General features: G+C 47.4%; 51 protein-coding genes (1 of these 51 running past the window's edge). 17 read left to right on the forward strand and 34 right to left on the reverse strand.

Features of this window, described 5'->3' with window-relative positions:
* Window positions 1-173 precede the first annotated feature (173 nt).
* Genes cas7c through KKE17_13895 form a run of 6 tightly spaced genes read right to left on the reverse strand, consistent with a single transcriptional unit; the run spans window position 174 to window position 6,696 of the window.
* Entirely contained in the window at window positions 174-1,034 is an 861-nt protein-coding gene (gene cas7c / locus KKE17_13870) for a type I-C CRISPR-associated protein Cas7/Csd2 (GenBank protein ID MBU1711086.1), read from the reverse strand.
* A 2-nt stretch (window positions 1,035-1,036) separates the two neighbouring features.
* Window positions 1,037-2,782 carry a type I-C CRISPR-associated protein Cas8c/Csd1 gene (gene cas8c / locus KKE17_13875; GenBank protein ID MBU1711087.1) on the reverse strand — a complete coding sequence of 582 codons (1,746 nt, stop codon included), beginning with the start codon at window positions 2,780-2,782 and terminating at the stop codon, window positions 1,037-1,039.
* Complete coding sequence (gene cas5c / locus KKE17_13880) at window positions 2,779-3,441, reverse strand: type I-C CRISPR-associated protein Cas5c (GenBank protein MBU1711088.1); 663 nt, start codon at window positions 3,439-3,441, stop codon at window positions 2,779-2,781. The genes cas8c and cas5c overlap by 4 nt, the downstream gene beginning before the upstream one ends.
* Before the next feature lie 19 nt (window positions 3,442-3,460).
* Window positions 3,461-5,692, reverse strand: a complete 2,232-nt coding sequence (gene cas3 / locus KKE17_13885) for a CRISPR-associated helicase Cas3' (protein MBU1711089.1) — start codon at window positions 5,690-5,692, stop codon at window positions 3,461-3,463.
* A 26-nt stretch (window positions 5,693-5,718) separates the two neighbouring features.
* Entirely contained in the window at window positions 5,719-6,186 is a 468-nt protein-coding gene (locus tag KKE17_13890) for an ORF6N domain-containing protein (protein MBU1711090.1), read from the reverse strand.
* On the reverse strand, window positions 6,187-6,696 hold the full coding sequence (locus KKE17_13895; GenBank protein ID MBU1711091.1) for an ORF6N domain-containing protein: 510 nt from the start codon (window positions 6,694-6,696) through the stop codon (window positions 6,187-6,189).
* Window positions 6,697-7,603: 907 nt separating this feature from the next.
* Here KKE17_13895 and KKE17_13900 point away from each other — a divergent pair.
* Window positions 7,604-9,193: a right-handed parallel beta-helix repeat-containing protein gene (locus KKE17_13900; GenBank protein ID MBU1711092.1), complete on the forward strand. Its 1,590-nt coding sequence runs from the start codon at window positions 7,604-7,606 to the stop codon at window positions 9,191-9,193.
* A 234-nt stretch (window positions 9,194-9,427) separates the two neighbouring features.
* Here the strand turns inward: KKE17_13900 and KKE17_13905 are convergent, their stop codons facing one another.
* The 10 genes from KKE17_13905 to KKE17_13950 form a co-directional block, all read right to left on the reverse strand.
* Window positions 9,428-11,014 carry a hypothetical protein gene (locus KKE17_13905; GenBank protein ID MBU1711093.1) on the reverse strand — a complete coding sequence of 529 codons (1,587 nt, stop codon included), beginning with the start codon at window positions 11,012-11,014 and terminating at the stop codon, window positions 9,428-9,430.
* A 192-nt stretch (window positions 11,015-11,206) separates the two neighbouring features.
* Window positions 11,207-11,821, reverse strand: a complete 615-nt coding sequence (locus tag KKE17_13910) for a flavin reductase family protein (protein MBU1711094.1) — start codon at window positions 11,819-11,821, stop codon at window positions 11,207-11,209.
* A gap of 162 nt (window positions 11,822-11,983) precedes the next feature.
* Window positions 11,984-12,682 carry an RluA family pseudouridine synthase gene (locus KKE17_13915; protein MBU1711095.1) on the reverse strand — a complete coding sequence of 233 codons (699 nt, stop codon included), beginning with the start codon at window positions 12,680-12,682 and terminating at the stop codon, window positions 11,984-11,986.
* 161 nt (window positions 12,683-12,843) lie between these two features.
* On the reverse strand, window positions 12,844-13,416 hold the full coding sequence (locus tag KKE17_13920) for a flavodoxin family protein (GenBank protein ID MBU1711096.1): 573 nt from the start codon (window positions 13,414-13,416) through the stop codon (window positions 12,844-12,846).
* 192 nt (window positions 13,417-13,608) lie between these two features.
* Window positions 13,609-16,086, reverse strand: a complete 2,478-nt coding sequence (locus KKE17_13925; protein MBU1711097.1) for a glycogen/starch/alpha-glucan phosphorylase — start codon at window positions 16,084-16,086, stop codon at window positions 13,609-13,611.
* A gap of 151 nt (window positions 16,087-16,237) precedes the next feature.
* On the reverse strand, window positions 16,238-17,782 hold the full coding sequence (locus KKE17_13930) for an HD domain-containing protein (protein ID MBU1711098.1): 1,545 nt from the start codon (window positions 17,780-17,782) through the stop codon (window positions 16,238-16,240).
* Window positions 17,779-18,729, reverse strand: coding sequence for a GTP cyclohydrolase I FolE2 (locus tag KKE17_13935; GenBank protein MBU1711099.1), 951 nt, complete (start codon window positions 18,727-18,729; stop codon window positions 17,779-17,781). Before KKE17_13935 ends, KKE17_13930 begins: the two co-directional genes overlap by 4 nt.
* Entirely contained in the window at window positions 18,675-19,517 is an 843-nt protein-coding gene (locus tag KKE17_13940; GenBank protein MBU1711100.1) for a glycosyltransferase family 2 protein, read from the reverse strand. The genes KKE17_13935 and KKE17_13940 overlap by 55 nt, the downstream gene beginning before the upstream one ends.
* Before the next feature lie 359 nt (window positions 19,518-19,876).
* The gene (locus KKE17_13945) at window positions 19,877-20,638 is read right to left on the reverse strand and encodes a hypothetical protein (GenBank protein MBU1711101.1); all 762 of its coding nucleotides are present in this window, start codon (window positions 20,636-20,638) and stop codon (window positions 19,877-19,879) included.
* Window positions 20,639-21,280, reverse strand: a complete 642-nt coding sequence (locus tag KKE17_13950; protein MBU1711102.1) for a dihydrofolate reductase family protein — start codon at window positions 21,278-21,280, stop codon at window positions 20,639-20,641.
* Window positions 21,281-21,522: 242 nt separating this feature from the next.
* Here KKE17_13950 and KKE17_13955 point away from each other — a divergent pair, with 242 nt between their 5' ends.
* Together KKE17_13955 and KKE17_13960 are read left to right on the forward strand one after the other, a co-directional pair.
* Window positions 21,523-22,491 (forward strand): hypothetical protein, encoded by a 969-nt coding sequence (locus KKE17_13955; GenBank protein ID MBU1711103.1) that lies wholly within the window; start codon window positions 21,523-21,525, stop codon window positions 22,489-22,491.
* Between the two features lie 303 nt (window positions 22,492-22,794).
* Window positions 22,795-23,211 (forward strand): secondary thiamine-phosphate synthase enzyme YjbQ, encoded by a 417-nt coding sequence (locus tag KKE17_13960; protein MBU1711104.1) that lies wholly within the window; start codon window positions 22,795-22,797, stop codon window positions 23,209-23,211.
* A 75-nt stretch (window positions 23,212-23,286) separates the two neighbouring features.
* On the opposite strand, the gene KKE17_13965 is transcribed toward KKE17_13960, so the two are convergent.
* The 11 genes from KKE17_13965 to KKE17_14015 all read right to left on the reverse strand — a co-directional run bounded on the left by KKE17_13965 (window position 23,287) and on the right by KKE17_14015 (window position 36,008).
* On the reverse strand, window positions 23,287-25,389 hold the full coding sequence (locus tag KKE17_13965; protein MBU1711105.1) for a PAS domain S-box protein: 2,103 nt from the start codon (window positions 25,387-25,389) through the stop codon (window positions 23,287-23,289).
* A gap of 153 nt (window positions 25,390-25,542) precedes the next feature.
* The gene (gene der / locus KKE17_13970) at window positions 25,543-26,892 is read right to left on the reverse strand and encodes a ribosome biogenesis GTPase Der (protein MBU1711106.1); all 1,350 of its coding nucleotides are present in this window, start codon (window positions 26,890-26,892) and stop codon (window positions 25,543-25,545) included.
* 22 nt (window positions 26,893-26,914) lie between these two features.
* Complete coding sequence (locus tag KKE17_13975; GenBank protein ID MBU1711107.1) at window positions 26,915-27,973, reverse strand: phosphotransferase; 1,059 nt, start codon at window positions 27,971-27,973, stop codon at window positions 26,915-26,917.
* 22 nt (window positions 27,974-27,995) lie between these two features.
* Complete coding sequence (locus tag KKE17_13980) at window positions 27,996-28,889, reverse strand: NTP transferase domain-containing protein (GenBank protein MBU1711108.1); 894 nt, start codon at window positions 28,887-28,889, stop codon at window positions 27,996-27,998.
* 446 nt (window positions 28,890-29,335) lie between these two features.
* Complete coding sequence (lpxI, locus tag KKE17_13985; protein MBU1711109.1) at window positions 29,336-30,169, reverse strand: UDP-2,3-diacylglucosamine diphosphatase LpxI; 834 nt, start codon at window positions 30,167-30,169, stop codon at window positions 29,336-29,338.
* Window positions 30,159-30,959: an acyl-ACP--UDP-N-acetylglucosamine O-acyltransferase gene (lpxA, locus tag KKE17_13990; GenBank protein ID MBU1711110.1), complete on the reverse strand. Its 801-nt coding sequence runs from the start codon at window positions 30,957-30,959 to the stop codon at window positions 30,159-30,161. Before lpxA ends, lpxI begins: the two co-directional genes overlap by 11 nt.
* A gap of 89 nt (window positions 30,960-31,048) precedes the next feature.
* A complete protein-coding gene (fabZ, locus tag KKE17_13995) occupies window positions 31,049-31,492 on the reverse strand; it encodes a 3-hydroxyacyl-ACP dehydratase FabZ (GenBank protein MBU1711111.1) in 444 nt (147 codons plus the stop codon).
* A 201-nt stretch (window positions 31,493-31,693) separates the two neighbouring features.
* Complete coding sequence (gene lpxD, locus KKE17_14000; GenBank protein ID MBU1711112.1) at window positions 31,694-32,752, reverse strand: UDP-3-O-(3-hydroxymyristoyl)glucosamine N-acyltransferase; 1,059 nt, start codon at window positions 32,750-32,752, stop codon at window positions 31,694-31,696.
* Between the two features lie 289 nt (window positions 32,753-33,041).
* Window positions 33,042-33,326, reverse strand: coding sequence for an integration host factor subunit alpha (locus tag KKE17_14005; GenBank protein MBU1711113.1), 285 nt, complete (start codon window positions 33,324-33,326; stop codon window positions 33,042-33,044).
* 58 nt (window positions 33,327-33,384) lie between these two features.
* Window positions 33,385-34,677, reverse strand: a complete 1,293-nt coding sequence (eno, locus tag KKE17_14010; protein ID MBU1711114.1) for a phosphopyruvate hydratase — start codon at window positions 34,675-34,677, stop codon at window positions 33,385-33,387.
* 122 nt (window positions 34,678-34,799) lie between these two features.
* On the reverse strand, window positions 34,800-36,008 hold the full coding sequence (locus tag KKE17_14015) for a type II secretion system F family protein (protein MBU1711115.1): 1,209 nt from the start codon (window positions 36,006-36,008) through the stop codon (window positions 34,800-34,802).
* 532 nt (window positions 36,009-36,540) lie between these two features.
* On the opposite strand from KKE17_14015, the gene KKE17_14020 reads away from it, so the two are divergent.
* Complete coding sequence (locus KKE17_14020) at window positions 36,541-36,780, forward strand: PxxKW family cysteine-rich protein (protein MBU1711116.1); 240 nt, start codon at window positions 36,541-36,543, stop codon at window positions 36,778-36,780.
* A gap of 360 nt (window positions 36,781-37,140) precedes the next feature.
* Here KKE17_14020 and KKE17_14025 read toward each other — a convergent pair whose 3' ends face one another.
* Window positions 37,141-37,689, reverse strand: coding sequence for a hypothetical protein (locus tag KKE17_14025; protein MBU1711117.1), 549 nt, complete (start codon window positions 37,687-37,689; stop codon window positions 37,141-37,143).
* A 356-nt stretch (window positions 37,690-38,045) separates the two neighbouring features.
* On the opposite strand from KKE17_14025, the gene KKE17_14030 reads away from it, so the two are divergent.
* Window positions 38,046-38,990, forward strand: a complete 945-nt coding sequence (locus KKE17_14030) for a phage scaffolding protein (protein ID MBU1711118.1) — start codon at window positions 38,046-38,048, stop codon at window positions 38,988-38,990.
* Window positions 38,991-39,091: 101 nt separating this feature from the next.
* Here KKE17_14030 and KKE17_14035 read toward each other — a convergent pair whose 3' ends face one another.
* Together KKE17_14035 and KKE17_14040 are read right to left on the reverse strand one after the other, a co-directional pair.
* Window positions 39,092-39,811, reverse strand: a complete 720-nt coding sequence (locus tag KKE17_14035) for a Bax inhibitor-1/YccA family protein (protein MBU1711119.1) — start codon at window positions 39,809-39,811, stop codon at window positions 39,092-39,094.
* Window positions 39,812-39,939: 128 nt separating this feature from the next.
* On the reverse strand, window positions 39,940-40,710 hold the full coding sequence (locus tag KKE17_14040; GenBank protein MBU1711120.1) for an MBL fold metallo-hydrolase: 771 nt from the start codon (window positions 40,708-40,710) through the stop codon (window positions 39,940-39,942).
* 32 nt (window positions 40,711-40,742) lie between these two features.
* Between KKE17_14040 and trxA the strand changes: the two genes are divergently transcribed.
* The 6 genes from trxA (at window position 40,743) to KKE17_14070 (ending at window position 47,355) form a co-directional block, all read left to right on the forward strand.
* Window positions 40,743-41,180, forward strand: coding sequence for a thioredoxin (gene trxA, locus KKE17_14045; protein MBU1711121.1), 438 nt, complete (start codon window positions 40,743-40,745; stop codon window positions 41,178-41,180).
* A 31-nt stretch (window positions 41,181-41,211) separates the two neighbouring features.
* Window positions 41,212-42,480: a spore maturation protein gene (locus KKE17_14050; protein MBU1711122.1), complete on the forward strand. Its 1,269-nt coding sequence runs from the start codon at window positions 41,212-41,214 to the stop codon at window positions 42,478-42,480.
* A 5-nt stretch (window positions 42,481-42,485) separates the two neighbouring features.
* On the forward strand, window positions 42,486-43,349 hold the full coding sequence (locus KKE17_14055; protein ID MBU1711123.1) for a DMT family transporter: 864 nt from the start codon (window positions 42,486-42,488) through the stop codon (window positions 43,347-43,349).
* Window positions 43,350-43,351: 2 nt separating this feature from the next.
* Window positions 43,352-44,431: an A/G-specific adenine glycosylase gene (mutY, locus tag KKE17_14060; protein MBU1711124.1), complete on the forward strand. Its 1,080-nt coding sequence runs from the start codon at window positions 43,352-43,354 to the stop codon at window positions 44,429-44,431.
* Between the two features lie 268 nt (window positions 44,432-44,699).
* Window positions 44,700-45,236: a hypothetical protein gene (locus KKE17_14065; GenBank protein ID MBU1711125.1), complete on the forward strand. Its 537-nt coding sequence runs from the start codon at window positions 44,700-44,702 to the stop codon at window positions 45,234-45,236.
* 370 nt (window positions 45,237-45,606) lie between these two features.
* Complete coding sequence (locus KKE17_14070) at window positions 45,607-47,355, forward strand: carbon starvation protein A (GenBank protein ID MBU1711126.1); 1,749 nt, start codon at window positions 45,607-45,609, stop codon at window positions 47,353-47,355.
* A 6-nt stretch (window positions 47,356-47,361) separates the two neighbouring features.
* Here the strand turns inward: KKE17_14070 and KKE17_14075 are convergent, their stop codons facing one another.
* Together KKE17_14075 and KKE17_14080 are read right to left on the reverse strand one after the other, a co-directional pair.
* Window positions 47,362-48,717 (reverse strand): sigma-54 dependent transcriptional regulator, encoded by a 1,356-nt coding sequence (locus KKE17_14075; protein MBU1711127.1) that lies wholly within the window; start codon window positions 48,715-48,717, stop codon window positions 47,362-47,364.
* On the reverse strand, window positions 48,714-50,162 hold the full coding sequence (locus KKE17_14080; GenBank protein MBU1711128.1) for a HAMP domain-containing histidine kinase: 1,449 nt from the start codon (window positions 50,160-50,162) through the stop codon (window positions 48,714-48,716). The genes KKE17_14075 and KKE17_14080 overlap by 4 nt, the downstream gene beginning before the upstream one ends.
* 588 nt (window positions 50,163-50,750) lie before the next feature.
* Here KKE17_14080 and KKE17_14085 point away from each other — a divergent pair.
* The 6 genes from KKE17_14085 to KKE17_14110 all read left to right on the forward strand — a co-directional run bounded on the left by KKE17_14085 (window position 50,751) and on the right by KKE17_14110 (window position 56,284).
* On the forward strand, window positions 50,751-50,930 hold the full coding sequence (locus KKE17_14085) for a hypothetical protein (GenBank protein MBU1711129.1): 180 nt from the start codon (window positions 50,751-50,753) through the stop codon (window positions 50,928-50,930).
* 30 nt (window positions 50,931-50,960) lie between these two features.
* The gene (locus KKE17_14090; GenBank protein ID MBU1711130.1) at window positions 50,961-51,464 is read left to right on the forward strand and encodes a hypothetical protein; all 504 of its coding nucleotides are present in this window, start codon (window positions 50,961-50,963) and stop codon (window positions 51,462-51,464) included.
* A gap of 136 nt (window positions 51,465-51,600) precedes the next feature.
* Complete coding sequence (locus KKE17_14095) at window positions 51,601-52,242, forward strand: hypothetical protein (GenBank protein ID MBU1711131.1); 642 nt, start codon at window positions 51,601-51,603, stop codon at window positions 52,240-52,242.
* Window positions 52,243-52,526: 284 nt separating this feature from the next.
* On the forward strand, window positions 52,527-54,329 hold the full coding sequence (locus tag KKE17_14100; protein MBU1711132.1) for an SLC13 family permease: 1,803 nt from the start codon (window positions 52,527-52,529) through the stop codon (window positions 54,327-54,329).
* 31 nt (window positions 54,330-54,360) lie between these two features.
* The gene (nhaD, locus tag KKE17_14105) at window positions 54,361-55,797 is read left to right on the forward strand and encodes a sodium:proton antiporter NhaD (GenBank protein MBU1711133.1); all 1,437 of its coding nucleotides are present in this window, start codon (window positions 54,361-54,363) and stop codon (window positions 55,795-55,797) included.
* Window positions 55,798-55,924: 127 nt separating this feature from the next.
* Window positions 55,925-56,284, forward strand: coding sequence for a transcriptional regulator (locus KKE17_14110; protein MBU1711134.1), 360 nt, complete (start codon window positions 55,925-55,927; stop codon window positions 56,282-56,284).
* A 173-nt stretch (window positions 56,285-56,457) separates the two neighbouring features.
* On the opposite strand, the gene KKE17_14115 is transcribed toward KKE17_14110, so the two are convergent.
* Window positions 56,458-56,856 carry a hypothetical protein gene (locus KKE17_14115; GenBank protein ID MBU1711135.1) on the reverse strand — a complete coding sequence of 133 codons (399 nt, stop codon included), beginning with the start codon at window positions 56,854-56,856 and terminating at the stop codon, window positions 56,458-56,460.
* A protein-coding gene (gene floA / locus KKE17_14120; protein ID MBU1711136.1) for a flotillin-like protein FloA crosses the window boundary here: on the reverse strand, window positions 56,857-57,671 show its 3' portion. 169 nt of this gene lie beyond the right edge of the window; only the last 815 of its 984 coding nucleotides appear in the window; the start codon falls outside the window, past its right edge; it ends in the stop codon at window positions 56,857-56,859.

Below are 57,671 nucleotides of genomic sequence, written 5' to 3' on the forward strand. Positions count from 1 at the left end.
CTTTTCGGCATCGGCCAACCCTGCCAATTTGCCGATGGCCGATGCCGCCAGCCGCCGGACATTGGCTGCGGGCGAGCGGGTCAACTCAATAAGCTCCGACAACGCACCGGAGTCGCCGGAGTTGCCCAGTGCAACAGCCCGGTCCCGGAATTGTTTTTCTAGTTTTTTGTGCATTAGAGCATTTCAATCAACTGGACTCCGGCAGGCGCAGAACCGATTGTAACAGTATAGTCGCCAAAAGAACGTGGCGGCATATCACCGCAATTCTTTTCCACAGTTATCAAATCAAACAGTTTCTGCGCCGGGGTGTTGCCGAGTTCTCCGTCATGCTTGAAGACGATCAGTTTTTGGGCATTCATCTCGCCACGGGCCGCAGACCGATCATGATCAAACATGTACTGCAATGATTCCCAGAATAATTTCAAATCTTCTTCGGAAAATACGGTCTGTTTGGCAAGAGGTGCTGAAATAAAACCGTGGGCGCGATAGAGGCCATAGGGGACTGTGAACTTTCGACCCATTGTCCTTTCTTTTTCCAGGTCTTGCTCTTTGGTAACCGCCATGCGGGTTATGCTGTGCTCAGCGGTAAAAATCCGATCAATGCTTCGAGCGAAAGCAAACTGTATAGGCCCTCTTACCTGACCGGCATTTACTTCGGTTGACATGACCGCCCCAAAAGTCCGCACATCAAAAAAATTCTTACACATCCAGCCGGTGATCTTACGGGCGTCCTCTTCGTTCTTGGGTAATTTTTTACTTTCCGGTTTCAACTCGAATGCTTGGTATGCCCTTTCATGCTGTCTATTAAGCACAGCCTTTTCCTTAACGTAAATCTCGAAAGGCGGTTGTTCTCCCTTAACCAGGCCGATATAATTTCTAACCTTACGTTTCAAGCAGACATCAGTAACCAGGCCGTTGCCGGTTTCCGGATCGATACGGGGCAGGTTGCCGGCATCAGGGTCGCCGTTGGGATTGCCGTCTTTTACGTCAAACAACAGCACGAATTCATAGCGGTTCTTGATTGCGTCACTCATCATTATTCTCCTTTTGTCTCGTCTTCTTTTTTATTGAAGAAATCCTGTCGTTGATGATAATAGCCAATGGCAAACCGGCCCTGGTCTTCGAGGGCCAACGCTACTGGAACACCACTGGCGGGAACCTTGCCCATGATTTCCTGCATGAGTTTGTCCAGCCACACCGTGCTCTTGCCGGCATTGCGAATTTTGGCCAGATGATGGATGGCCAGATCCTGCAGACGCTTGAAAGTCACCAACGGATTGCTGGTAGCCGCGCTGAAATAGGTGTCGCGGATTGTTTTGTTCAGGCCCGCCTGCGCCTGTTCCTGGATGCGCTCCAGCACGGCAAACAACCGACCGAGCACATATCCTTTGTTCTCGTTTGTCTTATCCAATGACATTTGAACCTCCCTTGTTTTTATTCCTCTAAGCCTTGAATCGCGAGTCAGAAAACCTTTGATGAGAGCAGCGCGGGCGTGGGTCACTTTCTGTTCGGCCTTGCAGCGGCGCACCGCGCCAGCGAGCAGGGTACGCGGATATCCTATCCCGGTTAAAATTGACCGCGCCACCTCGCCACCGAGATTTGGCGAAATATTATCGGCTTTTCCTTCCGTTGCCGTTGTTACCAACAGTTGAAACAGTGAAAGAAATTCCCGGTCATGCGGAGCGCGCACAATTTCGATGTCTTCAAAATGGCGGGCGATCTTTTCTTTAATGTCGCGGATGTTGCCCTCGTACCAGAAACGAATGACGATCCGGGAGGCATTGGGGCCAAGGCCAAGGACATAAAAAGGCATTGCATCTTCAGCAGGAAGTACCCCAGTCCGCACTGCGGCAAGAAGGGAACGGATTTTACCGTAATCCGGCTCTTCGCCTTTAGGTGGCTCTCCGAGGAAACAGGAAAAATCCTCCTCAAAAGGATGATTTTCCTTGGCCCAGAAAACCGTGCTGGCATCGCCTACCTGCATGCGTTGTCGCGATCCTTTGGCCAGAAGGGTATTCAGAGCAGTGGTGTAGGCAAATTCATTATGTTTTCCAATAGGAGCGTTTAATCCTTGATCTTTTTTTGTGCACCCAAAGGAGCAATAGGCACTATCATTAAAACTGACGATATTTGCTCCTGAAGTTTGCGCTCCCCATACACCTTTAATTGACGTATGCAATATGGAGATTTCATCAATATCTCCACTCAGCGCACAAGCTTGTAATTTACCATTAACTTCTTCGAAACAGTCGGCGATTCTTGCAACAACTTTTGAGTGCTGTGCAATAAGTTCGTTTTCACCTTCTAAGATAAAAGTAAGATTTGCATTTTCCTCTTTTAAATCATGAAAAAGTGGATGCTCAAAAATGGGCTGCTTTGAAAATGACTCATAGAAGCTATTAATGACTTCTATTCCTTCATCTTCAACATCATTGAATGTCTCTTGAATCTTCCCCCTAAATGCAGTTAAAGATTTGTGGGATTTTTCTGCATCTTTCGAGCTATTCGATTTAGGCACTCCCAATACATACTGAGGATTATCCCACAACAAATTTGTTTTAATGCCAGATGTTTTTTTAGCACCAAGTGGAACGCGAAATACACGGGCACTTTTCTTCTTACCTTCTCCTGTTCTGGTATCCCTAATATTTACGAAACGTCCATTTTTACTCAATACTATCAGGAAAGGAATTGCTTTATCTTCAAACCCATAGGGCGGTACATCGTAATCTGGGTCATCCAGCATCCTCTCGTAGTAATCAGCCAAAGCCTTCAGGATCATGACCGCACCTCCACGTTTCGGAGATCAACGCATCCGTTCTCCATCCGGGCATGAAAAAACTGCGGCATCGCTTCCTTGCCGGAATAATCCATGTCAAAAAGCATCCATCCCAAGTCGCGGCTTTCATCAAGAGGTGTCGGTAGCTCAGCGTCCCTGGGCAGAAACTCGAAATCAACGGGAAACTCCCGGCAACCGAAATAGGGCCGGTGAAAACATTGACCAGTTGAAGCGCGGCGAATGAACATCTGCTCGAATTTGGTGACGTTGTCCTCTGCTCCGGCCTGATCGGTCATCTCGAATTCTGCATGGATGACATAGGCGATATCCCGCAGAAAAAGCCCGGCTCTCTGCTGCCGCTCCTTCTCGATATACATTCCGAGAGTCCCCGTGCCCTGGCTCATTGCCTCAGTCACGTTCCGGGCCGGGATGACCGCGCCCACCTCGTTGCGTCGCACCGACTCCCACCTGACCGGCTTGAGCACATCGATTTGCAGGATTCTCCAGGCCATAGCAGGCTTCCAGAGAATAGCCTCAAGAATGCCTCGAGCGGCCGACGGCGTCATCACGTCGTAGCTGACCCGCTCTACTTTCATCTCCGGCCTGGTGAAACAGGCGTTTTCCCCGCTCACCTTCAACCGGAATGGGTTGCTTTTCTTCATACGCAGTCCTCCTTTTCGTTCATGCAAAAAATTTCTCTGGATCAACTCCTGTGGACTCGTCCGGCGGAACAAAGCCATAACAGTCGTCATAAAGCGTGTAATCAAGCATATAAACACCGGGATAGCCGGTTTCTCTGATATAGTCCTTTGCTGCCAGCGCCTCAAAAAAATACCTGGATATACCGATGGAAAAACGCCCCAGTCTGCCTAAAATTTCATGCTGCCGCCACGTTTCGGAGGTGAGTCGTCCAAGGAGATTGACTGCTTCACCGTAAGGCACGACCACTGTCGCCTGCCAGTCATCTTCAATGAACCGGAATTGCTGAGCAGCGGTGCGGAAATAATAATTCATGCTACGCCCTGTTGATATTTTCAGGATGTTTTTGGCATCCAGAGCATCCTGGCCAAGCTGCCAAAAATGCTGGCGGAAATATTTTTCGTAATTGGCGGGCGTCAGCAGACCGTCCAGATTTTTGGCTTCAAGTAACTCCCTGGCAATCCCGGCTGATTGCCGCACATAAGCTGGTTGTTCTGCGGGGACAAAAACTACTGTTTTCCCAAGATCGGTCAATTTTCCCTCACGGTTGCATCGGCCCGCCGCCTGTGCTATGGAATCAAGGCCAGACAAAGCGCGATACACAACCGGGAAATCAATATCCACCCCTGCCTCGACCAGGGAAGTGCTGATCACGAAAACAGGCCCCTTTTTATCAGCCAGCCACTTCTTGACTTCTGCAAGGACTCGAGTGCGGTGCTCGGCGCACATATTGGTTGAAAGGTGAATGGTTTGTTCCACCGGAAGCAGTCGAGCAAGTTTGCGAGCATCATCCTTCCGATTGACGATGCAGAGAACCGCCTTTCTTTCTTCCATGATTGACACTGCAAGTTCAGGCAAATCGACAGGAGTCAGACGACCTCCATGCAACACCGTCTCCACGCGCTTTAACTTTGTGGCCAATCCATCAGGATTCTCAACAATCTCCGTCACATTTTCAAATCCTTCCCTGAATTTAAAGTCAAATGCCTCGGTTCTGGTCAGAACAGGCTGGGTGGCAGTACACAAAACAGGAGTGACTCGGTAATGACGGAACAATTCCCGAATGGCAAAGACCACTGGCCGGAGATACTTTGGCGGCAGGCACTGAGCTTCGTCGAAAATGACAACACTGTTGACGATGTTATGCAATTTACGGCACCGGCTTGTTCTGCAGGCATAGAGCGACTCGAAAAACTGCACCGAAGTTGTAACGATCACCGGAGCATCCCAGTTTTCGGCGGCCAACCGGTTGCGAACTGTTTCCTTGTCTTCCTCTGTTGTCACCACATTGCTGTGATGCTCGATTACCGCATTTTGAAAACCGGGAATTTTACGGAAAACATCAGCAGTCTGTTCGATAATGCTTGTATAGGGAATCACATAGATAATACGATTTTTTTTGTGCTTTACTGCGTGACGCAAGGCAAACGCAAGTGAAGACAAAGTCTTGCCCCCGCCGGTGGGTACAGTCAATGAAAATACATCGGGTGGCTTTTCTGCTTTTTTTCTGCATTGCTCCAAGACTTGCGCCCGAATTTCATTTACCGTTGTCGATTGCGCCTTGCGGCACATGGTATCGATATAGTCATCAAAAGTGGGCAACAATGTCTGCAGTGAAGGGTATTGGCGATTTCGGGTGCCAGCCCTACTTTTGTCCATGAAATTTTCCGTATCCAGGAAGTCAGCATCGACCACACAGGAAAATAGCATACGGAGAAAGAAGGCAGGATCAGCGCCGGAAGGTATCGGTTGCCGGGGCATCTCTTGGTTGGCTATCGAGAAAGGAACATTTTTTAAGATATATTCGGATTGATCAGGTGTACGCATTTTCGGCTCAAGCGCTTTTGGTCCGATTTTTTCCGATTCGAAGTCGGTCAATCCAGCATGATGTCCCATGATAATCCACGATAGTACGCGATCAGCCCCCTTCCATTCATTTAATGATGCCAGGTGACCGCCAGCCTGGGAATGTACTACCCTGCCAGGCTTGGTCTCCAAATGACACTCAAGCCCATTTTCGGTATAAAGCATTGACTGAAATTCGTTGGAATATTTCCCAAGATCATGCCAGAGTCCTGCAAGACCTGCCCATTCATCCCCGCCGAATGGTTTGGCAAACCTCGCCGCCATTTCAGCCACATTCCTCAAATGCTCTTCCAACAACTGCCATTTTTCCGGCGGCTGACCTTCCAAACTATGGGCGTAATATTTCATAGTAAAACCGTTTGAGATGTTATTATTCAAAAGCCGATTTTCCGTTTCGGTTTTTTATCTTCACTGAAAAGCTGACGAATGGCCTCAAAAACCACCCGGAAGTTCTCGTCGTACTTGTTCTCCATTTCCTCGATTTTATTTTTCAGATCCTTATGCCGTCCAAGAAGCTTCCTTAATTTGACAAACGCCTTGATAATCTCGATGTTGACTCGAATGGCTCTTTCACTGTTCAGAACGCTGGAGAGCATCGCCACGCCATGCTTGGTAAATGCAAAGGGCATTGTCCTGGCAAATCTCAACGGCTTGAGGTCATCACAAATTGTGATAACCTCGTCACGTTCTTCACGATTGAGTTGAAACATGAATTCCGGGGGAAACCTTTTGATATTGCGTTTTACCGCCTGGTTGAGATGCTCCAGGTAATACATATTGGCCCGCTTGGAGTGCAGGATAGTTTTTAAGTCTGATGGTGACAGGTCATTCATCATTTTCACCTAAAACCCGATCTTTCCCTTGGGTCGTTCTTCCGTTGTCAGCAACTGCTTGATTGCTTCAAAGACAATTCGAAAATTATCGTCATGGTCGGTGAGGCGTTTTTCCAACGCGTTGAGTTTCTCTGCAAGCTTCTTGTTTGAGGATAAAAGTTCACGCATTTGCACAAAAGCCCGCATGATGGTGATATTAACCTGGATTGCTCGCTTGCTGTTGATTACGCTGGAAAGCATGGCAACTCCTTGTTCGGTAAAGACCATCGGCAGATGCCGTAAACCCATTTTTACCGCATTGGAGGTGCCAAATTGGCTTCTCCAATCTTCCAGCTCCTGCTTTGACATTTCAAACATGAAGTCCGACGGAAAACGATCTATGTTTCTTCTGACAGCTCTTTTCAATTGACCTGTTTCCACTTCGTATAATTCCGCCAGGTCTCGGTCTAGCAACACTTTATGACCTCGGATAAAATGTACCTTATTAATGATCGCTTCCACAGGGATCAGACTGTTCATAAATGTCCTCTTAAAATATGGGATTCGCTCTGTCCAGTCCCGCAAGGTCGCGATCAAGCGACACCCGTAACACTCCGATTTGATATGTTTTATTGGAAACTTCCGTAGCCTGGACAACTGGGTCCATACAAACTCCAGTGCTGATTTTGATACTCATCATACACCCGAACCTGGGTCAAATACTGTCCCAGTCTTATTTTTTTTCTGACAAAAGAATAACGCTGGCGGTCAGCGTAATCTGACGGCCAAACAGTGTCAATTAAATTAGGATATTGGAGTGATAGGGTTGGTGCGGAAAAAAACGTGGGGTGGGCGCTGAAGCGCCGGAATATCACGGAGCCTCTTCTTGACCCTCCGCCAACTTACTTCCCACCTGAAATTCGTCATCAATGTTTACAGAACTCTTTTGTTGAATAGACTCTTGACTGCATTGTCACCTGGAAACAAGGCCACATGGAAACCTCGTTTACTTCACGCGTTTTTTGTTCTTTTCAAGGAAACAGGAGCCAGGTATCAGCGATAGCAGGAATACTCCCCTTAACTTCCCGTATGTATTAAACAAATAGCCATAATCTTCGGTTTGATTTTTGTGAACAAGTGCAACTGAAATTGATTACAGGCATGGTATTCACAATGGCACAAGAATTGCTTTAACGATAATGCGAAACAATACTCTTAAACTGTAATCTGCTCAAATGACGAGATTAAGAGTCATCGTCGGTCTCTCTTCTATGATACGAAATCAGGACTGATGGAAGGGGAAATAGCCAGCCCCAAGCACAAATTGATCTCGCGTTTTTTCCACTTAGGCGAATTGAAGTCATGTTTCATTCAACTGATTTTTTCATTTCCCTATTACCAATTTCCCTGGGGGGAAAATCACTTTGCAGATCAGGAGGCACACTTTATGTCAGTGTTTAAAAGTAAAACTCTATTACTCCTTGTATCAATATGGCTGCTTAGTTGCGGTTTTGCAAACGGTGGAGAATATTATGTTTCAAAGGCGGGAAATGATCAAACCGGGGACGGCAGGATTACCAATCCATGGCATAGCATCGCCATGGGGGTAAGCAGACTCGCAGCCGGGGATACCCTTAATATCCGGCAAGGAACATATCAAGAGGCGGACGTGAGGATTCGCACGAGCGGCAGCGAGGGAAACCCCATTATTATTAAAAACTTTGAGAATGAAAAAGTAGTTTTGAGTGGCACGAAACAAATCGACAACGGTTGGGAACAATACAACAACAATGGACAAATCGTCTGGAGATTGAATGTCTGGCAGGATGACATCTCAAAATGGCAAAAGGACGCAGGGAGTAATTTGGGAGTAAACAGTCGCGGCACAAAATTCTGGCCAAGAATTGTTATACAAAATGCCAAGGGTTACGTACAGGGACAATTTTTGAAAAGTGATCCGGAAAGTGACCTCCCTGTCCCTCCCCACCAGGAAGAGTTCCTTTCGGATGTGGATGTCCCTGGAGAATGGTATTTTGAGAAAACGGATGGCTTCCTGTATGTCTTTCCAAGAGATATTTACGGAGCAGGATATAACGCCAATAATTACACCTTTGAAATCGGCGTGCTGGGGAGAGCTTTCCAGGAGTTAAACAGTGATACTTTCTCTTACATCATTATTGAAGGGCTTCATTTTTATGGTTATACCGCGATATCACTCGTGGAGAATGATCAGGTACAATCAGCCGGTGCTATCAGTTTCTCTAAATGGGAAAAAACCGAGGATTCAATTCGTTCTCATATTGAAGTCAGAAACTGTATGTTCGAAAAATGTTACAGACCAATCGTTCTGGTGCAAATAGATGATATCAAAGTGACTGATTGTCAATTTATCGAGTGCTTTGATCAGGGGATTGCCTTGTATGCCGTGGAAAGTCAGGATTTATCCGATGCAAGAAATCACAATGCAACTATTTCAGGGTGTTCATTTACCAGGATGTATGATCATTACCCCACGATTGCAGGAGGCGGAAATGCGCGCTCGGCTGCAATAAAAATCATGGGCACAGTAAATGCTGTGGTGGAAAACTGCGAAATAGACTTTGCTGAAAACATGAATGGAATCTGGTTCGATGTAGCTTCAACGGATGGTGTCATATCTGACAATATTGTCTCACAGGCAGGGAAAGCCGGCATTTTCATTGAAAACAGATCTGACAATGCCCAGGTCACCGGCAACATAGTCAGAGACTGCAGAATGGGTATTAAAGTTGGAACTGTTAATGAAATACAGGGGGAAACTAATGCTCCAAAAAATACAGTAATATACTCAAATTATATCGTTAATTGCCTCGATAGTATCTACCTTCTGGCAGCAATCAAACCAAGTGTAATTTATAACAGTATGGTCGATTCAACAAGAATGAACATCTATCTTTCAGACTCTGTTTATCTCTGGAATAATGCGGATGATATTCTTCTGGACTCGAATATTATCGGTTTGTTAACACCAGCTATGACAAAGATGGAATCTCGATAGTGATGGCTCGAATTGGAAATCTAAAGACAATGCTAAATAAATTTGCAAATGCCGGTTCAGGACAGCTTCTTGAGCAGCCAGGCCAAATTGATCCCGTGATCGTGATCTTTGCGAGGCCGCCCAACAAATAGCCATTTGTCCCGCATGAGCCTGACCCCTTTGATGGAAGGATAAAATAAGAACGGGCAGGCAAATGCCCACCCGTTCTTATTTCGTGAATCAGGGACATGAACCCTAGGGCCCATTTTTGCTGACGTTGGATTCAAGCATGGGATCGGATCCCTGGTGCAGGTTGCCATACAGCGGTCCCCAGCCGCCGTCACTCAACTTATCCTGGGCCAGAGCGACTGTAATGAGCCGTACGCCATCGGAAGCTGCCGCCACCTGGGCGGTTTGATGTCTGGTGGTGCGCCAGCGTAATGTGGTTTTTGAAGTGTCGGTCCACTCTTCCACGGATTCTTCCCGCCAGTTTTCATCAATAATGGTACACCGCAGGGGATTGCCACCCTCCTTATTATTGCTCTTGACCAGAGATGTGGCTTTTTCCTTGAGCGATTGGATATCCTTGCCGGTGTACTTATCCGGTGTCATATAGGTGCGCTCCATGCGGATCTGGCGATTTCCCTTGTCTTTAGCCACCAGGGCGTCAAACTTTGTCTGGACCTGCTGGGCCTTGGGATCGGTGCCGAGTGCGGTAACCGCATTCTTTGTTTCCTCGCCAATGGACGTCATCCTCTTGTGATCCAAAAGATTTGGCCTGATGGATTTGTCCGATTTCCAGCCGTTGTCTTTTTCAAGATAGGCCATTGCCGCGCTGATCTCACTTTCAGCTCTCTCGGATACCGAGCCCATGCGGCTTGCAAATCCCTCTTCAAAGTCCTTTAAACGCATCGGGGCCTGGTTATCTGCGATATCTTCAAGTGCCCATGTCCTGCCATTGGGAAAATCCGTCTTCTTGTATTCCTCGTAGAATTTCTTAAACGCCTCGTACCGTTTTTTCGCATCGGCGAACTTTTCAGGCTCTGATGTTCCCGGCACAAACACTAATTTGGCGGGATTATGTCCTTCACCGCTACTGTAGGCGAGGTATTCGCGAAACTTTGCCACCCATTCCTCGGATTTTTTTTCCTTGGCAGCCTCGGCGCCCGCAGCATCGGCCTCTGCCTTGATCTCAGCGTTACCTTGTGCAGCGACCTTATTGACAAGCTCGTTATAGCGATTTTTTACGGCAACGTAGTCAGGGTGGGTCGGATCAAATTGATTTGCGTACATCCTGTCGATATACGCAAACGAACTCTCCGCCTCCTTGAGCCAGCGGTTGGCATTATTGGCGTCTTTTCCGGCGTATTCATCAGCGTTGTCGAGATTTTCATTAATGCCCTCAAGATTCTTTTTTAGCCCTGCTGGAAGCTTGGTGAGATCAATTTGTTTTGTGGTGGTGGCGGGTTTTGAGGAATTGGCAGATATCGCCTTGGGTTGCGGTTTTTTGGGCAATGCCGGGCCTGAAGGCGATGTATTTACCGTCGCATGGCCAAGCTTCTTGTCAACATTCTGCTGCATACGTTCGAGCTTTTTCTCGACCTGTGATATTTTTGGGTTATCAGGCTCTTCGGTCTTACCCTGTTCAAGGAGTCCGGCCGCTTCCTGCAACATGGTGGCTGCTTCTTCGCTTTTCCCGCTATGCATTTTTCGCTCGGCGTCACGAATAATTTTTTCAGCCTCTTTGGCAAGATCATTTGCTCCGGCAAAGGCTGCACCTGGCGCCAACAGAGATATGGCTAAAAAAACTGTAATAATGACTCTCCACCAGTTCGAACCCATATGTATCCCCCCTAAATCAATTTGGTATTCTTATATACAGTGCTCCCATGGCCACAGTAAACTTCAGATCATCCATTACACTCTAACATTCTCTAATCAGCAAGTAACCTGTTTCCAGCGAATACTAATCAAGTGAGCACATTAAGTCGGGACCTTCAAATGATCGGCTGTCTGGTGGTTATCCAGCGCTTATCATCTGAGGGACTGGAGGACTCTGCGTCTGGTATTTTTCTTGCGTATGGAAAAGCCGAAATGGTCGATGACCGGACCGAGGGAGAAGTAGTTTCCTAAGCCATACGCTAGCAGGCCGACTTGGTCGAGCCGCAGCTTTCCAGTGGCATCGATGAATTGGGAGGAAACCTGTACCCCAACCACTTCCGCCACAAACATGGTATGACTGCCGAGGGGCATGGTGTGGCGCACTTGACATTCGATGTTGATGACGCATTCCTGGATAATCGGACATTTTACCGTGCCGGATGCTCCTTGGGTGAGCCCTGATTCAGCAAATTTGTCAATAGTGCTACCGGAGACCATGCCGCACCAGTCTGTAATTTTTGCCTGCTTGTGGGTGGGAATGTTTACCACAAACTCCCCTGTAGCCTGGATTATTTCATAGGAATGACGTTCCCGGCGTAACGAAATGGAAAGCATTGGAGGGTCGGTGCAGACAGTGCCTATCCACGCAATGGTGATTATATTCGGTCGCCACTCCGGAGCATGCCCGCAACTAACCAGCACCACAGGCACTGGCGCTAGGACATTACCCGGCTTCCAACATTGTTTTTCGTTGTTACTTTTGGCCATAGTCACTCATGTAAATCTCAAGATAAATTCCAGCAATGCACAACTCCTGGGCCTCGGCCAGGATGACAGGGAATCAGCAGGTCAGGCTTACAAGGAAAAAAGGAAAATGTCACATCGGCCAGATATTATAATCGGTATGGATTGGCGGTGCAACTTTCGCGGCTACAGCTTACGGAACAGTCGGATCAAATCCTCCGGTATCCCGGTGTCAAAGGTCATGAGCTCATGGGTGAAGGGGTGAGTGAAAGAAATTGAGCGGGCATGGAGGGCGAGCCGTTTTGAACCGGTGTCCTTATTCTCGTATTTCCTGTCACCGACGACGGGATGGCCCTTTTCCGCAAAGTGCACGCGGATCTGGTGCTTGCGGCCAGTGAGAAGATGAATATCAACCAGGCTGAACCTTTTTGACTCTTCAGAAACTTTGTAAGCCGTATGAGCAAGCTTCCCCTTGGCAGCATCACTGGTCGAGTAAACTCTCTGGGCTTTATTCTCGACCAGATAGGAGGAGATCGTTCCCTCTTTGACCGTCAGTCGACCATGAACGATTGCCAGGTAGTGTTTTTCGGTATTCTCCCAATCCTCCTGCAGGAATTTTTTAGTCTGTTCGCTTTTGGCAAAAATAAGTACCCCGGACGTATCCTTATCCAGGCGGTGGACCACATACACCCGGTTGCGTGATTTTGGATACCCCTTGCGGACATAATCATTGAGCAGATAATGGACCGTTCTCGACTTTTCCCGATCAGTGCCAATGGTCAGCAACCCCGGAGGTTTCACCACCACAATGATATCCTTGTCCTCATGCAGGATTGGCAGTCCTCTTGGTTGATGCTTTCTGGTCGGCCGATCGCTTTTGATCATAGTATCCAATATAATCCCATATTCCCTTGGCCCGTTTTTCCTCTTCGAAGAAAGGTCGGCATAAGCCATCAAAACAGCCTTTCCCTTGTCTCATTCCCATTATTTCAGCGCGATATCATATACCTGGGGACACAATACCAATTAATTTTGCAATTGCCGTTTCAAGACAATTTCTTGAGCAGCCAGGCCATATTGACTCCGAGATCCTTCATGGTCTTGATGCCTTCTTCATCTTTCAGGACATCGCCCGGGTTCCCACCGATCCCCATATTCCAGTACGATGAACCCACCACAATCATCTGGCCGATGAGGAAGAAATAATTGAGCGAACTTAAAACATGGGCGGAACCGCAGCGCCTCACTGCAACAACACCTGCTCCCGCCTTGCGTTTGAACATATCGCCGTTGGCCCGCGAGGTCATGCCGCAGCGCTCGATCAATGCCTTCATATTGGTGGACACATCGGCAAAATAGGTGGGCGAACCAAGGATGATGCCGTCCGCCGCCTTCATCTTGTCGATGTAGCTGTTCATCTCATCGTTGCTGACCCCGCAGCGTCCGTCCTTATTTTCAAAACATTTTAAACAGGCAATACAGCCGGCAAGATTTTTGCCAGCCAGCTCAACCAGTTCCGTCTCGACCCCTTCTTTGTTGAGCGCGTCAAGAACGGTGTTCAACAGATGGGCGGTGTTGCCGCCCTTTCTGGCGCTGCCGTTAAAAGCCACGACTTTCATAGAATTCACCTTTTTTTTGATTGACTAGTGTCTGTCCATATATGAGTATTTTTGTTCAAGATCAAGGAATACTTAAAAAATAACCGCAGGCATATACATGATATTCCGAGGATTATTTTTTAAGTATGACGCTGAGATTGGGCGAGATAAGCGCAGACTTCGAAGGACCATTTATGGACGGGCACTATGAAATCAGACCTTAATACCCCAGATATCCTCTGCATATTCTCTGATTGTCCGGTCGCTGGAGAATTTACCCATACCGGCCACATTCAATATGGACTTATGCATCCAGGTCTTCTGATCGAGATAGGCGCGGCCCACTTCATGCTGGGCACGGATATAATCCTCAAAATCAAGCAGCAGCAGATACGGATCATCACGACTGAGAAGAGAGTCGACAATGGGTTGAAACAGGCCGGGATCCTGCTTGGAAAACATCCCGTCGCTGATTGAATCAATTACCCGTCTGACCTCAGGATTTTCAGTATAGACCTGCATGGGGGTAACACCATTACCAGACTTGGCAGCTTCAGCCTCCTGGGCATTCATCCCGAAAATGAACATATTTTCCTCGCCCACCTCCTCCTTGATTTCGATATTAGCGCCGTCAAGGGTGCCGATGGTAAGCGCGCCGTTCAGGGCAAATTTCATGTTACCGGTGCCCGAGGCTTCGGTGCCGGCGGTTGAAATCTGTTCGGAGAGGTCGGACGCCGGAAATATCTTCTCCGCCAGCGACACCCCATAATTCGGGATAAAAACCACCCGCAGTCTGCCGTTTATCCGGGGATCAGCATTGACAACCTCGGCTACGGAATTAATCATTTTAATGATCAGTTTCGCTCGCCAGTAGGACGGGGCAGCCTTACCGGCAAAAATTACCGTCCTGGAAGCTACTTTCAGATCAGGGTTATCCAGGAATCGGAAATACAGAACAATCACATGAAGGAGATTCAGCAGCTGGCGCTTATACTCATGAATACGTTTGACCTGCACATCAAACATCGAATCAACCGACACTTCAATGCCGCATTGTTCAGCAATCAATCTGGCCAGCCGCTGCTTGTTGTCCTTTTTGACTTTATGCCATTTCTTCCTGAAAATCTTTTCCTCGGCAAAGGGCTTCAATTGTTTCAGCTGATCCAGATCGGTTATCCACTTATCGCCAATAGTCTCGGTTATTAACGAGGCCAGACCGGGATTACATTTCAAAAGCCACCGGCGCTGGGTTATACCATTGGTTTTATTATTAAATTTACCTGGATATAATTCATCAAACAAAGGGAAAATTCGGGTTTTCAAGAGATGGGTATGCAGCATTGCCACACCATTGACCGAATGACTGCCGACAATGGCCAGATGCGCCATGCGGATCTTTTTCACAGAGCCTTCCTCAATGAGCGAAAGGGCTCTCAACTTCTCAACATCGCCGGAATAATGGGATGATACTTCTTTGAGAAAGCGTCGATTGATTTCATAAATGATTTCCAGATGACGGGGCAGAACTCGCGCCATCAATTCAACCGACCAGGTTTCCAGGGCCTCGGGCATCAAGGTATGGTTGGTATAGCCGAAGGTTTTTACACATATTTTCCAGGCCTGCTCCCAGTGCAGCCCCTCAATGTCGAGGAAGAGCCGCATCAATTCCGGGATGGCGATGGCCGGATGGGTGTCGTTGAGCTGTACGGCAATCCTGTCACTGAACTGCGCAAAGGTGGTGTTCTTCTTTTTATAGCGCCTGAAAATATCCTGAAAAGTAGCAGCAACAAAAAAATACTGCTGTTTGAGACGCAACTCCTGTCCCTCCCGAATGTCATCCGAAGGATACAACACCTTGGAAACGGTTTCCGATTTGACCTTGCTCTGGACCGCAGAGATGTAATCACCCTTGTTAAAACAGGAAAGATCGATCTCGCGCGATGCTTTGGCGGTCCAGAGACGCATATTGATTACATGTTCGTTATTATAGCCCGGCACCAGATAATCACAGGGAGTTGCGACGATCTCCTCCGTATCGATCCAGCTTGAGCGATAATTGCCATCGGCATCAGTATAACTTTTCACCCGACCGTAAAAATATACCGGGAAAAAAGTATCCTGGCGCTCGAATTCCCAGGGGGTGCCGAACCTAAGCCAGTTATCCGGATTTTCTATCTGAAAGCCGTCCAGTAATTTCTGATAAAACAGGCCGTATTCGTATCTGATCCCATAGCCGTAAGCAGGTATCCGCAAAGTGGCGATGGAGTCAAGGAAACATGCGGCAAGCCTGCCCAGGCCGCCATTCCCCAGGGCGGCATCCTCTTCAGCCTCCCGTACCGATTCCAGATCGAAACCCAGTTGTTCCACGGCCTCGGTAACCTCATCGAGAATGCCGAGATTTATCAAGGCATTGCCCAGGGAACGGCCGATGAGAAACTCAAGGGAGAGGTAATACACCCGCTTCTTTTTTTTGGCGTAATAACTTTTCTGGGTTTGTATCCAGCGCTCCACCATTACATCACGCATGGAGTAGGCAATGGCCTTGAATAAATCTCTGATGCCGGCGCGTTCCGGATCCCTGCCTTGAACGGTCAGGAGATGATGGGTGATTTTTTGCTTAAGATCCTCAATACGTTTAGGATCGAAGGTTGTGGGGGAACCGGGGGGCTCGGCGATTATTTTCTTGGGCATGTTTCTCTCAAATGGCAATAAAACATTAAAGTTTATGAACTCGAAAAGACTCCATCGCACAGCCTCGGATGGCTAAACATTCCAGGTAGTTGTGATACTTCAGGCTACAACGCCGCTCCACTGAAAGTCAATTTAAATTTGACCGCTCAGTTTATCTGGCTATGGGAGGGAGTTCCCTGTCACCCTTGTTTTCCCGGATATATTCTTGCACCCAGGCAATCGCATCTTCCCGGGTGATTACCTTTTTTTCAACCTGGGCCTGTTCAATACCTTCAAATATCTCCTTAAAGATCGGCCCGGGTTGCAGTTTAAAAATGTGTTGCAATTCATGGCCGTCAAGTAAACGGGGCAAGGTCAGGACCGGCCGGATGCTTTCCCGGTAATGCGCCTCAACCTCGCAAAAAAGCATGGCCAGGGATTCTTCCATGCCTGCAGGCTTTTCCTTGCCCTGCCCGGCCAGACTGTCAGCCATTGCCAGCAGAAAGAGCCCTGGAAATTCATGGCCCGTTGCCTTGATGAGCCGCAGGCATGCCCTGGCGGAAACCCCGTCCCTGACCCTGACATTATTCAGATGAAAGGGCCACATGTGCAGGCCGATAAAAAGCAGAACCTTTTCCGTATCGCGTCTGCTCCAGCGCAGCCGTGCGCATATATCTTTCACCATCCGTTCCCCTGCCTTGTCATGGTTATGGAAGGTAATTTTATACCGCAAGGGCATAAGTCTCGTTTGAGCAGACAAGCTGCTCAACTCGGCTTTATCTTCACGTAGTGCACAGGTCGATGGCTTGCCTATATCATGGAGCAGCGCCGCCCATTTCAGCAGCACAACCACTCTTTCGGTAGAAAGATATGCAACAAATAAACCATGGTGTTTCGGAAACACCTCCTGGGGCGCGGCACAGATTTTTTCCATCCAGGCAAGGGTCGCGAGGTTATGGGAAAAAACATCAAGATGATGGCTTTGCGGTTGAACCTGGCCGACGCCGGAATGCAATTCGGGAATTATTTCCCACAGCAGGCCGCTGGCCGCAATTGCCGAAAAGCCCTGATATGCCCGGGGGGATTGCATGATCTTTTCCAGCTCATAGGAGATTCGTTCGGGCGCAGTTCTTTCAAGGAGGTGCGCCTGGGAAGTTATAAGCTGCCCGGTTTTTTCCTCGACCTTAAAGTCCAGGGTTGCGGCAAAACGATACGCCCTGAGCAACCGCAACGGATCTTTTTCAAAGACTTGATCAGAGGTTGCCCGAATAATCTTATCCTTCACATCCCTGATGCCGCCTGTGGGATCAATGACCTGAAATGACTGGAGGTCAATGCCTTTTTCCGGCTCAAAGCGAACGGCCATGGCGTTTATGGTGAAATCGCGCTTTTGCAGATCCTCCTCAATTGACCGGGCGCCTTCCCGAAACGAGGAAAAGTCAAAGATCAAATCTCTCCAGACAACCCGGGCCACCCCTTCGGATTCATCAAGCGGCACATAGGCGCCGCCCAACCGCGCCGCCATCTGCGAGGCGCATGAAAAAGCATCGCCGGACACGGTGATATCCAGGTCTCCGGTGCGTTCGCCGCTATACCAGTCTCGCACCGCGCCCCCGGCAAAATACATCTCTCCCTTGAATTTTTCGCAGATCTCCGCCAGCGCATAAAATATTTTCGCAGGATATTCATTGAGTAGATTTGTTACCACAACAGTCATGAGCGCCCCGGCTGAAGAAGCTTGCTGATATCACCCAGGGTTGTTTCTAGCCGGCATTGCACATCATGGATGTGGATGCTTTCAAGACTCAACGACTGGATATGGATTTTCGTCGATTCCGGAAGCCTCCCGGCAAAACGCCTGCCTGCCGCCCTGGCTGTCTCTCGCACCGCATCTTCGGCAAATTGCGGATATTGATGCGCCTTCATGACAATTTCCGCCTCATCGGGTCTTTTCAATAAATCCTGGGTGACATGTAAGGCACCCTCAAGGCAGGCGATTATTTCGTCAATCCCGGGCCGGGCGTTATCCATTTCAATGGACAATTGCGTATAAGACCGCTGGGAATGAGTGGGGAGCGGACATTCCTGGGGCGGATAGATCTCCTGGTTATACGCCTGGGTGCAGGGGCACGCTGTAATGTGGCAGACTCCGGCACCGGCCATGATTGAGGTTAGAATTTCTGCATCGCCTTTTTCAAAAACCGCCCTCGACTCAATGTCCACAGAATCAATGGACATGTGTTTGCTCACCGGTGTTTCCCTGATAAACGGCAGTTTGCCGGAAAGCTTGACCTTGCCCTGACATCCCTGCTGCCGGGCAAGCATCCGGCGCCCCAGTTCCCTGGCATAATCATTGAGGCTGGTAAAACGGATTTCAAGAAGTTCGGAAATGACTTCTTCCATCCTTGACATGTGTATGCCGCGAACATCAGCAGGCAGATTTACCTGAAGTTCGGCGTTAAAAGGCAGTCTGCCCTGGGGGAGATGCACCCAGACGGTTTTATTGGAAATCCCCACTGCGGTGAGCGGCAAGGCGAATGAGGGAAGTTGTTCGGGGATGTCGACACTGCTGGCAAGAGCTTTCCGATGATCATCACTGGAAATAAATCTCAGAGCATCCCCTGTTTTTTCGCCATCTCGTACCAATCCTGAACGGTTGTCCATTGTTCTCCTCTCTGGATAATCATTTGTTCCATGGCATGAAAACGATCCATCGCCACAGAATCAGTCTCTGGTAACTCCCTGATAATATCCCGCAGCCGCCGGACAAGATCAAGTATTTTACGGTGATCGCTCAGGCGACAGAGACTTCCCTGATGAAGACGTCTGATAGTAATCGGCGCCCTGCCGGCAAAACCAAATTCAAACCTGGAAGCCAGGCGTATAAAGAAATCCCAGTCCTCGCCGATTCCATCCTTTCCCTGCACGTCAAAACCGCCAATTTCGTCAAAAGCCTCGCGGGTCAGGGCAAAAGAGGACGGCACCATGGAGCACCACCGCAAGAGCTCCGGCAGACAATCCCCTTGAATGCCGGCTCCGCACTCCGGTATCAAGAACTCCCCGCCGTTGACCTGATCCAAGGTCCTGGTAGTGCCGTAGGCCGCCTCGTAGCCCTTGCCGAGCAGATCAATCAATGCCTGAGCGTGATCCGCCAGCCAGCAATCATCGGAATCAAGAAACATGATCACCTCGCCCGTTGAGGCCCTCACCCCGGCATTTCTTGCAGGACCTGGGCCGAGCCCGTTAAGCCGGATCAGGCCGACAGACGGATATCGTTTTTCAAGAACATCCAGAGTGCCGTCAACCGAACCGTCATCAACCACAATAATTTCCAGATCATCCCGCCGCTGATCAACAACGCTGGCAATGGCCTCCTGAACCATGAGGCTGCGATCTCGGGTTGGAATAATGCAGCTGATCAGCATGGGCAGGAAAACTCCATTAGTTTTCATGAAACCCACCACCTATGGTGGTGGACCCGGAAAGGTTCAACGGATCCGGCGAAAAATCAATTTTTATTGAAACCGCAAAATATCGAATAAGGTGCCAATCGTCCGATATTCTGTTAGAGGACAATGTCGAATATCGAAGTGAACAACATGAAGTTTAAGGAAGAAGACCTTTCATGCGGACAATTCGTTCCTCAAAACGATGAAGGTCAAAAGGTATCTGTCGGTATTATCCTTCATCATTCGCTATTCTGCGGTTCGATATTCGATATTCAAATCTGTAGTTAGGGCACCCTTTTAGGGGGGTACCTGAGGTCGAAAGCCATGCTGGAGGAGAACTCACTTATTTTTCAACCTTTTCATCACTTCAGGCCATGGGTGTTGCCGGGTGGAAAACACCGGGCCGCCTCCTTGACTCGACCGGCAAGCTTCAAGTCGACAAATTCCGTCAACCGGGGAATCATCTCATCCATGTACTGGCCTATTTCCTTCGCCGTTGCCGTGGTCAAGGTCTGTGAAAAAAGGCATTTTCTCTCGCCGCCGCCGGTTGATGGCAGCCCCAGGTCCTCAAGGGTGTGACGGGTAATGGTTTTGTCATCAAACGCCTCGTACACCGGGAAAGTCGATTTCACCCCGAAATGCCCGGTGAATTCCGCAATTTTTTCCATGAACACCGGGGTCTGTTCCGGATAATAATCCTGTTTGCTGCTGTATCCGGTTGCAATGGACGGAACGAGGTGTTCCATGGAATATAAAAGGGCCCGGGTGTGCATGGCAAGTTTGCACGCCACACAGACAAGATTCTTGCCGTTGAACCGGGGCATCAATTCCTCATAATGATCCAGCCAGAGCCCCTGAAAAAGCCGCCCCATATCCAGTTCGACATAGAGAGCTTCGGGAAGGTCTGCCGGTTTGGGAACCCGTTTGGCAAGAATGTCTTTTGCCACCTGAAAACGCGCTTGTGGAAAGTCGTGAAACCGGCTCAGGCCGTTGAGCATATGCAGGAGATGAATCCTTCGAGGTTTTTTCAGGTCTTCAAGATTGCCGGCTGCGGCAAGCCCGTAAAGAGCCAGGGAGTCAGTGCCCCCTGAAAAAAGTATCGCCATTTCCTGTTTGTCAAGCATTTACGATTTCTCCTTTTGTACCCGGTACCGGAGAAAAACCTCGCCGGTTTCCTGCGGTTCACAGGAATACAGTTCAAGTTGCATGAATGAAAGCCCTAAGGGGCAAGGACCATCAGCCAGGCTCGCAGCATTCTCATCCCCTGAAACATAGGGCGCAAGGGTCAGATATATTTCATCAACCACGCCTTGCTTCAGGGCCGCATAATTGAGTTTTCCGCCGCCCTCGATGAGAATTTTTTCAGCACCCAGACCCCTGAGTTCATCAAGGGCTCTGCTGATTGAAAGCCCCTTGTCCATTTCCGGCAGTATTATAATCCGCGCCCTGCCGGCAAGATTTTGCTCCAGACGTTTGCTGCCTTTTTCTCCGGTAAAAATAACTGGTAAAGGCTTGCCTGCAAACAATTTCCTGTTATCTATCGGAATATCTCCCGATCCTGAAATAACTGCCCGGATTCTTTTCTGCGGTATGACTCCGGCAATTTTCATCTCAGGGTCGGATTCACGAAGGGTCTGGGCACCCATAAGGCTGGCATCGGATTCCCCACGCGCCGCTTCAAGAAAATCCCGGTCAAGACCGCTTCCGAACCCGGCCGGGCTTATTCGACCGCAGATGGTGCCTGCCGCAATAAGAATGACCTTCAAATCAATTCTCCGTTCAATTCTGCATCAGGCGATGCAGGATTATTTACAAGTAACAAATGGCTCTCAATTTTGATAATGTGTATAGTGTTGTGTCAAGGCTTGATTTTTTTATTCCTGCGCTTTCGCAACCAGAAAGCTTCAGGGCTGGCAAGAAACAATAATCAAACAGAACGATCTTTCAGGATCTCTCCCAGCATCGTTTCATCATAAGCATTACATAAAGTTTAAGGGCTGGTTAATTCATGCGTACCACAAGAGTTCTTTTTAATCAAATCAACTATCTGGATGACACCTTCAGCCTTTCCCCGGCAAACAGTGATCATGTTCCGGATGAGCTTCGAGAATCGATACAAAGAGTGGGAATTCTCCATCTGCCGATTCTCCTGGCCAGAGAATCCGGCAGCTACCTGATCGTCACCGGCAAAAAACGACTCCTTGCCTGCCGTGAAATTTTTGATCAGCTGAGCTGTGATTGCATGGTGCTGTCGGAAAAAACATCCAACATCGATGCCCTGGCCATTGCCCTTGAGGAGATGTGTGTTTCAGGAAAGATAAATGTTATCGGCAAGGCGATCTTCTTCAAGAAAGCCCTGCAATGGATCGATGAAAAAACTGCGGCGGAAAAATTTCTTCCGGTCATGGGACTTCCTTTGGGAAGCTTTCAGATTAAACGACTGCTCAATCTTCTGGACCTTGAAGATCATCTTCTCCTGGCCCTTGAAAACGGCGTCCTTGATGAAACTGTGGCCCGTGAGATGCTCAAGATGCCCTTTGTCGACCGCATGACTCTTTTTGAAACAATTGAGTTTCTGCACCTCAGCGTCGGCAATCAACGAAAAATCACCTCAATCTGCCAGGAACTTGCCGCCCGGAACCGGACAAATATCATTGCAATCCTGTCCGATGCCGAGCTTCGGGATATCCTGCAGAATCAGGAAACCAACCCGCCTCAAAAGACCCAGCATCTCATGGCCAGGCTTACTGAGAAAAAACAACCCAGATTAACTGAAGCCGAATCGCAGTTCAAGGAACTCCGGTCGAGCCTTGCGCTGCCCGGCAATATCACCCTGGCTCACAGCCAGGCATTTGAAACCGATGGCCTCACCCTGTCAGTCAACTTCAACAACCGTCATGAGCTTGTGGATACCTGGGAAAAAATCAGGCCGCAGCTGACAAACACAAAAACAGATAAGTCAACCGCTATCGACTGAAGCCGATAGCTTGAGGCACAGAGGCAGAAGGCACAAAGTGTAAAAAACAAACACCTTGTAGATCGACAGACAATCAGTGCCGTTATTTCTTCATATGGTTTTCTTTATTCCACTTTACTCTGTGCCCTCTGCCTTCTGCCTCTGTGCCTGAAACTCATAGTATTTACATGCTCAAAGCTGACCGTCTGAAGACGGTGGTTTAACCCTGACATGAGACCAATAAGCTATTCCGCACCATTGAACCCGCCACAACTTTTCATGCAGGTTATGTTTATCGATCAAAAGAAAACCAGGAGAATCTTTATGAAATCATACAGGAAGGAATTGTGGTTCCAGGTGCCCACCCGGCGGGCATTTATCAACATCACTCCCCAGGTTGAGGAATGCCTCAGAGATAGCGGTATTACCGATGGCCTTCTCCTCTGTAATGCGATGCATATAACCGCCTCTGTCTTTATCAATGACGATGAATCCGGCCTGCACCATGACTATGAGGTCTGGCTGGAAAAACTCGCGCCCCATGAACCGGTGTCGCAGTATAAACATAATGGTTACGAGGATAACGCCGACGCCCACATGAAGCGGCAGGTGATGGGCAGAGAGGTGGTTGTTGCGATCACCAAAGGACAACTTGATTTCGGCACCTGGGAACGAATATTTTATGGTGAATTTGATGGCCGCAGGAAAAAGCGAGTACTGGTCAAAATTATCGGTGAGTGATTTGTGCTGATCTGGATCAGGCTGCATGGTAAAAAAACAGCTTGAACCGCAACAACGTTCATAGATTGGAGGTCATCAACTGAGATCGAGTTTTGCTGCGCCCTCATCCACAGCCTGCCTGAGCGGCAATCTGACAATAAATGTAGCGCCCTGGTCAGGTTTGCTTCTTGCGGTGATCTCTCCCCCGTGGCGACTGACAATTTTTTTACAGGTCGTAAGGCCGATTCCGGACCCTTCGCAACCGGGTATTTCATGTAATCTTTCAAAGGGCTGAAATATCTTTGTGATAAATTTTTCGTCAAAACCAATGCCATTATCCTGAACAGTGATCTCACAGAATTCGTCACCAATAAGCGTACTTTTTACGGTAATGACCGGGGGTACATACTCGCGCCGGTATTTCAGCGAGTTGGTAATCATATTCTGAAATAATTGCCGGACCTGCACCCTGTCCCCGTTCAGGGTATGCAGCGGGCCGAACTCCACCCTGCCGCCCGCCAGATTGATGCTTTCCTCAAGGTCCTGGACCACTTCATGGATAAGGTCGGTGAGATCAATGGGTTCGAACTGGCGATTACTTGACGTGACTCTCGACAGTTGCAGCAGTCCATCAACCAGTTGCTGCATTTTTCTCGCCGCCCTGAGGATACGATCAAGATATTCTTCCCCGGAGCCGGTGAGGACCTGCCCATAACGATGGAGCAGGCGTTCGCTGAAGGCTATTATCAGAAGCAGCGGTTCCTTGAGATCATGGGACGCCACATGGGCGAACTGTTCAAGCTCAGTATTGGAACGCTTGAGGCGGAGAGCAAGTTTTATGAGCGCCTCTTCGGCCTGTTGCCGATCATCAATCTCATGCTTTAACTGTTCGTTGGAAAACTTGAGCTCTTCAGTTCTCTCGTCAACCAGATCTTCAAGCCAGTCCCGGTATTCCTCCAGTTCTTCCTGTACGCGCTGCAGTTCCGTGATGTCCGATACCACACCGTCGGCCATCCAGACCCCGTCTTTTTCATAGATATTGCCGGCCCGGTCATGAAGCCAGATCCAGTCGCCGTCCTTTGTTTTAAACCGGTACCTGATATTGAATTTTTTATTCTCGGCAAAGAGCAGGCCGAACTCTTCCCTGACTTTTTCCGCGTCATCCTCATGGATCAATTCGGATCTGCCCGCGGGACCGGAAGCAATGATTTCCTCAGGCTTATATCCGGTTAATTTCCGGACATTGGGACTGATAAAGAGAAGATTGCCGTCCTGATCCACCCGCCATGTGACTTCAGGGACATTCTCAACAAGGGACCGGTACTTTTCCTCACTCTCTTCCAGTGCATCGAGAATCTTCATTTTCTCAGTAAGATCCTGAAGTATGACCAGTCCCCCCGGCAGATCAGCACCCATGTCACCAAGGGCTGCGCCGGCCATCGAAAAGATTTTTATTTCATTATTCACATCAATTGAAACTTGGATATCGGAAAACGAAGTCTGTTGTTTAAGCGCCTCTTCAAGTGCGCAGGAGGTACAGGCTTTCCTGCCGACAACATCACAACAGGATTTGCCGACAACCTCGTCTGCCCGCAGTCCGAAACAGGCTTCAAAAGCATGATTCACATCAACAAAGTTCATATTGCCGTCGATAACAAAGGCAGGTTCGGAAATTTTTTGAAATATCGAAAAATAGCGCTTTTTTTCGTACAGGATGGAGTGCCTGGCCTCCCGGAGATCTTTTTTCAGTTTTGCCGCATCATCCCGCACCCATCGGGTAAAGGAAGCAATCTCAAGGGCGTCGAAATAATCAAGAATACGCGGGCTGATACTCTGCCCGGTGTCTTCCATATAATGCGCCACATAGTCAATGACCACGGAGCGCAGCCTTTTCAGTCGTCTGCCAAACTGATCAAACAACAATCCGCTTGTTTTGAACAGGGTGGCAAGCTCATTTCCCAATTCATTTACCGAATCGTTGAGGGCGGGGTCCCTGGCATAAGGGATATCAACTTTTGTGCATGAGGTAAGCCACTGTGATAGCGAATCTGTAATCGTATAGACGGTCTGCCGCCATAAATCAATATGGTCGGCGACATCCGTATGATACGCTCGAGACTGGGAGAGAAAGTTCTCAAGCAGGGCGGTTTTTCCCTGGCTCAGCTTCTCCGCATGAAAGACAAAGGCAGATTCGGCCATCAATTAAAACCTCCAATAGTAACGAGAAACTGACGGGGTTTTATGATGTTGCAACTACGTTAAAACACGAAAGAGAGCAGAGGCAACTTTCCACTGCTATTCTATGTTGAAACGAAAAAACAAATCAATAGCCAAATTAAGGTATCTTTTGAATCAATCGTATTTCTTCCGCTGCCGCTCTTTTAAAACAACCCTCAGCGGCGATTTATCAAGACCGAGTTCCTTTCTGAATTGATTCACCAGAAAACGGTGGTAGGAAAAGTGAACCCCTTTGGGATAGTTCACAAAGATGATGAAGGTCGGTGGTTTTGTCGACACCTGCGTCACATAATAGAGTTTGAGTCTCTTTCCTTTATGGATCGGCGGCGTATGGATTTCCACGGCTTTCTGGAGAACCCGGTTGAGCTTGTTGGTGGTGAATTCGAGGCTAAACTGTTGGTGGACCTTCTGAATCTCCGGAAATATATTCTTCACCCCGGAACCGGAAAGGGCGGATATTTTCATACTGGGGGCATAACCGGCAAAAACCGTCGCCCGCTCCACTTCATCAAGAACCCATTTCTGCCTTTTGGTGTCGCCCTTGACCAGATCCCATTTATTGATGACGATTATGCAGGCCCGGCCCCGCTCAAGGCAATATCCCATGACCTTGGTATCCTGTTCCGTGATCCCTTCGCCGGCGTCAATCAGCAAAAGTGCCACATCACATTTTTCAAGGGCCGACAAGGCATGCATGACGCTGAATTTCTCAAGCTTTTCACTGACCTTGCCTTTTCTTCTTATCCCTGCCGTATCAATCAGCAGATAATTATCTTCCCCCCTGGTTAATAAGGCATCCACCGAATCGCGGGTGGTGCCCGGCATCTCTGAGACAACCATCCGTTCCTGGCCAAGGAGACGATTGATCAGCGAGGATTTTCCGACATTCGGGCGACCGATGCAGGCCACCCGGATCGTATTGGCAGGCAATTCCTGATCAGCATCAGTCTCTTCTTCTTTCAACGATTCGGTGAAACTGTCCAGAAAAGTAGTTATTCCATAGCCGTGCTCCGAAGAAACAGGCCATAATTCACTTACCCCAAGTTCGTAAAACTTCGGCATCATGATATCTTCAACTTCCGGACCGTCAACCTTATTGACAATATAGTATATCGGTTTTGCCGCCTTGCGAAGAAGACTTATAATGTCGTAATCCTCTTTGAGCACCCCGGACTTTCCGTCAAGCAGAAAAAGGATGATATCCGCCTCCTGCACAGCCTGCCATGTCTGGTCCTGGATGAGTCCGGTGATCATTTCATGCTGCCCGACCTCAATACCACCCGTATCGATGAGGATAAACGGCCGGTCATTCCAGACAACTCGTTCGTAATGCCGATCGCGGGTGACTCCCGGAGTGGGGTCGACGATGGCCTTTCTGGATTTCGACAACCTGTTGAAAAAGGTTGATTTCCCCACATTAGGCCTTCCGACAAGGGCTATGAGCGGACACTGTTCACGGGTCATTATATTCTCCAGCTTACATAAGTTAATGGTTCTTTTGGGCAATCACCGCTGCCAGTTTCTCTGCGCACCCATGCGCAAGATCGGCAAGCGCCGGAAACTCACTCCCCAGAGGAAGCATCAGATGCCTTGTTAATGAATCAAGGGCGGGCTTGAGGTAATCCATAAAAAAATACTTGCCTTTGCTTTGCGAAAGAAAACTGTAAGCGCCGAGAACCTGCAGATTTCTGAGTAACGCAATATAATAATACCCTTTCAAGAAGGTATCCTTGTCAAGAGATATGTGCTCCCGGATCGTGTTTACATAATAAAGGCATAATTCTTCCTGTACAACGTGAGACAGGGAAACATAAGGATCATTGACCAGGGAAGCCAGATCATAGGCCAGCGGTCCCAGGCGGGCTCCCTGGAAATCTATGACGCGGATCATTCCCTGTTTCACCATCAGATTCCTTGATTGAAAATCCCGGTGGATCAGAAATTCAGCTGGTTCCTGCGCGGCACGATCCGCAAGCCTTAAAAACTCCTGATCGATTCTCTGACCATCTGCGCTGATTCCCAGAAAATTATTACAGAATTCCCGATAAAAATATCCTGCCTCACGATCAAGCATCAGCTGCCGGTCGTATTTCCGGGTATCCCAGCACCATCGGGTTTGAAATCCCTTTCGCCCTTCCAGTTGTATTCTGACCAGGATTGCAATCGCCTGTTTATAAAATTCCCTGACCGCAGGATCATCAATTGATCGGCTGCTAATATATTCATGAAACAGTTCCTGACCCAGGTCTTCACAGAGGATCAGACCGGAAACATGATCAAAGCCGAAAATTTCCGGTACCGGAATGCCACACGAATAAAAGTGCTTGCCGATACTGTATGCGGCATGGGCTTCCGACATCGCCCTGGGTGAAGAGTGTGAAGGAAAAATCGCAATCAGCGGCTGATGATCATTACAACGCACCCTGAAAAACAACCGATCAGAGCCGTCCCCTGAAAGCGTTTCAAACCGGCAGGCCCCATGATTGATTTCCGGAGCGACCTGCTTAAGTGATTCCAGGATTTTTTGTTGGAACGCTGAAGACAAAATATCCGCCTTACAAATTCGGTCAAATGATTATCGTGTCATGGTAATGTGCGCCGGCAGGAATATCCGCGCCATCCCAGACCACAACCCGCTCAAGTCTCGCACCGTCACCGACCCGTACATCCTGGCCCATGGAAACCCAGTCCGACAGGATAACGTCCCGGCCCATCTGCACATTCGCGGCACAATAAAATGGCTTCCGCTGCTTGTGACTGGCTGGCACATCCTTACCGGTCAACAGCGCGGCATGGAGCCCCAGATAATCCTCCGGAGTGCCGATGTCTTTCCAGAAATGCCCCTGCAGCTCAAGAGCGTTTATCCTGCCACCATCCTGCAAAACCTGCCGATAGCAGTCGATAATATTATAAAATTCATTCCCCGGAATCATTGCAAGAACTGCAGGATCAATTACATGGATCCCGGTAAAGGCAAGGGTTCTTCCCTTGCCGCCAACCGCCTTTTCCGCGGTGGCAAATCCCGTCACCAGACCATCATCCGATACCTGCACCGTATTAAAGCGCGGGTAATCGTGCAGAACCAGGGTTATGGTTGCATTGCTTTGCAAATGCTTTTCATACACTGCAGCCAAATCAATGGTATGAAAGATGTCGCCATTGACGACCAGCACCGGCGTTTCATCAAAATGTTGCAAAGCACGTCGTAAGCCGCCGCCGGTGCCCAGAATCTCCTCTTCCTGCTGCAGGATCACGAAAGGATTGCCCTCAAGATGTGTCCTCATCTGATCGCCGAGATAGTGGGCGTTGACCACAATCGGCTTGCAACCCGAACTGATTAATTGTTTGAGATGATAATAGATCAGCGGCACCCCCAAAACCGGAAATAAGGGTTTCGGGCGTTTAAAGGAAAAGGGCCTGAGCCGGGTTCCATGCCCGGCCGCCAGTATCATGGCTTTCATGACAAATCTGCTGTATCAATAGAAATTCGTTAAGAATGCCCCATAATGTTCAGAGGCTGGAGACTATTTTAATAAGTACTCCTCCAGCATATCTGGAGGTCTCAGGTAGCACCCTCACTGGAGGCGAACTGATTTGAATATCAAATATCGAACAAGAAATATCGAATAATGAAGGAAAATCAAAGGGGCACTGATCAACAAAAATTACTTTCCACTTTAGTTCCTTTTTCACCTTAACCGTTTATGGAAACATAGAAGCATTAAAAAACATTTATCTTTGTTCCAATGAAGTTCACTTCGATATTCATAATTTCTTGTTCGATATTCTGCGGTTCAAAGAAACCCTTTTACTCTATCGCCGGATCGGTAGAATCTATCCGGGTCACAAGAGGTGGTGGGTTTCGTGACAACCAAGGAAACGGCCTTTCCAGGCGGCAAACAGCGTATCAAAAGGCAAGCTCGCCATTTTGCGGTTCCTCGATCCCGAGAATAATAATTCCCGCCTTGTCAGCCTGCCGAATCACCGCCTCTCTGTCAAAAAGCAGCGACTGCCCGGCTTCCACGGCCAGAACCTTTGCCTTCACTTCCAGCATGCTGTCAATAGTAGTCCGGCCGATTGCCGGCAGATCAAACCTGAAATCCTGATTGGGTTTCTTGACCTTTACCACTACAGCCTTCTCACTTCCGAGGATTCCGCCTCTTTTTATCGCGGCGTCAGTCCCTTCAATGGCTTCAACAGCAAGCACCGACCGGTCTCTCACCACAACACACTGACCGATATCAAGCTCGCCCACAGAACGTGCAATGCGCCACCCAAAGCGTATATCGTCAATTTGCTCCTCAGAGGGCTTCTTCTTGGTGAGAATCCCTTTGGGGAAAAGAAGATGCTGAAGATAAACCGTTGATTCGAGGATGCGGATGCCTTCTTTTTCAATGGCCCCGGCCACAGCTCTGAGGATGGCATCATCCTGGCGGGTATCAATTTTATTCCACAGGGTCAGACCCTTAATATCAGGCAGAACATCCTTGAAAATCCTGGTTTTGGTGATCGTCCCCAGAAGCACGGCTTCACTGACGTCTTCCTGTTTGAAACACTTGATAATTTTCCCGAGCTGCCCGAGTTTTACCCAATGGAAACAGTCAACTTCCTGTTCCAGCTCAGGCATTGTTTCTCCCCGGTGCGCAACGACGACGACTTCCCTGCCCTGCTCTTTTGCAGCCCGGGCAAAAAGCAACGGGAATTGCCCGCCTCCGGCGATGATGCCGATTTTACTCGTCATCACTGCTTTCTCTTACAACATTACGCTGAGAATTATTGAAAAAATTAACCAGGTACTCTACCGGCTCACAATCAGGAATTTCTTCTAATGCCTGATCCAGGGCATCTTTAAGAAGGAGTCCCGGTGTTTTAAAAATAATCTGATAGGCCTTCATCATTTTCCGGATTGTTTCATTATCAAAACCGGACCGCTTCAGACCTATTTTATTAATGCCGGTAATCCTCATTCCACTTCTGGTTCCGGAAACGAGCAAATAGGGAGGAACGTCCTTGGTAATCCCCGACATGCCGCCGACATAGGCATATTTACCGATACGGGTAAACTGGTGGACCGCCACAAATCCGCCGAAAGTCACCCGGTCTTCGACATCAACATGGCCGCTCAACTGGGCGGCATTGGCCATGATAATATAATCAGCCAACTTGCAGTCGTGGGCGATATGCACATAGGCCATGAGCAGATTATTGCTGCCGATGGTAGTCTGGCTGCGGCCTGAAGGGGTCCCCCGGTGAATGGAAACATACTCCCGGATGATATTGTCATTACCGATAACAACCCGGGTATCTTCGTTATTATACTTCAAATCCTGCGGTGGAACGCCGATTGTTGAAAAAGAGCCGATCTTGTTTCTTTCGCCGATAAACGTCGATCCTGATATGACCGCATGTCCGGCAACTTCGCTGCCGGCACCAATCTTAACGCCTTTTTCGATGATAGCATAGGGGCCTACGGTAACGGAGCTGTCAAGTTCTGCGCCCGGATCAATTATAGCGGTTGGATGTATACTCATTAATTTTCCTTGGGATTACTCATAATTTAATTAAACAGGCGGTATCCTGATCCTGAGATAATAACATTCTTGTGCCGATGTTTTATGAACTAAGCAAAAGTTGCCTTAAGCTGGGCTTCGGCGACCAACTCCCCATCCACAAAAGCCTTGCAGGCTAATATCCATAGCCCCATCTTCCTTTTAACCGCAATAACCTCAAACAAGAGCTGATCACCGGGAACAACTTTCTTGCGGAATTTCACGGCGTCAAGGCCGGTAAAATAAGCGAGTTTCGTGCCAATCATCGACGGCTCTGTATTATAGGCAAGAACACAACCGGTCTGGGCAAGACCTTCCAGGATAAGAACACCCGGCATCACCGGATCTTCCGGGAAATGCCCCTGAAAGAATTGTTCATTAATTGTGACATTCTTCAGACCGACAATTCTTTTTTCTTCCAGTTCCACAATCCGGTCCACCAGAACAAAGGGATATCGATGCGGTAACAGTTTCATAATATCCATGATATGAAACGGTATTTTATCGGAACTCATTCCATCGTCCTCCAAAAATTAATAGATTGAACTTTCTGAGTATACGTAACTAACTGAATACCAATGAATAAATCTGCGACTTCGATTTAGTAATTAAATTTGAATTTAGAATTCAGTAGCCTGAAACCAAAAGAACTGCTGTAAAATGGCCCATTCTGAATTCTGCCTCTGGCTTCTGATGACATTGAATCAAGAGAGGCATTATTCATCTTTTGTATCTTCATGCGTTTGATTATTCAATAAAAGGGCATCCACCTTTTTTTGAAGAGCATGAAGATTCTTAATCAAATCAGGGATCCTGACAAACGCGGTTGCCGCCCTCAGCCATTGCTTATGCGGGATCGCCGGAAATCCTGAAACAACGGCTCCATCCTCAACGTCACTTGAAACGCCCGATTTCCCTGCTACCATGGCCCTGTTGCCGACTTTGATATGATCGCGCACTGCTGACTGGCCACCAATAATTACATGGGAGCCCAAGGTTACACTTCCCGCAAAACCTGATTGAGCGACGATAAGACAGCCTTCTCCGATAACCACATTATGCGCTACCTGAACAAGATTATCAATTTTTGTTCCCTGCTTGATCCAGGTTTTCCCAAAGGTCCCCCGATCTATGCAGACATTGGCACCGACCTCCACATCATCATCAATCTGAACCGTACCCACATGGGGTCGTTTGATATGCCGGCCCCTTTCATCCGTTGCATACCCGAAACCCTCACTGCCGACAACAGTATTGTTGTTTATGATGACCCTTGAACCAATCTTGCATCCTTTTTCCACGGAAACGTTTGCATGAAGTTCGGTATCTTCACCGATTTCCACCTCATCGCCCAATACAACACCTGGATGAATCGTCACCCTTTTGCCGATTTTAACCCGGTCGCCAATTACCGCCATGGGGCCGATGCTGACCTGTTCAGGAATTATGCAGTCTTTACCCAAGTGGGCCTTGGGATGCACACCGAAAGCATGAAAAGACTCCTTAAGCAGATAATTGTGGATTATTGTCGCGGCGAGGTTTGGGTCGCGGACCCGGATCAAAGGTTTGGCGCTTTTTTCGATGGACAAAGGAACAATAACCGCCGTAGCCGCAATCTCATCCAATTTTTCAATGTTTTTTGCCTTGACAAGATATGTAATGTCTCCTGGTCCGGAAGTATCAAAATCAGCAAGATTATTGATTAATACCGCAGGATCACCGGAAATTTCCCCGCCCACTAATTCCGACAATTCCTGTAAACTTTTTGATTTCATTATTATTCTCCGCCTCGGAGGTAAGCGAGCCTTGCTAATCTCCGAACATTCGTCCGACAGTTTCAACGTCCAGCAACAAATTGATTTATGGGAGCACGCTGACTACCAGATCATTTACGAATTCATTCGTATTGAATATGTTATCGATTCAAACAGATGGAGAGAATTCATACCAATAAAAAAAACGGGTCGCTTTCCTAAATGGGAAACCAACCCGTCCGATTTATAACCTGTACTTCGAAGAAAATTTCAGGCACCACTGATCAATGGGCGATCACAGATGCCTCTTTCACTCACCGTTAATCCTGCTCCGTAAAATCCCGGACGGCTTAAAGGTAACCACTCTTCTTGCATCCAATATCAATTCATCGCCGGTCTGCGGATTTCTCCCACGCCTGGCATTCTTTGCCTTAACGTTGAATTTGCCGAAGCCACTCAGCAGAAGGTCTTCACCCTTTTCCAGACAGGATTTGGTGATTTTCAAAAAAGCCTCAACGGCTTCTGTTGCCTGGGCCTTGGTAAGATTATGATTTTGATAAACCTTCTGAACAAGATCAGCCTTCGTAAGAGTCATCCCCTAAACCCTCCTTTGAGTTCAATAATGCATAACAAACCAGAATCACTGGATATTGTCAAGAAATATATTCCAATGCGTCCTTGCCCGCATATTTTGCCGCAGCACCCAATTCATCTTCGATTCTGAGAAGTTGATTATACTTCGCAACCCTGTCCGTTCTTGAGGGCGCACCGGTTTTAATCTGACCGGTATTTAACGCCACACTCAGATCTGCGATGGTTGTGTCCTCGGTTTCTCCGGACCTGTGAGAAATAATCGCGGTAAACCCGGCCCGATGGGCCATTTCAACAGCATCAATGGTTTCAGTAACAGTACCGATCTGGTTGAGTTTTATGAGTATGGAATTGGCGGCCTTCTCCTTAATTCCCCTGGCAAGGATCTTGGTGTTGGTCACAAAAACATCATCACCGACCAGCTGAATCTTGTCGCCCAATTGCGCGGTTAATTTTTTCCACCCGGCCCAGTCACCCTCGGCAAGCCCATCTTCAATAGATATGAGCGGATATTTTTTCACCCAATCTTCATAAAAGGCTATCAAGGCATCAACAGTTTTTTCAGGTTTGCTTTCCGCCGACAGCACATATTTTTTCTTTTTTGCATTATAAATTTCACTTGCCGCTACATCCAAGGCTATATAGATCTCTTTCCCTGGCTTATAACCAGCCTTGACAATCGCCTCAAGCAAGGACTCCATGGCCTCTTCGTTGGACCGCAGATTCGGTGCGAATCCACCCTCGTCACCCACGGCGGTTTGATGTCCGGCTTTCTTTAAGACCGCTTTCAGACTGTGGAAGGTTTCAACCCCCATCCGCAAGGCCTCGGCAAAGTTTTTTGCCCCCACCGGCATTATCATGAATTCCTGAATATCTACATTATTGTCTGCATGGGCGCCGCCGTTTAACACATTCATCATCGGCACGGGCAAAACCTTGGCATTCACCCCGCCAAGATAGGAATACAGCGGCAAACCGAGTTCATTCGCCGAGGCCCTGGCAACAGCCATGGAAACTCCTAAAATTGCATTGGCACCGAGGTTCTTCTTATTTTCAGTGCCGTCCATCTCCAGCATTGTCTCGTCAACAATAACCTGTTGCGTAGATTCAAGGCCGACTATGCCCGGGCCAATCTTCTGATTGACATTGGAGACTGCGGTGAGAACGCCTTTGCCCATATAACGTTTCTTGCCGGTATCTCTCAACTCCAGAGCTTCTCGAACGCCGGTAGAAGCGCCGGAAGGAACCATTGCCCGACCGATTGCCCCGCTGTCAAGGTATACTTCAACCTCAACAGTGGGATTGCCCCTTGAATCAATAATTTCCCTTCCTAAAACCCCTATTATTTCACCCATCTATAATATCCTCCACCCTGCATATTCATTAAGATTACATAAAAGAAATGTCCCAAACATCAACTGGCGATCCATTCAACCCCGGGTTCAAAGAACCACAACAGCTGGCGACAATTATTTGCTTAACCTACGACATCGCCCAGCTTGAATATCGGCAGATACATGGCGACAACAAGCCCACCGATCATGCCGCCGAGAAAAACCATCATGAACGGTTCGATCATGGCCGTAAGGTTTTCCACTGCCTGGTCAACCTCTTCGTCATAAAAATCGGCGATTTTTTCAAGCATTGTATCCAGGGCACCGGTTGATTCACCGACATTGATCATTTGAACAACCATGCTCGGGAAAACGCCTGTCTCGTCCAAAGGCTCCGCAATCGGCCGGCCCTCACTGATACTGTCCGCTACCCGATAGACAGCTATTTCAATGACTTTATTGCCGGCGGTTCTCGCAACAACATTGAGGGATTCAAGAATCGGCACACCACTTTGCAGCATGGTTCCGAGAGTCCTGGTGAACTTGGCAACCGCAACTTTCTGGATAAGTTCACCCATAACCGGCACTTTCATCATCATACCATCAATCTTGATCTTGCCTTTTTCGGTGCTGTAAATCTTTTTATAAATCATCACCAGGGCAACAACACCCACAATCATATATAAAATTTTGGCCTTGATGAAATTACTCATGGCCACAACAATCTGGGTCGGAACGGGAAGAGACGCACCGAAATCCGCAAACATTTTCTCGAATACAGGAACAACAAAAATAAGAATAACACCAAGAATTACTACAGAGATACAAAGACAGATAATCGGATAGGTCATTGCACCCTTTACTTTTTTCTTAAGGGTCATTGCTTTTTCCATAAAAAGCGCAAGTCGTGAAAGAATGGTATCAAGAATACCGCCAACCTCGCCAGCATCAACCATATTGCAGTACAAAGTATCAAAAACCTTGGGGTGCTTTTTCATGGCATCGGCAAAGGTGGTACCAGTCTCAACATCGACGCGCACTTCCCTGAGCACCTTTTTGAAAGTAGGATTTTCCTGCTGATTACCGAGGATATCGAGACTTTGCACAAGGGGCAACCCGGCATCAATCATGGTTGAAAGCTGTCTGGTAAAAATTACGATGTCCCTGCCGGTTACCTTGGGCTTGAACATCTCAAAGTTTTCCAAAACGTCTTTGGGCGCCTCTTTAATTTTGGAAGGCTTGACCCGCATTTTCTTCAGGTGATTTTCAACCGCCTCAATTGAGGGCGCTTCAAATTTACCTTTGCGTTTTTCTCCGTAGGAATTCTTTCCTTTCCAAATAAATATCGGCATACCTAACCCCTTTGCTTGACGGGAATCAAATTAACAAACATTTGTTAATTTATAAATCAAGATGGTGCTGAATACAATAGCAATTTGAACAAAATCAAATATTTGTCGGACAAAAAAAATGCCCGTCGCAGACGAGAGCGCGGCGTCAGGCTCTGTAAAAACATTGAAATAAATACAAAAATGATCGTTTTATATAAAAAAATCAAGTAATTGTACTTGAATCCGCTTCCGATTGAAGTGTTCAGACAAAAAAACAACATATTCGGAAGTTATCTATTTTAAATCAATGGGATATCTCTTTTGTTTTCTTAATCAACCTGCGTCATGCTAAAGATTTCTATTGACAATATCCTGTTTTTTTTTTAAAAAAGTCCTCTTCTTCAAATAAACTTATGATTCTTTACAATTAAAAATCATTATGCAATCACATATTAGTTCCATTTCATCTTTCACTTTATTCCGGATGAAATGAATAAAGGAGGATTCTCCCATGGCAAAAGCTGAACGAAAAAAAGTGGACAAAGCAGCGCAGATGGCTTCAACAGAAATTTACAGCAGTGGTTTATTCAAACACATTATCGACAAATGCGAAGGCTGCGACAGAATTATTGAAAATAACAACAATAAATTTTGTACTTCTTATTCAAACCCTGAGAGCAAATGGCGTCTTGGGCTCTGCAATTTTGCGACCCACGCAAAAATAGAATTAGCTGTCTCTCAAGTTAAAGTCAATCCACTGAAAGCTTCAAAACGGGCGATGGGGAAAAAATAATAATAGTCTGCCTTTAGTTGATTACCCCGCTCCCCCCCAATTATTTGGCGGGGAGCTTTTTTTTGCCCGGACATCCCTGTTTCTAGGCCGCTTTTCTTACAAACCGGGACGGTTGCAGATTCACGCAACAAGGTGTTGGCTCTATTTGCATATACCAAACACCCTGAGACAGAGAAGTGAGCCTGCAAGATTTCGAAGGAGATGCGGCTGTAGTTGTTTGCCTTTGGCAGACATTTAACCAAAGTTGTTGGCTGCTGTATTTTTACACGCTGATTATGCAAAACTCAGCCAAATTTACCTGAGCCCCATGCAATTAAAACCATTGTTCCTTGATGATGAAGTGTCCGTGAGAAACACGGGCTAGACTTTTGCCCTGGGGAAAAGAGAACTTAATAATTCTTCATCTCGGATTATCTCTTTGAACCTGCCATAAGCAAACTCGAAATTTTCAGGGATGTTATCAGTGCTTAGGATCAATCCTGCCGCCTTGTCAAGAAGTCCATGCGAACGGTCATAGATCGTCTTATACAGTCTGTCTACAAGGAGTTCCTTGTTTTTCTCATAAGGAGGGGGCGTTTTTTTAAGCGCAATCACCAGGTCAGAAACAATGGGGTCTGGTAAAATACCCATGAGTTTTATTGTGTCATAAATATCAGCAGCCAGGAGCATTTTTGTCAACACAGATGGCTCAACATCCTTAAACAATTCCTTTAGATGAACCATCCGGTATTCGCTTTCTTCAGTGAGCAGCAACCTGATATAAGGAGTGATTTCCTGGTCGGTCAACGTCCCCTTCCTGAACACTGAAACAAGCCACTTTATCTGCATTTCAGGCGATCTGGCTATAAAAGGAAGATAATTCTCATACCATTTACTCTTGGTTTGTTTCCTTTCATGGTCAATGTTCATCCTGGAATCCTTTGCTCGTTCCAATAAACAATAAGCTTATTAGCCCGATGTCATGAATAGGGTTGAAAAATTGTTCACCCTTCGGGTTAGACAGGCCTAACATGGTCTCTCAATAACTGAAACATCTTCATCAAATAATACAGATTTTTTTCGGATCATTAAAATGTTTTTTTCGAAAGTCCTTCGCTGCCAAACCTGCTTTGCACCTTAACTTTCAGAAAGGATTGGCGCAAATGTTTTCATTTGACGTTGCGATGGAAGCACGATACATTACTGCCCTATTAATTGAATACCAACATTCGCCAATCGCTCCATGAACGTACTGATGAACAATTTGGACCAGGAGTGCACAGCCCATGAAAAAAAATACTGCCACCAGCCGCGTCAAACAGAGAAATCCCTGGTTGCTGCCAATCGTAGTCTGTATCTGCCTTGCGGTGATCGCCTATATCAGCTGGGACAAAACAATCGAAAAGGCCAGCCAGAAAAGGGTCAATCAGGAAAAAAAGGAATGGGAAAAACAGGTTGAAAATCTCGAAAAACAATTAACCACCCTGACAACAGGCGAGGAACAACAAGGAATCAGCTCTGATCTCCAATTGCTTGCTCCTTCGCCATTGCTTGATATGGAGCTTGCTGATAAGAAATCGAATGAACCCTCCTGTGAACAACTCAACCAGAAAATCCTGGATTTTTTCAAATATCTTGATGATCAGGAATATATTGAAAAACGAAACATTACAGAGGGCACCCAGGCATTTACACAAAAACTCATCACCAAACTCACCCAAAACCCTCCGGTAATCATCGATGAGACGAAAAACCTTATCTCGGTATTACAGAACACTGCACATTTCTTCAGGGTACTGGGGAAAGCTGATCTCGAAACCGCAAGGGAGATCCTCGCCAGGGAAGCGGGAATTCTCGAACTGACCATGGCGCTTTTTTATCAATGGTCAAAAAACGAAGAAAAATGCCGATCAGATACGGTTATAATCCATCTTCCCCTGGAACATCTCTACGAATACGCAAGTTTTTTCCTCAACACCCTTGGCGGCCAATCCTACCTCTTTCGCCGGGACTCTCATCTCAGGTTGATGGTCCGCTATTACAGCATTCTCATCCTGGACCGCTCAAATGAAAAAGGAATGAATAAATACGGAATTGACATCAGATACCCCCTTAAGCAGATGCTTGCTGAACTGGAAGTCTCTGAAAGTCTCGTCTACAAAGAGGAGTATCTCAGAACTCTTTCCACTCTGAACAAAAAGTATGCAACCAGGTACAAATCAATACAATAAGACCTCGAACCTGCACAGGAATCGTTCCTTCATCCCATAAAAAAAAGGGGATTTGCTTCCATCAGGCAAATCCCCTTTTTTAATTTTTCTTTCTCTCAGGTCTACCTCCTGTCGCCCAGCAACCGTAAAAGCATCAGGAAAAGATTAATAAAATCAAGGTACAATGCAAGGGCCCCCATGATTGCGCCCTTGCGAATTGCAGATTCGCCGCCCTGCATAATCCCTGAAGCGCCGATCCGGGAAATCTTCTGAACGTCATAGGCGGTGAGACCGGTAAAAACAACTACCCCCACTGCGGAAATAACCCAGGACATCATGGAACTCTGCATGAAAATATTTACCACCGAAGCGATGATAATACCGATCAAGCCCATGAACATGAATGAGCCGACACCGGTTAAATCTCTCTTGGTCACCGTGCCGTATACCGCCATAGCCGCAAACATTCCACCGGCGATAAAAAAGGTGGATGCAACGGATGTTGCCGTGTACATCAGTAAGATGGCGGAAAGGGTTGCGCCGTTCAGGATCGAATAAAACAGAAAAAGACCGGTTGCTGCTGTTGCTGAAATTTTCTCAACCCGGGCCGACAGATAAAAGACAAGCCCCAGTTCCCCGAAAATCAGCCCGAAAAAAACAAGCTGATTCCCAAAAATCAACTGCTGGGCGGCAGCCGAGTTTGCCACCAGTGCTGCGGTGACTGCGGTCAAACCGAGACCACAAGCCATCCAGTAAAAAACCTTGGCCAGGAAGATCGTTGCCACATCGGATTTTACCCGGTCCATTACTACATCTTTATTGTCATAGCCGAATCGTTGCATTTGTTTTCTCCTTATTAAAAATTAAAACAGTTAATTTCTGTTTGTATTGTCAGATTTCTGATTGTAATCATTTATTCTGGATAATCAATACATCCCGCTCAATCCCAGGTTATCTTTTTCATTAGACATCAGAGCTTCACAGATGTTCCGGGTTCAGGCAGAAAGACACTGCAACCCTTGACCTTGAATAGATATTCCATGATCGCAGCTTTTCGGCTTTCCCTTTCGCTTCGCTGAATATGAACGAGAGCCAGTTGCGGCGCCCCTGCTTTTTGAGCAAACTCAACCGCCCTGCTGACCGAACCATGTCCTGACATTTCCCCCTCAAAGCAGAATGCCTCATGGATTACCAGATCACATCCCTTTGCCAGAGCAAGGCTTTCCGGGGTCGGACCACCGTCGCCGCTATACAATACACTTTTCTGTCCGGTGCGGATCAACACCGAAAGGGCGCTTTGGGAGTGGTGATTTTTCGCGCTTTTCCATTGGAATCCAGTCGCCTCAACTCTCTTTCCAGGTTCAACAGGAAGATAGTCAACCGGAAATCCCAATTGTTCTCCGACTCCAGGATAGGCAAGCTCAAGAGCAGCTTCGATCTTCTGCTGAATGCTTTCCGGACCCAGAATCAGCAGCGGTTTTTCACGGCCCATTTCCGATAAACGCAACAGCAGCAGGGGCATACCAAAGAAATGATCCCCGTGAAAATGTGATATCCACACACCCAGGAGTGCCTCAGGATCAGAACAGGATTTGAAATAAACATGAGGTGTGGTAAAACCACAGTCGAGAAGGACATGCTCACGTGCATCCTCAACCGCCGCCACCAGAATTGATGTATTGGGATATTGCGCGTCACAAGCTTCGCCGACGCCTAAAAAAGTTATCTTCATAATGTTCATACTGTTTTCTGAATTAGGAACCTAAATCTATCATGAATACAATAATTGTGAAATGCCAATGCGGGACACCGAATAAAATTCCTCTCACCAAGCAGCACCTGCAGGCAAAATGTGGAAAATGCAAAAACCCCCTGGATATATCCGCCAGCGTCCAACCTGTGGAATTGTCGGACAGTGATTTTCAGACATTTATTAATCAAGCGAAATTACCGGTTCTGGTTGATTTTTATTCGCTGACCTGCGGCCCATGCAAGATGCTTGCGCCGGTAATTGACAAACTTGCAAAAAAATATCATCGCCGCGCAATCATTGCCAAAATCAATACATCAAGCAACATGCTTACTTCGCAGCACTTCCAGATCCGGGGCGTGCCCACCTTGATCTTCTTCAAAAACGGTGCGCAACAGAATATTCTTGTCGGCGCAGCACCGGAACATGAAATAAGTCAAAAGCTGGAAAGCCTTCTTTAACGGTTGACTTGATTTTCTATAGGACCAAACATTGTTAAACAAGATATGGATAGGCTTTTTTCTCCTGGCGGCGCTCTCAGCACTCTACAACCTGATTTTCCTTGGCCAAACCGAGGTGCTTGCCGAAATCATGGAAGCACTGTTCAAAATGTCGGAAACAGCCTTCACCATCTCTCTCGGCCTCACCGGTGTCATGTCCCTGTGGCTGGGAATCATGAAAATAGGCGAAGCAGGCGGCATGGTAAAAATCTTAAGCCGGCTGGTGGCACCGGTATTCACCAAACTCTTTCCCGAGGTCCCCAAAGACCACCCGGCAATGGGGGCCATGGTGATGAATCTCGCAGCAAACATGCTTGGACTGGACAATGCCGCAACCCCTCTGGGCTTAAAAGCCATGAAGGAGCTCCAGACATTAAACGATTCCACTGATACGGCATCCAACGCCCAGATCATGTTTCTGGTGATCAATACCTCCTCGGTGACCCTGATCCCGATTACCATTTTCACCTATCTGTACCAGCTTAACTACCCAAACCCAACGGAACTGTTCATCCCCATACTCCTTGCAACAATCTGTTCGAGCTTTGCCGGGCTCATCGCGGTTTCCATCTATCAGCGGATCAACCTTCTGCAACCGCAGATCCTTCTTTTTGTGGGCGGGCTTATGGGAATTATCACTACCCTATTATTATATATGCTCAAGCTCAACAAAACCGAACTTCAAGGAGTCTCGCTTTTATTGAGCAATGGAATAATTTTCGGTGTGGTCGTTCTGTTTATCCTGCTTGCCGCTGTCAAAAAAGTTAACGTCTATGAAGAATTCATTGCCGGCGCAAAGGAAGGTTTTTCGGTTGCGATCTCAATAATCCCCTATCTTGTTGCAATGCTCGTCGCCATCGGTGTATTCAGGGCAAGCGGCGCCATGGATCTTCTTCTTGACTTTATCGAACAAATTACCAGAGTCATTGCCCTGGGATTGGATACAATCGGTTTGATTACCTATCATGGCGGCCCCATTGCCTTTATCGATGCACTTCCCACCGGATTCATGAAACCCTTGAGCGGCAGTGGCGCCCGGGGCATGATGATTGAAACCATCCAGACCCACGGTGTTGATTCCCTGGTCTCAAAAATGGTTGCGATCATGCAGGGCAGCACCGAAACCACCTTTTACATTATTGCCGTCTACTTCGGATCCGTGGGTGTCAGAAAAACCAGGCATGCCGTGCCCTGCGGCCTGATTGCCGATGTTGCCGGGGTCACCGCCGCAATCATCATCTGCTATCTCTTTTTCGGATAAAAATAATGATCTGGTTCATCTTTGCCCTGCTCACTGCCTTTGCTGTTGCAACACGGGACATTTCGGTCAAAACATATCAGGAACTCAACGCCCTTGAAGTTGCGGGAATCGAGCTTTTCTGGTCGATTCCCTTGTTCGCCCTTGGTTTCTTTTTTGTGCCGCAGCCTGAACTTGATCAAACCTTCTGGGAAGTTTTTCTCATCTCTCTGCCGCTCAACGCTGTGCCCTACCTCCTCTATCTTTATGCGATCAAGGTTTCGCCGATCTCCCTTGCCGTGCCTTTTTTAAGCTTTACTCCGTTGTTTATGCTTTTTACCGGTTTTATCACCCTGGATGAAACCATTAACCTCTGGGGAGGTGCAGGCATCCTCTGCATTGTCTGCGGAAGTTATGTCCTCAATTTAGATCAGGCAAAACATGGGATTTTCAAACCCCTTACTGCCTTTATCCATGAAAGGGGTTCCTGGGTGATGCTGATTGTCGCCTTTCTCTATGCCTTTGCCGCAGCCTTCGGCAAAAAGGCTCTACTCCACTCATCGCCGCTGTATTTTTCCTATTTCTTTTTCCTGGTGTTTAATTGCCTGATCCTGGCCGGTCTCATCCTGTCCGGCAAAATACGTTGGGGTGTAATACTTGATCACAAGAAAAAAGGAATGTGGCTCGGAGGGCTTTTCATGTCGCAGATCACCACCCATTATGTTGCCATTTCCCTGAGCACTGCGGTGTACATGATTGCGGTCAAGCGCAGCAGCATTCTGCTGACCGTGCTTTTAAGCTGGCTTATCCTCAAGGAAGGTAACATCAGAAACAGAGGTCTGGGAGCCTTACTGATGTTCTGCGGCGTTCTCCTTATTACTCTTTTCGGCTGACCATGAAGAATCTCCTCCAATTTCAAACCGACCTTCTCGCCTGGTTCAAGCAGCAAAGCCGCGATCTTCCGTGGCGAAAAACCTATACACCCTATCATATCTGGCTTTCAGAGATCATGCTGCAGCAGACCCAGATGGACCGGGTGGTGACTTATTTCAACAAATGGATCAAACGTTTTCCTGATATTCCAAGCCTTGCCAACGGATCAGAAGAAGAAATCCTCAAGCTATGGGAAGGACTCGGATATTACTCCCGGGCAAGAAATCTTCGTAAAACCGCAATAATCCTTGTTGATAATTATGCCGGGACAATACCTGATACGCATCATGAACTCCTGAAACTGCCGGGAATCGGCAGATACACCGCCGGAGCGATCATGAGCCTTGCGTTCAACAGGGAATATCCAATCGTCGACGCCAATGTGGAGCGGGTCTTTTCCAGGATATTCAATATCGATACGCCAATCAAAGATAAGGAAAATCTCTCTTTTATCTGGGACAAAGCCACCAAGCTTATCCCCAGAGGCAAGGCCAGATATTTCAACCAGGCGCTCATGGAACTGGGCGCACTGGTCTGCAATAAAAATCCCCTATGCGTTACGTGTCCGGCAAGCAAAAACTGTCGGAGTTATGAACTTGGCATCGTTGCTGAACGCCCGGTACCAGGAAAAAGCAACGAGACCATCTTCATGGAAATGGCAACCGGCGTGCTCATCCACCAAGGAAAGTATTTTATTCAGAAACGCCCGAAAAACGGCGTCTGGGCAAGCTTATGGGAATTCCCCGGCGGCAGGCTTGAACCGGGAGAATCCCCGGAACAGGGTTTGATTCGCGAATTCAAGGAGGAAACCGAGTTTGATATCTCGCACCTTACAAAAATCCAAACCATCAAACATAATTACACCCGCTATAAAATCACCCTGCACTGCTTTTTCTGTGCTCTCGAAAATAACAACACACAACCGACCTTACATGAAGCCCAGGAATATCAATGGGTTGTGCCTGCTGTTCTCGACAACTATGCCTTCCCTTCCCCGCATCGTAAACTCATCGATTTTATCCGAGAAAAAAAACTGCTATAGAAAAACCCCGCGATTACCTCTACAGCCCAGACTCAACTATTAAATTAATTAATGCAAACCAAAACTAACTTACTGCGATTAAATAATTTAACGGCGAAAGATTCGCTGCTGCCCGGTCCGAAAAAAATCTGCCATGAAAAATCTCTGCAAAAACATATGGTTGATTAAATCTCAATTGTTTATCGCCCGTTTCAGCACGAATCTTGCTCTCTTGTATAAGTGAAAGCAATTAAAGTTACAAAGCAATGAAGATCAGAAGGTGAACGAGATGAGAGTAATCAAAAAAATTCAAAGAATGTTTGAATGCCTGATGATATTGTTATTGTTAACATTCTGCCCTTGCCCGGCTGCAATAGCTGATAGCGATATCCCTAACGCAGCTGATGACATCAAAAACTTCAATTACATCCAGCTCGAATTCCGTGATTTTCCTCTTTCGGTATTATTGAAAATCAAAAAAGTGGCGCCGGCCCTTGAAAATATTGTTCCAGCAGATTTACAGGTTGGGATGGAACGGCAACAGGGGGAAGGAGTTCTCATTTTTTCCTATGAAAAGGATAAAGACCGCGTTCAATTAAAAATGTCATTGATGGAGGCAACCACCCAAAAAGTACCTGTTGAAACCCTGCTTGATTTCACCCAATCAATCGCAAGTCCATCCACCGAGTCGATCACCGGCATCCTGAAAGATTTATTCGTCTCCTTCTGTAATACCTGGAAACATAAACACTCTACCAAACTTGCACGGATAGATGATGCACTTGCTTCCTCCCTTCAAAAAGCTGAAAACGAGTTCCTCCTGTAAGTTATCCTGTCCATACTATCCAGCTTCCTCGTTTAATTATCACCATAACCGCCCCGCTTCAGGATATTATCGCCAAGCGATCATTCTCGCAATCTCACCAAATTCCATGCCCGCCCTCTTCGTTAGGTCCATTTTCCTATTTTTCGCAGTAGAAGAAAACCAACACCACTCACTTTCAATTGCTTAAATCTTGAAGAAAACACCTACAAAAGAAAAAATTGCTGCTTTGATTAATAGAAAAAATCTATTATTGTCGGTCTCGTAGAAAGCACGAGACCGACGCGTATTCCGTTTCCAACTTATTAAAATAATCAGGGGCGATAATTCAGGTTTTGACTTTTCACGAAGTCATCATTATTAAAGTACAATCATGAACTCCCTGATCCTCGCTGCCATCTGTTTTGCCCTGTATATCGTTGCCTATCGCACATACGGACAATACCTCAGCAAAAAAATATTCGGCTTACGAAACAATAGAACCACTCCCGCCCATCGCCTGAAAGACGGTATCGACTTTGTTCCCACGAAAAAAGACGTGGTTTTCGGGCATCATTTCACATCGATCGCCGGCACCGGCCCCATAGTCGGCCCGGCAATCGGCGTTATCTGGGGCTGGCTTCCTGCGCTGGTATGGGTGGTCCTCGGCCCGATTTTCATCGGCGCCATCCACGATATGGGTTCCCTTGTCATCTCAATACGAAATGACGGAAAATCAGTGGCCGAAATAATCGGCAAAACTATTTCCCCGAGGGTTCGCAACCTGTTTTTCGTAATCGTTTTCCTCGAACTCTGGATTGTCATTGCCATCTTTGCGCTGATCATTGCAATCCTCTTCGGAATGTATCCAAACTCCGTGCTTGCAGTGTGGATTGAAATCCCCATTGCCCTGTGGATCGGCGCCAAAGTCCGCAGCGGCAACGCCAATCTCCTGGTTCTTTCAATCATCGGCGTCACTCTGATGTATATCGCGGTCATTGCCGGCAATTATCTGCCGATCAAGATGCCGCAGGTTTTCGGCCTTTCACCGATTCTCGTCTGGATGCTGATCCTTTTTCTGTATGCCGGCATCGCCTCTGCCATGCCGGTGGACCTTCTCCTGCAACCCCGGGATTATCTGAACTCCCACCAGTTACTCATCGCCATGGCACTCCTATTCGGCGGCCTGGTGGTTTCGCACCCGCCGATTGTTGCTCCTGCGGTGATTACAAATCCCCAGGGCGCACCATCGATGTTTCCGTTTCTCTTTGTAGTCATTGCCTGCGGCGCAGTATCGGGATTTCATGCACTGGTCAGTTCCGGCACCAGTTCCAAACAACTGAACCGTGAAACAGACGCGCTTTTTGTTGGATTTGGCTCGATGCTCTTTGAGGGGGCGCTTGCAGTGCTGGTGATCATGGCGTGTACTGCAGGAATCGGCCTGGGCATCCACACCTCAGGCGGAACGCTTACAGGCAGCGAGGCATTTGCAGGACATTACGCCTCCTGGGCCTCGGCAAACGGACTGGGCGCCCAATTAAGCGCCTTTATCGAAGGGGCGGCAAATATGATAACCTGCCTTGGCATATCAAGAAACATTGCCATAACCATTATGGGGGTGTTCATTGTCTCCTTTGCCGCCACCACCCTGGACACCGCAACAAGAATTCAACGTTATGTGATCTCAGAACTTGCAGAAGGGCTGAATTTCAAAAGAATATCCGGACGAATTCCCGCAACCTGCATCACGGTTGGAACCGCCATGGCGCTCGCCTTTTATTCAGGGGACGGCAAAGGCGCCATGACCCTGTGGCCCATCTTCGGGGCGGTCAATCAGTTGCTGGCAAGCCTTGCCCTGCTCTCAATCACCGCCTACCTTATTCACAAAAACAAGAATATCATCGTCACACTGCCGGCCATGATCTTTATGGTGATTACAACCTCATGGGCAATGGTCGGTAACGCTTCAAATCTTCTTGAGCAAAAGAATTATTTTCTTGGCGGATTAAGCGTTTTGACCCTGGCTTTACAGGCCTGGATGTTAACGGAATCCTGGATTATCCTGAGTAAAAGGACAAAGGAGATAGAACCGCAGGATGATAAATTTACTGAAACAGAAGTTCCCGTGCATGCAGACCACTGATCCGGGCTATTCCAACCCGAATTTTTTCAGCTTTCTCCACAAAGATACACGATCAATGCCAAGCTCCTTGGCGGTTTCTGTTTTGTTTTGCCCCTTTTCCTTGAGCACCCATTCAACATAGGTTTTTTCAAGTTCTTCAAGGGTTGAGTATTTTCCGGCACTTTTCCTGAAAGTCTGCATTACCGAACCGCGCAGGTCATCAGGTAAATGGCTCAGCTCAATTGCCTGACTGTTGGTCAAGGCCACGCCTCTTTCTATGATATTTTCAAGCTCCCGCACATTACCCGGAAAACCATAAGACATCAAAATCTCGGAGACTTCCGGACTGATCGTCGTCACTTCTTTTTCCATTAACGACGCATATTTTTTCAAAAAATGCAGCGAAAGAATCGGAATATCATCCCGTCTTCCCGAAAGGGGCGGCAATTCTATGGCGACAACATTAATTCGGAAGAAAAGATCTCTGCGGAAACGACCGCTGTCAACTTCCGCCTGGAGATTACGATTGGTCGCCGCGATAAAGCGGACATTGACCTTTATGGGGCTGGTTCCACCAACCCGCAACACCTCTTTTTCCTGAATAACCCTGAGCAGCTTGACCTGCATCGCCAGAGGCATTTCAGTAATTTCATCAAGAAACAGTGTCCCATTATTGGCTGTCTCCACCAGCCCTTTTTTTGCGTCATCGGCTCCGGTGAAAGCGCCCTTTTCATGACCAAAAAGTTCATTGGCAAGCAAATCCTCGGTAAAGACCCCACAGTTAATGGCTACCATGATCCCGGCACTCCGGACGCTATTATTATGGATATAATTAGCCAGCAACTCTTTGCCGGTACCTGATTCACCACTGATCACGACATTGGTGTCTGTTGAGGCAACCTGTTTTGCCAGAGCGAGTATCTGCCTCATATATTGATTATCGGTGATCAGGTCTCTTAGGCCATGGTAATTTTTCAGGCGCTCTTTCAGGAGGGCGTTTTCTTTTTTCAAACGGTTCTTTTCCAGGGACTCCTTGACAACCTTTCGAACTTCATCGAGTTTGTATGGTTTGGCAATATAATGATAGGCCCCGGCCTTCATTGCATCAATGGCTGAATCAACCGTGGCATATCCGGTAATCATGATTACCTCCGTGTCGGGATGAAGCTCTCTGCTTCGCTTCAGAATCTGCATGCCGTCAACCTTCTCCATCTTCAGATCGGTAAGCACAAGGTCAAATTCTTCAGATTCAAGATATTTTATAGCCCCAGGACCACTCTGGGTGGCGGTTACGGCATATCCCTCTTTTGTAAGTATGTGCGACAGATTATTGAGCGCAATCTTCTCGTCATCAACAATCAGAATCCTTGACTCTTCCTTCATTTCTCTTCTCCAGATTTATAGGGTAACCAGATTATAAATGTGGTCCCTTCACCCTCTCGACTGTCGATCCGCAAGGTTCCGCCGTGCATCTCAATAATATCATGGACAATGAAAAGTCCGAGTCCGGAACCATGGCCGACATCTTTGGTAGTAAAAAAGGGATCAAATATCTTATCACGTATCTCCAAAGGAATTCCTGGACCGTTGTCTTCAATGAGAATTTCCACCTCCCTGTTTTCCGATCCTCTGCTGATATCACGGCATGAAACCCAGACGATACCTCTCTCAGTCAACACGTCGACGGCATTTTTAATCAGATTCAGGAAAACCTGCTGCATCCGTTGTTTGTCCGCGACGATATAGAGATCTTCCGGAATCTCAAGCCTGATCTCAACATGACTGGGGACTTGACCGCGAAGCAAAACAAGCGTTTCGTCCAACAGACTCCTTAAGAGCAATTTCTGTCTGGTAAAATCCCTGATCCTTGAAAATTCCAGCAAGGTGCGAACAATATCCCGTGCCCGGTCGGATTGTCCTGTAATCTGCTCGATAAGCCCACGCTTGAAAACAATATCAGGATTCTCTATTTCTTCTGCAAGGATCTGGGCGGATGAAGAAACATTGGAAAGAGGATTGTTCAATTCATGTGCAACACCGGACAACAGAGTCCCCAGTGATGCGAGCTTTTCCGACTGAACCAGTTGGCGCTGACGAATCCGTAATTCATTGGTCATCCGGTTAAATGCCTGTAACAATGAATTGATTTCTTCATCAGCAACCCCAGGGTGCGCCAGTACAAAATCACCTCGGGATATTTGTTTGGTATAGGCTTCCAGAGTTTTCAGGGAACGCACAATATTCCGCCCCAAAAATCCGGCGATCACAATAAAAAGGAAAACAAAGAGAACAATTGAAAAAAGAAGAACTTTACCTGTTGTATTCAGAAGTCTTTTAATTTCTATACGCTCTGTTTTTGCAGTCTGTTCAGCCTTGTCGGTAAGTCTTTTACCCCTCGACCGTATAGCGTTTTCAAGAATTATTTGTTCATTGAACAATGAAGGATCGGTAAAAAATTTCTTTTTTAGCTCCTGGAGTTTTTGCATGTCATTTTTGTATTCACCAACCGCATCCCATAAATTATTGAAAACATCGCCCGGCATTAAGGTGGTTAAAGATTTTATATCGTGCAGAAGCAAACCTTGAAGCTTTTCGAGAAAAGCCATGTTGTCCTTATAGTCAGCCTCTTTGCCGTATAAGAAATAATTTTTTTCAAAACGCCGCACTTCCAGGGTTGTATTCAAAAAATCGTCTATAATTTCAACATGTTCAATCCTACGCCCGACATCGCGAACAATCCCATAGGTAACAGCGGCCATAAATATGACACAGAAAAGAAGAAAATAAAAACCAAGGGTTATTTTTTTTCGTATGCCTTTCGGAAACATCTGGGGCGCTCATATTGTAAAGGGTTTACAAAAAGTAAATAAGTTACAAAACCCGACTAATGGAACAGCTATGTAAAAAATTTCATCCGTTGTCAGTACAGACTGCTGCCGATGATTGTTGAGTCCTCGCGGTTGAAAGACCAGCACTGAGAAAAAAATCCCCTCGAATTCCCAAACAGGATCTTTTCAAAGCCCCTGCCCTGCCTTGTCAACAAGCGACCAAAAACGCTTCCCAAACATCCTGGGTATCATACTTCCCTGCGCAACAAGTTTCATTAAAAGAACCATACATCATATCGTTGCAAATCGCAACAGCATCCACATAAAAGCAACAACAAGGTTAACTTCTTGTTTTTAAATAGAAAAATGGAAATATAGCCTTTTGCCTGTTACAAAGTGCAACGCTTGCTGCTTACGACAACACAACGCGTAACTATTCGGAATTAAAGATAAAATAAGAATATTAGCGAGTTGGCACGATACTTGAAATAATACATGGCAACGCTTGACAAAAAAGAAGCGGAAACAATAAAAACCGAATTTCAGAAATGAAAAGCAGAATTAAGAAAAGACAAATTGGAGATGACAATGAAAAAACAACTTAGCTGGTTTGACAGATTAATGCTGCAGATAACATTTGCAGAAGGAAATGACCATGAAAGCGCACTGGATTTCATGAATACTGCCCCCCAAAAAGGTCCTGAAAAACAAAAAGATTATTCGGCAAACAACAATAATCTTACAGAAATCCTGCACAGTGCCGGATGAGAATCTTTTACAACAAACGATGAGACAATTATGAAAAACTTCCTAGGACAATTCCAAAAAGCAATGAGTGCAGCGGCTTTTGCTGAAGCAGGTGAATTCGATACCGCTCGGCAATTCATGCGTTCCGGGAAAAATTCCAATAAAAAGGTCCTGCTGGTAAACAATCAGGACATGGTTAACCGAAAAGCATTCCGCCAAGCCTTAAATCTGTGCCAAAGACTTGAGGCTCAAATGGAAGTTATCCACATCCGAAAACCTGATGAAACGGGACATCCAGACCCCAAGACGGCATTCAACAATATGAATCTGGAAAATATTGAAGTCTCTTATACATCGATAGTCAATAATAAAAACCTCAAGGAATCTTTAACGGAATTTACCAGAGAACGCCGAGACATCCTCTGCGTCGTATTGGTTCCTGAAGAAAATGAGTCAGGAAAATTTCATGAAACAAAAGAAAAAATTGCTAATTCCCTGACCAATTTACTCAAGCACTTCGACTGTCCAGTGCTGCTGTATTCCGAATGCTATTAGAGGAAACAACCAGGGTGGGAAGAAGTCTACATAAACAGTTATGAGTCTGAATCAAAAATACAAATTAGCACATCAGTCTTCCACGGGGAAACTGAAAAAATATCTAACCAACGAAGAGAGATAAAGGAGTTCTACAATGAAATTCAATTTTTTTGACAAACATATGGCCGCCGCAACCTTTGCTGAAGCCGGCGAGCATGAAACATCAATACAAATGTTAGAAGCTGACGATACGCTTCAGAAACCTCTGGCAAATGAGGGAGAAGTTAAAATATCCAAAGCCCCTGGGAAACTGTTTGAAACCGCTGCAATGGCAACAACATTTGCTGAAGCAGGTGAACATGCCACCGCTCGGCAGATTCTAACCAGTCGTGACCAGGACCATGCTCTTCTGGTTTTCGGTTCAGACAACGGTTTTTCAAAAGTTTTAATGGACTATTCAGTCAAAATGGCCGCTAGAATCAAGTGCTCAGTGATTGCAGCTAGCATCACAGATGCGCCGCTCCGCCTGCCTGTTCACGCGAGAGAGGCTGCCACTGCGGAATTTATTGAAAAAAGCAATCAATATGCCAAAAAATTTGCCGATAAAGCAGAAGAGCATGGACTATATTTCAGTCACATCATCGAGTTCGGTAATCATGAAAAAATCATCGAGCAGATCCATACTGAACATCCTAACATCCAGTACTGCTTAACAGAACCTGATCCTGAAATTGCAAATGAAATGCCCGAGAACATTTCTATCCCGGTCTTTAACTTCGCAACTTCTGGAATATAGTATCTTTGTACACGCATGAAGCGGTCGTTTCTGGCTCGAAATATTTTTCGACCGACGACCGCTTCATGCGTGGTGAAGATACTTTCATGGAAATGTAACGCTCTATAATTCGAATCTCTTCATACAGTTCCTGTTGCAAAGAAGTTTGTTTGCACTTTCTGTCGATTCCCAACAAAAACCGTTACTTCCGGAAAAACTGTTTGATAGTTTGCGCTTAAAAAGCGGTGTAATACGAGATTGCTGCGCCTTAATACAATAATTTTGAATATTAAAGAGGGAATAAAATGACAGTGGAAATGTATATGGTCTCAGCCGTTCTGGTTTTGGCCATTTTATTGTTTATTTTCGAGTGGGTCCGCGTTGACGTCGTAGGTATCATGATGATGGTTCTTTTGCCGCTGCTGGGGCTCGTTTCTCCCAAAGAAGCGATCAGCGGTCTTTCCAGTAATGCGGTTGTCTCAATCATTGCGGTAATTATCATCGGCGCCGGTCTGGATAAAACCGGTGTAATGAATTCCATGGCCCGCATCATCCTGAAATTCGCCGGGAAAAGCGAAAGCCGGATCATGGCCCTGATTGCAGGCACAGTGGCCTTTATTTCGAGCTTCATGCAGAATATCGGTGCGGCAGCGCTTTTCATGCCGGCTGCCCGGCGCATTGCCAAGCAGACCAACATCCCGGTATCGAGAATCCTTATCCCCATGGGATATTGCGCGATCATCGGCGGCTGTATCACCTTGATCGGTTCAAGCCCGCTCATTCTGTTAAATGATGTAATGAAAATCACCAACCCTGACGTCGAGCCCTTCGGGCTTTTCTCCGTCACACCCGTTGGTCTGGCCCTGACCATCGCAGCACTCCTGTATTTCATCTTTCTCGGACGCTTTGTCCTGCCGAGCTCCCAGGGAGAAAGTACAAGTGGACCGATGTCAGAACTCCTCAAGGGCACTTATAAGGATTTCGGGAATATCTATGAACTGCATATCCCTGAAAACTATAACGGCCCCCGCGTGCTCGCCGAGCTCGGCCTTCGCCCGAAATATTTTGCCAGCGTTGTTGCCATCAACCATCCCGGGGTCATGAGAAATTTCGCTCCGGACCGGGATGCAGCAATCGCCCCGGGTGACGACATCGTCATCGTTGACAAGGCAAACATGGTAAAGCTCCTTGTTGAAGATCTTGGCTGGGTGCTCAAAGATGAACTCCAGACATTTGCCGAGGATCTTTCCCCCAACAACGCAGGTATGCTTGAGGCGATCATCACCCCGAGATCGGAAATGGCCCGCAAAACCCTGAAGAATTTCGACTTCCGAAAAAGATATAATGTCAACCCTTTGGCGATTTTCCGTCAGAACAAGATGTATGTAGCCGGCATATCCGACATTCCGCTGCAGTCGGGCGACGCCCTTCTTCTGCAGGGCCGCTGGGAAAAATTTCATAATCTCAAATCAAAACCAGACCTGACATTCACCGAAGAAATCCAGGGTGAAATAATCAAAACCCACATGGCAAAATATGCTGTGGGATGCCTTATTCTTTCCCTGATCATGATTCTGGGATTCAAGGTCCAGCTTTCCATAGCCCTGTTGACCGGTGCACTGGGCATGGTGCTCACCAAGGTAATGAGCATTGACGAGGCCTATAAATCAGTTGACTGGATGACGGTATTCCTCCTGGGCGGCCTTATCCCCCTGGGTATTGCCTTTGAAAAAACCGGTACTGCCGGATACATTGCCGACTCGATCATGGGAGCCATAGGAACCGTACCGCCTTTGGTTCTGCTGACGGTCATCGGCCTTTTGACTTCGTTTTTCACCCTGGTTGCATCAAACGTAGGCGCCACGGTTCTCATGGTACCCCTTGCCATGAACATGGCGGTTACCGCCGGTGCAGATCCGAGAATGGCAGCGCTGGTTGTTGCCATAGCATGTTCAAACACCTTTATCCTGCCGACGCATCAGGTAAATGCCCTGATCATGCGGCCGGGCGGTTATAAAACCATCGATTATTTTCGTGCAGGCGCAGGTATGACAGTTCTGTACATGGTTGTCATGATGACCTGCATCTACTTCTTTTTCGGCATCTGAAACCGCTTAAAATCCATAAAGGACTACAACAATGCACACAACACTTACAGCAGTGGGAATGTTGCTGTTTTCTGCTCTGCCGGCAATGGCAAGCGAGGCAGCAGCGCATTCCCCTATAGCCAACCTCACAACATCAATATGGGGGTATGCTGCATTAGGACTGTTTGTCGCGGCCTACACCCTGGTTATCTTTGAAGAAAACCTGCACCTGCGCAAAAGCAAGCCGGTCATGGCAGCCGCAGGAATTATCTGGGTCCTGCTGGCAATAGTATATGCACAGGCAGGAAACTACGAACTTGCCCATGACGCGATTCTGCACAATATGCTGGAATATGCGGAGCTTATGCTCTTCCTGCTCTCGGCAATGACCTATATCAATTCCATGGAAGAACGAAACGTTTTTCAGCGCCTGCGTACCTGGCTGGTATCCAGAGGCTTTTCCCTGCGGATTATCTTCTGGATTACCGGACTGCTGGCCTTCATCATATCTCCAGTGGCCGACAATCTCACAACGGCGCTGCTCATGGGAGCCGTGGTCATGGCGGTGGGCGGCGACAACAAGAAATTTGTTGTGCTGGCCTGTATCAATATCGTGGTAGGAGCCAACGCCGGAGGGGCATTTTCTCCTTTTGGAGACATTACAACCCTCATGGTCTGGCAGAAAGGCAAGGTTGCATTTGGAGAATTTTTCATGATTTTCTTCCCGGCCCTGCTCAACTGGTTTATTCCAGCCCTGATAATGAGTTTTGCCGTAGCTAAAACCATTCCCAGCGCCCTCACGGAACAGGTCAAGATGAAGTTCGGCGCCAAGCGCATCATCTTTCTTTTCCTGCTTACCATCGCCACAGCGGTATCGTTTCATAATTTTCTTCACCTGCCACCAGCCGCAGGCATGATGTTAGGCCTTTCCTACCTGGGATTCTTTGCCTATTACATCAAAAGAAAAGAGAAAAGGATGCTTGAATACGATGCTGTTCTTGGTTCCGGTAACGAGTCATTCCCTCGCCCTGCCGGAGAAAGCGTCCAGCATTTTGACTTCATGCGCAAGGTGTCCCGGGCTGAATGGGATACCCTGCTCTTTTTCTACGGGGTCATCCTGTGCGTCGGCGGTCTGTCTCAGTTCGGCTATCTGGCCCTTGCGTCAAATTATATGTATCTCGACCTCGGGGCCACCAAGGCCAATATTCTTATCGGCTTACTTTCTGCGATCGTCGATAACATCCCGGTAATGTATGCGGTGTTGACCATGGATCCCACCATGCCTCTGGGGCAATGGCTCCTGGTCACCTTAACCGCAGGGGTCGGCGGCAGCCTTCTTTCCATCGGCTCGGCTGCGGGCGTTGCTTTGATGGGTTCCGCCCGGGGTGTTTACACCTTTGGCGCCCATCTCAAATGGATGCCGGTTATCGCTCTGGGGTATGCGGCAAGTATTGCCTGCCATCTTTATCTGAACAGCAACTTGTTTTAAACAGCGAAAAATGTATTCCAGAATCCTCAAAAAAGACAAGTACCGGAGCGTCCATACAATTTGCCGCGTTCCGGTGCTTAGGCTAAAGATAACCTCAGATAGCTGTTGATCTATGAAGGAGGTACATATGATAGGTCATGAGAATTATTCTACGGAAAACTATATCGGAATGTGCGAGGGGATCAAAAACCTTGTTAACGAAAATCAATGCCAACCAGACGATGATCTGCTCGAACTCATGATCTCGCGGGTATGGACCGGTAAAATAATCCGGGAAGAAAGCAAGGATTTCCCTGATCCAATTGATTTATTGAAACGGATCATGGAAGAACAGGGACTGACCAATCAGGATCTGTGCCCCTATATCGGCAACAACTCCCGGGTCTGCGATGTTTTGCACCGAAGACGTCCCCTTTCTCTGAAAATGATTCGTAATCTCAACAGAGAATTAGGGATCCCGGCGGAGATTCTCATCCAGCCTTACTGACCCGTTCTCAAGCTCATTCAATAAAAAAGGCCCCGAAACAGGGGCCTTTTTTATTGTTCAGACAATCACTCAATGCAGCCGACAATCCAATGATGCACCAATACATCTTCCGGCGGCAGAAAAAAACCCTGACCAATGAAATCCACCCCCCCCTGTTCACCGACCGCAAACAGTTAGTAGAGCCTCTCCTCATTCCTTAAACCAACCGGCGGAGCAAGAATCTCCGACCAGATAACCGCCTTCCGTAAGTCGCAAAGGCGAATTCCGGAGTGTCCCGGACTTTTTCTGCAACGCTGTGCATCTGCATTTTTTTTGTCTGAAGATTTTTTTTCAGGTTTGTGTAAAGATAAATTTACCCCCGGTAAATTCTGTGACTTGTTTTCGGCAAAAAATACCTCGGGAAGTTCGTCCGCTGAATAATCCTCATAAACAGCAGGCTCTAAGGGAGCAGGAGTGATCTCCGTTTGGGCCTGCGGATTATTGGCTTGAGCCTTGCTTCGGGCGGTCATGATTGCATTCCAGACAACTCCTGCAATGACCAGTAAAGCAAAGACAACATCAACGAGTTCCATTTACGACTCCTCACCTGGTTTGTCGGGGGAACCGATCTTTTCCCGCATGGTGGTGTCTGCCATAATATTTTTCATTTTATAATAATCCATGATCCCCAGATTCCCTGCTCTGAAGGCCTCAGCCATGGCGAGCGGCACCTGGGCTTCGGCTTCAACCACCTTGGCGCGCATTTCCTGGACCCTGGCCCGCATCTCCTGCTCCACGGCAAAGGCCATGGCCCGCCGTTCTTCGGCTTTTGCCTGGGCGATCTTCTTGTCCGCCTCGGCCCGGTCGGTTTCAAGTTCAGCGCCGATATTCTTGCCGACATCGACATCGGCAATATCTATGGAAAGAATCTCATAGGCGGTACCAGCGTCAAGACCTTTGGCAAGTACGGTTTTCGAGATCAAATCAGGATTTTCCAGAACCTTTTTATGGGTCTCCGCCGAACCGATGGTGGTGACAATTCCTTCACCGACCCTGGCGAGAATGGTCTCGGCACCGGCGCCGCCCACCAGCCGGTCAATATTGGCGCGCACCGTCACCCGTGAAATAGCCTTCAACTGGATACCATCCTTGGCCATGGCCGCAACCAGCGGCGTTTCGATGACCTTGGGGTTGACGCTCATCTGCACCGCCTCAAGGACATTTCTTCCCGCCAGATCAATGGCTGCGGCCCGGTTGAAATCAAGGGCGATGTTGGCCTTGTCGGCGGCGATCAGGGCCTGTACCACCCTTAAAACATTTCCGCCGGCAAGATAATGGGATTCCAGGCTGTTGGATGAAATATCAATTCCCGCTTTCACTGCCATGATTTTTGATTCCACAATGAGTT

The sequence above is a fragment of the Pseudomonadota bacterium genome (assembly GCA_018823135.1).
In the GTDB taxonomy this organism is placed as follows: Bacteria; Desulfobacterota; Desulfobulbia; order Desulfobulbales; family CALZHT01; genus JAHJJF01.

Excerpts from the sequence above, each read along its gene's own strand:
- lpxI (MBU1711109.1), bottom strand. The coding sequence starts at position 30,169 with ATGACGAGTAAAATCGGCATCATCGCCGGAGGCGGGCAATTCCCGTTG.
- lpxA (MBU1711110.1), bottom strand. The coding sequence starts at position 30,959 with ATGAGTATACATCCAACCGCTATAATTGATCCGGGCGCAGAACTTGAC.
- der (MBU1711106.1), bottom strand. The coding sequence starts at position 26,892 with ATGACCCGTGAACAGTGTCCGCTCATAGCCCTTGTCGGAAGGCCTAAT.
- nhaD (MBU1711133.1), top strand. The coding sequence starts at position 54,361 with ATGCACACAACACTTACAGCAGTGGGAATGTTGCTGTTTTCTGCTCTG.
- KKE17_13960 (MBU1711104.1), top strand. The coding sequence starts at position 22,795 with ATGAAATCATACAGGAAGGAATTGTGGTTCCAGGTGCCCACCCGGCGG.
- KKE17_14085 (MBU1711129.1), top strand. The coding sequence starts at position 50,751 with ATGAAAAAACAACTTAGCTGGTTTGACAGATTAATGCTGCAGATAACA.
- KKE17_13935 (MBU1711099.1), bottom strand. The coding sequence starts at position 18,729 with ATGGACAACCGTTCAGGATTGGTACGAGATGGCGAAAAAACAGGGGAT.
- KKE17_14055 (MBU1711123.1), top strand. The coding sequence starts at position 42,486 with ATGATCTGGTTCATCTTTGCCCTGCTCACTGCCTTTGCTGTTGCAACA.
- KKE17_13920 (MBU1711096.1), bottom strand. The coding sequence starts at position 13,416 with ATGAAAGTCGTGGCTTTTAACGGCAGCGCCAGAAAGGGCGGCAACACC.
- cas3 (MBU1711089.1), bottom strand. The coding sequence starts at position 5,692 with ATGAAATATTACGCCCATAGTTTGGAAGGTCAGCCGCCGGAAAAATGG.
- KKE17_14090 (MBU1711130.1), top strand. The coding sequence starts at position 50,961 with ATGAAAAACTTCCTAGGACAATTCCAAAAAGCAATGAGTGCAGCGGCT.
- KKE17_13900 (MBU1711092.1), top strand. The coding sequence starts at position 7,604 with ATGTCAGTGTTTAAAAGTAAAACTCTATTACTCCTTGTATCAATATGG.
- KKE17_13915 (MBU1711095.1), bottom strand. The coding sequence starts at position 12,682 with ATGATCAAAAGCGATCGGCCGACCAGAAAGCATCAACCAAGAGGACTG.
- cas8c (MBU1711087.1), bottom strand. The coding sequence starts at position 2,782 with ATGATCCTGAAGGCTTTGGCTGATTACTACGAGAGGATGCTGGATGAC.
- cas5c (MBU1711088.1), bottom strand. The coding sequence starts at position 3,441 with ATGAAGAAAAGCAACCCATTCCGGTTGAAGGTGAGCGGGGAAAACGCC.
- KKE17_14115 (MBU1711135.1), bottom strand. The coding sequence starts at position 56,856 with ATGGAACTCGTTGATGTTGTCTTTGCTTTACTGGTCATTGCAGGAGTT.
- KKE17_13905 (MBU1711093.1), bottom strand. The coding sequence starts at position 11,014 with ATGGGTTCGAACTGGTGGAGAGTCATTATTACAGTTTTTTTAGCCATA.
- KKE17_14075 (MBU1711127.1), bottom strand. The coding sequence starts at position 48,717 with ATGAAGGAAGAGTCAAGGATTCTGATTGTTGATGACGAGAAGATTGCG.
- KKE17_13910 (MBU1711094.1), bottom strand. The coding sequence starts at position 11,821 with ATGGCCAAAAGTAACAACGAAAAACAATGTTGGAAGCCGGGTAATGTC.
- KKE17_14095 (MBU1711131.1), top strand. The coding sequence starts at position 51,601 with ATGAAATTCAATTTTTTTGACAAACATATGGCCGCCGCAACCTTTGCT.
- KKE17_14065 (MBU1711125.1), top strand. The coding sequence starts at position 44,700 with ATGAGAGTAATCAAAAAAATTCAAAGAATGTTTGAATGCCTGATGATA.
- KKE17_13955 (MBU1711103.1), top strand. The coding sequence starts at position 21,523 with ATGCGTACCACAAGAGTTCTTTTTAATCAAATCAACTATCTGGATGAC.
- KKE17_13925 (MBU1711097.1), bottom strand. The coding sequence starts at position 16,086 with ATGCCCAAGAAAATAATCGCCGAGCCCCCCGGTTCCCCCACAACCTTC.
- KKE17_13930 (MBU1711098.1), bottom strand. The coding sequence starts at position 17,782 with ATGACTGTTGTGGTAACAAATCTACTCAATGAATATCCTGCGAAAATA.
- KKE17_14080 (MBU1711128.1), bottom strand. The coding sequence starts at position 50,162 with ATGTTTCCGAAAGGCATACGAAAAAAAATAACCCTTGGTTTTTATTTT.
- KKE17_13965 (MBU1711105.1), bottom strand. The coding sequence starts at position 25,389 with ATGGCCGAATCTGCCTTTGTCTTTCATGCGGAGAAGCTGAGCCAGGGA.
- KKE17_13980 (MBU1711108.1), bottom strand. The coding sequence starts at position 28,889 with ATGAAAGCCATGATACTGGCGGCCGGGCATGGAACCCGGCTCAGGCCC.
- KKE17_14025 (MBU1711117.1), bottom strand. The coding sequence starts at position 37,689 with ATGAACATTGACCATGAAAGGAAACAAACCAAGAGTAAATGGTATGAG.
- KKE17_13940 (MBU1711100.1), bottom strand. The coding sequence starts at position 19,517 with ATGAAAACTAATGGAGTTTTCCTGCCCATGCTGATCAGCTGCATTATT.
- KKE17_14040 (MBU1711120.1), bottom strand. The coding sequence starts at position 40,710 with ATGAACATTATGAAGATAACTTTTTTAGGCGTCGGCGAAGCTTGTGAC.
- KKE17_14015 (MBU1711115.1), bottom strand. The coding sequence starts at position 36,008 with ATGCCGATATTTATTTGGAAAGGAAAGAATTCCTACGGAGAAAAACGC.
- lpxD (MBU1711112.1), bottom strand. The coding sequence starts at position 32,752 with ATGAAATCAAAAAGTTTACAGGAATTGTCGGAATTAGTGGGCGGGGAA.
- KKE17_14070 (MBU1711126.1), top strand. The coding sequence starts at position 45,607 with ATGAACTCCCTGATCCTCGCTGCCATCTGTTTTGCCCTGTATATCGTT.
- KKE17_14030 (MBU1711118.1), top strand. The coding sequence starts at position 38,046 with ATGAAAAAAAATACTGCCACCAGCCGCGTCAAACAGAGAAATCCCTGG.
- KKE17_14005 (MBU1711113.1), bottom strand. The coding sequence starts at position 33,326 with ATGACTCTTACGAAGGCTGATCTTGTTCAGAAGGTTTATCAAAATCAT.
- eno (MBU1711114.1), bottom strand. The coding sequence starts at position 34,677 with ATGGGTGAAATAATAGGGGTTTTAGGAAGGGAAATTATTGATTCAAGG.
- KKE17_13945 (MBU1711101.1), bottom strand. The coding sequence starts at position 20,638 with ATGCTTGACAAACAGGAAATGGCGATACTTTTTTCAGGGGGCACTGAC.
- cas7c (MBU1711086.1), bottom strand. The coding sequence starts at position 1,034 with ATGAGTGACGCAATCAAGAACCGCTATGAATTCGTGCTGTTGTTTGAC.
- KKE17_13895 (MBU1711091.1), bottom strand. The coding sequence starts at position 6,696 with ATGAACAGTCTGATCCCTGTGGAAGCGATCATTAATAAGGTACATTTT.
- trxA (MBU1711121.1), top strand. The coding sequence starts at position 40,743 with ATGAATACAATAATTGTGAAATGCCAATGCGGGACACCGAATAAAATT.
- fabZ (MBU1711111.1), bottom strand. The coding sequence starts at position 31,492 with ATGAGTTCCGATAAAATACCGTTTCATATCATGGATATTATGAAACTG.
- KKE17_14110 (MBU1711134.1), top strand. The coding sequence starts at position 55,925 with ATGATAGGTCATGAGAATTATTCTACGGAAAACTATATCGGAATGTGC.
- KKE17_14020 (MBU1711116.1), top strand. The coding sequence starts at position 36,541 with ATGGCTTCAACAGAAATTTACAGCAGTGGTTTATTCAAACACATTATC.
- KKE17_14100 (MBU1711132.1), top strand. The coding sequence starts at position 52,527 with ATGACAGTGGAAATGTATATGGTCTCAGCCGTTCTGGTTTTGGCCATT.
- mutY (MBU1711124.1), top strand. The coding sequence starts at position 43,352 with ATGAAGAATCTCCTCCAATTTCAAACCGACCTTCTCGCCTGGTTCAAG.
- KKE17_14035 (MBU1711119.1), bottom strand. The coding sequence starts at position 39,811 with ATGCAACGATTCGGCTATGACAATAAAGATGTAGTAATGGACCGGGTA.